The 57,050-nt window shown below is 74.2% G+C and carries 52 protein-coding genes and 1 tRNA gene (2 of these 53 cut by a window edge); 27 read left to right on the plus strand and 26 right to left on the minus strand.

Features of this window, described 5'->3' with window-relative positions:
- Positions 1 to 747, minus strand: the 5' portion of a protein-coding gene (locus tag ABD160_RS23860; RefSeq protein ID WP_344026204.1) for an ABC transporter substrate-binding protein. The gene continues 222 nt to the left of window position 1, outside the view; only the first 747 of its 969 coding nucleotides appear in the window; it begins with the start codon at positions 745 to 747; its stop codon lies beyond the left edge, outside the window.
- Between the two features lie 505 nt (positions 748 to 1,252).
- On the opposite strand from ABD160_RS23860, the gene ABD160_RS23865 reads away from it, so the two are divergent.
- The gene (locus ABD160_RS23865) at positions 1,253 to 1,969 is read left to right on the plus strand and encodes a class I SAM-dependent methyltransferase (protein ID WP_344026206.1); all 717 of its coding nucleotides are present in this window, start codon (positions 1,253 to 1,255) and stop codon (positions 1,967 to 1,969) included.
- 13 nt (positions 1,970 to 1,982) lie between these two features.
- On the opposite strand, the gene ABD160_RS23870 is transcribed toward ABD160_RS23865, so the two are convergent.
- From ABD160_RS23870 to ABD160_RS23880, 3 genes are all read right to left on the minus strand, one after another.
- Positions 1,983 to 2,201, minus strand: a complete 219-nt coding sequence (locus ABD160_RS23870; protein WP_344026208.1) for a type II toxin-antitoxin system HicB family antitoxin — start codon at positions 2,199 to 2,201, stop codon at positions 1,983 to 1,985.
- Positions 2,198 to 2,401, minus strand: a complete 204-nt coding sequence (locus tag ABD160_RS23875; RefSeq protein WP_344026210.1) for a type II toxin-antitoxin system HicA family toxin — start codon at positions 2,399 to 2,401, stop codon at positions 2,198 to 2,200. Before ABD160_RS23875 ends, ABD160_RS23870 begins: the two co-directional genes overlap by 4 nt.
- A 116-nt stretch (positions 2,402 to 2,517) precedes the next feature.
- Positions 2,518 to 2,793, minus strand: a complete 276-nt coding sequence (locus ABD160_RS23880) for a hypothetical protein (protein ID WP_344026212.1) — start codon at positions 2,791 to 2,793, stop codon at positions 2,518 to 2,520.
- A gap of 168 nt (positions 2,794 to 2,961) precedes the next feature.
- Between ABD160_RS23880 and ABD160_RS23885 the strand changes: the two genes are divergently transcribed.
- Genes ABD160_RS23885 through ABD160_RS23900 form a run of 4 tightly spaced genes read left to right on the plus strand, consistent with a single transcriptional unit; the run spans position 2,962 to position 8,215 of the window.
- The gene (locus ABD160_RS23885; protein ID WP_344026214.1) at positions 2,962 to 3,894 is read left to right on the plus strand and encodes a hypothetical protein; all 933 of its coding nucleotides are present in this window, start codon (positions 2,962 to 2,964) and stop codon (positions 3,892 to 3,894) included.
- A gap of 37 nt (positions 3,895 to 3,931) precedes the next feature.
- Entirely contained in the window at positions 3,932 to 4,408 is a 477-nt protein-coding gene (gene rnhA, locus ABD160_RS23890) for a ribonuclease HI (protein WP_344026369.1), read from the plus strand.
- A complete protein-coding gene (locus tag ABD160_RS23895; RefSeq protein ID WP_344026216.1) occupies positions 4,405 to 6,507 on the plus strand; it encodes a S9 family peptidase in 2,103 nt (700 codons plus the stop codon). The genes rnhA and ABD160_RS23895 overlap by 4 nt, the downstream gene beginning before the upstream one ends.
- Before the next feature lie 10 nt (positions 6,508 to 6,517).
- Positions 6,518 to 8,215, plus strand: a complete 1,698-nt coding sequence (locus ABD160_RS23900) for a protein kinase domain-containing protein (RefSeq protein ID WP_344026218.1) — start codon at positions 6,518 to 6,520, stop codon at positions 8,213 to 8,215.
- Here the strand turns inward: ABD160_RS23900 and ABD160_RS23905 are convergent.
- Positions 8,209 to 10,080: a serine/threonine-protein kinase gene (locus ABD160_RS23905; RefSeq protein WP_344026220.1), complete on the minus strand. Its 1,872-nt coding sequence runs from the start codon at positions 10,078 to 10,080 to the stop codon at positions 8,209 to 8,211. The two genes, ABD160_RS23900 and ABD160_RS23905, sit on opposite strands and share 7 nt — an antisense overlap.
- 268 nt (positions 10,081 to 10,348) lie before the next feature.
- Between ABD160_RS23905 and ABD160_RS23910 the strand changes: the two genes are divergently transcribed.
- From ABD160_RS23910 to pqqE, 9 genes are all read left to right on the plus strand, one after another.
- Positions 10,349 to 10,558 carry a rubredoxin gene (locus ABD160_RS23910; protein ID WP_344026222.1) on the plus strand — a complete coding sequence of 70 codons (210 nt, stop codon included), beginning with the start codon at positions 10,349 to 10,351 and terminating at the stop codon, positions 10,556 to 10,558.
- Between the two features lie 20 nt (positions 10,559 to 10,578).
- Positions 10,579 to 11,340 (plus strand): ribonucleotide-diphosphate reductase subunit beta, encoded by a 762-nt coding sequence (locus tag ABD160_RS23915; protein ID WP_344026224.1) that lies wholly within the window; start codon positions 10,579 to 10,581, stop codon positions 11,338 to 11,340.
- 1,024 nt (positions 11,341 to 12,364) lie between these two features.
- Positions 12,365 to 12,826 (plus strand): MSMEG_3727 family PQQ-associated protein, encoded by a 462-nt coding sequence (locus ABD160_RS23920; RefSeq protein WP_344026226.1) that lies wholly within the window; start codon positions 12,365 to 12,367, stop codon positions 12,824 to 12,826.
- A 14-nt stretch (positions 12,827 to 12,840) separates the two neighbouring features.
- Positions 12,841 to 14,529 (plus strand): pyrroloquinoline quinone-dependent dehydrogenase, encoded by a 1,689-nt coding sequence (locus ABD160_RS23925; RefSeq protein WP_344026228.1) that lies wholly within the window; start codon positions 12,841 to 12,843, stop codon positions 14,527 to 14,529.
- A 46-nt stretch (positions 14,530 to 14,575) separates the two neighbouring features.
- The gene (gene pqqA / locus ABD160_RS23930; protein WP_060712366.1) at positions 14,576 to 14,668 is read left to right on the plus strand and encodes a pyrroloquinoline quinone precursor peptide PqqA; all 93 of its coding nucleotides are present in this window, start codon (positions 14,576 to 14,578) and stop codon (positions 14,666 to 14,668) included.
- A 76-nt stretch (positions 14,669 to 14,744) separates the two neighbouring features.
- Positions 14,745 to 15,650, plus strand: coding sequence for a pyrroloquinoline quinone biosynthesis protein PqqB (gene pqqB, locus ABD160_RS23935; RefSeq protein ID WP_344026231.1), 906 nt, complete (start codon positions 14,745 to 14,747; stop codon positions 15,648 to 15,650).
- A 39-nt stretch (positions 15,651 to 15,689) separates the two neighbouring features.
- On the plus strand, positions 15,690 to 16,355 hold the full coding sequence (gene pqqC, locus ABD160_RS23940; RefSeq protein ID WP_344026233.1) for a pyrroloquinoline-quinone synthase PqqC: 666 nt from the start codon (positions 15,690 to 15,692) through the stop codon (positions 16,353 to 16,355).
- On the plus strand, positions 16,342 to 16,686 hold the full coding sequence (gene pqqD, locus ABD160_RS23945) for a pyrroloquinoline quinone biosynthesis peptide chaperone PqqD (RefSeq protein WP_344026235.1): 345 nt from the start codon (positions 16,342 to 16,344) through the stop codon (positions 16,684 to 16,686). The genes pqqC and pqqD overlap by 14 nt, the downstream gene beginning before the upstream one ends.
- Positions 16,683 to 17,783 carry a pyrroloquinoline quinone biosynthesis protein PqqE gene (gene pqqE / locus ABD160_RS23950; RefSeq protein ID WP_344026237.1) on the plus strand — a complete coding sequence of 367 codons (1,101 nt, stop codon included), beginning with the start codon at positions 16,683 to 16,685 and terminating at the stop codon, positions 17,781 to 17,783. The genes pqqD and pqqE overlap by 4 nt, the downstream gene beginning before the upstream one ends.
- 7 nt (positions 17,784 to 17,790) lie before the next feature.
- Here the strand turns inward: pqqE and ABD160_RS23955 are convergent, their stop codons facing one another.
- Both ABD160_RS23955 and ABD160_RS23960 read right to left on the minus strand, forming a co-directional pair.
- Entirely contained in the window at positions 17,791 to 18,816 is a 1,026-nt protein-coding gene (locus ABD160_RS23955; protein ID WP_344026239.1) for a sodium:calcium antiporter, read from the minus strand.
- A 249-nt stretch (positions 18,817 to 19,065) separates the two neighbouring features.
- Positions 19,066 to 19,692, minus strand: coding sequence for an SMI1/KNR4 family protein (locus tag ABD160_RS23960; protein ID WP_344026241.1), 627 nt, complete (start codon positions 19,690 to 19,692; stop codon positions 19,066 to 19,068).
- Between the two features lie 115 nt (positions 19,693 to 19,807).
- Here ABD160_RS23960 and ABD160_RS23965 point away from each other — a divergent pair, with 115 nt between their 5' ends.
- A complete protein-coding gene (locus ABD160_RS23965) occupies positions 19,808 to 20,185 on the plus strand; it encodes an FKBP-type peptidyl-prolyl cis-trans isomerase (protein WP_344026243.1) in 378 nt (125 codons plus the stop codon).
- Positions 20,182 to 20,694, plus strand: coding sequence for a metallophosphoesterase family protein (locus ABD160_RS23970; protein WP_344026371.1), 513 nt, complete (start codon positions 20,182 to 20,184; stop codon positions 20,692 to 20,694). Before ABD160_RS23965 ends, ABD160_RS23970 begins: the two co-directional genes overlap by 4 nt.
- 12 nt (positions 20,695 to 20,706) lie before the next feature.
- Here the strand turns inward: ABD160_RS23970 and ABD160_RS23975 are convergent, their stop codons facing one another.
- The 5 genes from ABD160_RS23975 to ABD160_RS23995 all read right to left on the minus strand — a co-directional run bounded on the left by ABD160_RS23975 (position 20,707) and on the right by ABD160_RS23995 (position 25,808).
- Entirely contained in the window at positions 20,707 to 21,690 is a 984-nt protein-coding gene (locus ABD160_RS23975) for a C-terminal binding protein (RefSeq protein WP_344026245.1), read from the minus strand.
- Positions 21,687 to 22,463: an HpcH/HpaI aldolase family protein gene (locus tag ABD160_RS23980; protein ID WP_344026247.1), complete on the minus strand. Its 777-nt coding sequence runs from the start codon at positions 22,461 to 22,463 to the stop codon at positions 21,687 to 21,689. Before ABD160_RS23980 ends, ABD160_RS23975 begins: the two co-directional genes overlap by 4 nt.
- 56 nt (positions 22,464 to 22,519) lie before the next feature.
- Positions 22,520 to 23,917 carry an MFS transporter gene (locus ABD160_RS23985; RefSeq protein ID WP_344026248.1) on the minus strand — a complete coding sequence of 466 codons (1,398 nt, stop codon included), beginning with the start codon at positions 23,915 to 23,917 and terminating at the stop codon, positions 22,520 to 22,522.
- 84 nt (positions 23,918 to 24,001) lie between these two features.
- Entirely contained in the window at positions 24,002 to 24,673 is a 672-nt protein-coding gene (locus ABD160_RS23990; RefSeq protein WP_344026250.1) for a GntR family transcriptional regulator, read from the minus strand.
- A gap of 40 nt (positions 24,674 to 24,713) precedes the next feature.
- Positions 24,714 to 25,808: a TerC family protein gene (locus ABD160_RS23995; protein WP_344026252.1), complete on the minus strand. Its 1,095-nt coding sequence runs from the start codon at positions 25,806 to 25,808 to the stop codon at positions 24,714 to 24,716.
- Between the two features lie 468 nt (positions 25,809 to 26,276).
- Here ABD160_RS23995 and ABD160_RS24000 point away from each other — a divergent pair, with 468 nt between their 5' ends.
- Together ABD160_RS24000 and ABD160_RS24005 are read left to right on the plus strand one after the other, a co-directional pair.
- The gene (locus ABD160_RS24000) at positions 26,277 to 29,471 is read left to right on the plus strand and encodes an ATP-binding cassette domain-containing protein (protein WP_344026255.1); all 3,195 of its coding nucleotides are present in this window, start codon (positions 26,277 to 26,279) and stop codon (positions 29,469 to 29,471) included.
- Complete coding sequence (locus tag ABD160_RS24005; RefSeq protein WP_344026257.1) at positions 29,468 to 30,397, plus strand: ABC transporter permease; 930 nt, start codon at positions 29,468 to 29,470, stop codon at positions 30,395 to 30,397. The genes ABD160_RS24000 and ABD160_RS24005 overlap by 4 nt, the downstream gene beginning before the upstream one ends.
- 91 nt (positions 30,398 to 30,488) lie before the next feature.
- Here ABD160_RS24005 and ABD160_RS24010 read toward each other — a convergent pair whose 3' ends face one another.
- The 3 genes from ABD160_RS24010 to uvrB all read right to left on the minus strand — a co-directional run bounded on the left by ABD160_RS24010 (position 30,489) and on the right by uvrB (position 35,525).
- Positions 30,489 to 31,688, minus strand: a complete 1,200-nt coding sequence (locus ABD160_RS24010) for a GAF domain-containing protein (protein WP_425563656.1) — start codon at positions 31,686 to 31,688, stop codon at positions 30,489 to 30,491.
- A gap of 192 nt (positions 31,689 to 31,880) precedes the next feature.
- Entirely contained in the window at positions 31,881 to 33,179 is a 1,299-nt protein-coding gene (locus ABD160_RS24015; RefSeq protein WP_344026262.1) for a glycosyltransferase family 87 protein, read from the minus strand.
- 126 nt (positions 33,180 to 33,305) lie between these two features.
- Positions 33,306 to 35,525, minus strand: a complete 2,220-nt coding sequence (gene uvrB, locus ABD160_RS24020) for an excinuclease ABC subunit UvrB (RefSeq protein WP_344026264.1) — start codon at positions 35,523 to 35,525, stop codon at positions 33,306 to 33,308.
- Positions 35,526 to 35,597: 72 nt separating this feature from the next.
- Between uvrB and ABD160_RS24025 the strand changes: the two genes are divergently transcribed.
- Positions 35,598 to 36,140, plus strand: coding sequence for a ribonuclease FAU-1 family protein (locus tag ABD160_RS24025; RefSeq protein WP_344026265.1), 543 nt, complete (start codon positions 35,598 to 35,600; stop codon positions 36,138 to 36,140).
- Positions 36,141 to 36,190: 50 nt separating this feature from the next.
- Positions 36,191 to 36,916 carry a hypothetical protein gene (locus tag ABD160_RS24030; protein ID WP_344026268.1) on the plus strand — a complete coding sequence of 242 codons (726 nt, stop codon included), beginning with the start codon at positions 36,191 to 36,193 and terminating at the stop codon, positions 36,914 to 36,916.
- 4 nt (positions 36,917 to 36,920) lie between these two features.
- Here the strand turns inward: ABD160_RS24030 and ABD160_RS24035 are convergent, their stop codons facing one another.
- The 4 genes from ABD160_RS24035 to rpsA form a co-directional block, all read right to left on the minus strand.
- Positions 36,921 to 37,697 carry an RNA polymerase sigma factor gene (locus ABD160_RS24035; RefSeq protein ID WP_344026373.1) on the minus strand — a complete coding sequence of 259 codons (777 nt, stop codon included), beginning with the start codon at positions 37,695 to 37,697 and terminating at the stop codon, positions 36,921 to 36,923.
- Positions 37,698 to 37,881: 184 nt separating this feature from the next.
- Positions 37,882 to 39,045, minus strand: coding sequence for a dephospho-CoA kinase (coaE, locus tag ABD160_RS24040; RefSeq protein WP_344026270.1), 1,164 nt, complete (start codon positions 39,043 to 39,045; stop codon positions 37,882 to 37,884).
- A 13-nt stretch (positions 39,046 to 39,058) separates the two neighbouring features.
- Entirely contained in the window at positions 39,059 to 39,880 is an 822-nt protein-coding gene (locus ABD160_RS24045; RefSeq protein ID WP_344026272.1) for a hypothetical protein, read from the minus strand.
- A 261-nt stretch (positions 39,881 to 40,141) separates the two neighbouring features.
- Entirely contained in the window at positions 40,142 to 41,632 is a 1,491-nt protein-coding gene (gene rpsA, locus ABD160_RS24050) for a 30S ribosomal protein S1 (protein WP_344026274.1), read from the minus strand.
- Positions 41,633 to 41,961: 329 nt separating this feature from the next.
- Between rpsA and ABD160_RS24055 the strand changes: the two genes are divergently transcribed.
- Entirely contained in the window at positions 41,962 to 42,849 is an 888-nt protein-coding gene (locus ABD160_RS24055) for a class I SAM-dependent methyltransferase (protein ID WP_344026276.1), read from the plus strand.
- Here ABD160_RS24055 and ABD160_RS24060 read toward each other — a convergent pair.
- Positions 42,813 to 43,412, minus strand: a complete 600-nt coding sequence (locus ABD160_RS24060; RefSeq protein WP_344026278.1) for a carbonic anhydrase — start codon at positions 43,410 to 43,412, stop codon at positions 42,813 to 42,815. The genes ABD160_RS24055 and ABD160_RS24060 overlap by 37 nt on opposite strands.
- 137 nt (positions 43,413 to 43,549) lie before the next feature.
- Here ABD160_RS24060 and ABD160_RS24065 point away from each other — a divergent pair, with 137 nt between their 5' ends.
- The 5 genes from ABD160_RS24065 (at position 43,550) to ABD160_RS24085 (ending at position 48,420) form a co-directional block, all read left to right on the plus strand.
- Positions 43,550 to 43,978, plus strand: a complete 429-nt coding sequence (locus tag ABD160_RS24065) for a PaaI family thioesterase (protein WP_344026280.1) — start codon at positions 43,550 to 43,552, stop codon at positions 43,976 to 43,978.
- 139 nt (positions 43,979 to 44,117) lie between these two features.
- The gene (locus ABD160_RS24070; RefSeq protein WP_344026282.1) at positions 44,118 to 45,524 is read left to right on the plus strand and encodes a branched-chain amino acid ABC transporter permease; all 1,407 of its coding nucleotides are present in this window, start codon (positions 44,118 to 44,120) and stop codon (positions 45,522 to 45,524) included.
- 10 nt (positions 45,525 to 45,534) lie between these two features.
- Positions 45,535 to 46,530 (plus strand): branched-chain amino acid ABC transporter permease, encoded by a 996-nt coding sequence (locus ABD160_RS24075; protein WP_344026284.1) that lies wholly within the window; start codon positions 45,535 to 45,537, stop codon positions 46,528 to 46,530.
- On the plus strand, positions 46,520 to 47,608 hold the full coding sequence (locus tag ABD160_RS24080; protein WP_344026286.1) for an ABC transporter ATP-binding protein: 1,089 nt from the start codon (positions 46,520 to 46,522) through the stop codon (positions 47,606 to 47,608). Before ABD160_RS24075 ends, ABD160_RS24080 begins: the two co-directional genes overlap by 11 nt.
- Complete coding sequence (locus ABD160_RS24085) at positions 47,605 to 48,420, plus strand: ABC transporter ATP-binding protein (RefSeq protein ID WP_344026288.1); 816 nt, start codon at positions 47,605 to 47,607, stop codon at positions 48,418 to 48,420. The genes ABD160_RS24080 and ABD160_RS24085 overlap by 4 nt, the downstream gene beginning before the upstream one ends.
- A gap of 998 nt (positions 48,421 to 49,418) precedes the next feature.
- On the opposite strand, the gene ABD160_RS24090 is transcribed toward ABD160_RS24085, so the two are convergent.
- A complete protein-coding gene (locus ABD160_RS24090) occupies positions 49,419 to 50,747 on the minus strand; it encodes an ABC transporter substrate-binding protein (RefSeq protein WP_344026290.1) in 1,329 nt (442 codons plus the stop codon).
- A 347-nt stretch (positions 50,748 to 51,094) separates the two neighbouring features.
- Positions 51,095 to 51,730 carry an ANTAR domain-containing response regulator gene (locus tag ABD160_RS24095; RefSeq protein WP_344026292.1) on the minus strand — a complete coding sequence of 212 codons (636 nt, stop codon included), beginning with the start codon at positions 51,728 to 51,730 and terminating at the stop codon, positions 51,095 to 51,097.
- Positions 51,731 to 52,045: 315 nt separating this feature from the next.
- On the opposite strand from ABD160_RS24095, the gene ABD160_RS24100 reads away from it, so the two are divergent.
- Complete coding sequence (locus tag ABD160_RS24100) at positions 52,046 to 52,822, plus strand: SpoIIAA family protein (RefSeq protein WP_344026295.1); 777 nt, start codon at positions 52,046 to 52,048, stop codon at positions 52,820 to 52,822.
- 85 nt (positions 52,823 to 52,907) lie between these two features.
- Here the strand turns inward: ABD160_RS24100 and ABD160_RS24105 are convergent, their stop codons facing one another.
- The 4 genes from ABD160_RS24105 to ABD160_RS24120 form a co-directional block, all read right to left on the minus strand.
- Entirely contained in the window at positions 52,908 to 53,789 is an 882-nt protein-coding gene (locus ABD160_RS24105) for a universal stress protein (RefSeq protein ID WP_344026297.1), read from the minus strand.
- Between the two features lie 149 nt (positions 53,790 to 53,938).
- Positions 53,939 to 54,012 (minus strand) — tRNA-Leu (locus ABD160_RS24110).
- Between the two features lie 98 nt (positions 54,013 to 54,110).
- On the minus strand, positions 54,111 to 55,292 hold the full coding sequence (locus tag ABD160_RS24115) for a class I SAM-dependent RNA methyltransferase (RefSeq protein ID WP_344026375.1): 1,182 nt from the start codon (positions 55,290 to 55,292) through the stop codon (positions 54,111 to 54,113).
- 17 nt (positions 55,293 to 55,309) lie between these two features.
- Positions 55,310 to 57,050 carry the 3' portion of an APC family permease gene (locus tag ABD160_RS24120; RefSeq protein WP_344026300.1) on the minus strand. 314 nt of this gene lie beyond the right edge of the window, so only the last 1,741 of its 2,055 coding nucleotides appear in the window; its start codon lies off the right edge, out of view; the stop codon is at positions 55,310 to 55,312.

Genomic DNA, 57,050 nt, shown 5'->3' on the forward strand with positions numbered 1-57,050 from the left:
GTCGGCGCTGTAGTACTCCCCGTCGGGGACGATCACCAGGTCTGCGTCGTGCGCCCCGAGTTGCTCCGGCGAGATCGGCAGCACCGACAACTCGCCGTAGGTGGCGTCGATGTCCTGCGCGGCGGGACGGGTGAACCCCGCCGCCTGCAGGATGGTCGAGAGCGGGGTGCCGCGGGCAGCGGAGAAGCAGCAGTCGCCGTAGGTCTCGGCGACCACCGACAGTGAGGTCGGCCCAGGCTCCGACGCGGCCTGGACCGCACCGATCCGGCCCTCCAACGTCCTGATCATCGACTCCGCCCGGTCGGTGCGCGCGACCGCCGCGCCGGCCGCGGTCAGCGACTCCTGCCAGGTCGTGTCGTAGTACGGAACGGCCACCACCGGCGCTACCGGGGACAGGGCGTCGTAGGTCTCCTGCATCTCCGCCCCACCGGTCATCACGATCATGTCCGGGGCGTGCCCGATGATCTCCTCGATCGGCGGGCTCTCGGAGAACGTCGCACCCGGGACGACGGTGATCCCGGCGTCCTCGAGGACGACCCGGCCCACCTCCGACCCGAAGGAGCCGTACACCACCGCGGGCTCCACCCCCAGCGCCAGCAGGTTCAGTGCGGCGTACTCGTCGGTCGCGAGGATCGACGCCGGCTCCCCCGGGACCTGCACCTCGCCGAGCGGATGACTGACGGTCCTGGTCTCCGGCTCGGTCGCCGCCGGCTCCGGACCACCGCAGGCCGCAAGCACGAGGGCCACCGCGACCAGTGCGACGGCCCGTGGCCGGCGCAGGCCCCCCGGCCGGTCCCGCTCGAAGGATGTCAACGACTCGCCCCGTCGTCATGGCAGCCAGGCCACCCCGGTCACGCCGGCACCGGCTCCGCACACCCACCCCCGCCTGGCCAACCAAGGTTAGCCTAATCTAACTCCGCTGCCGACGCGTGGCAATCGCCCGACTCACGCGTGCCCTGCACGGCGACGACCGGGCGCCACCCCCTGGCTCGGGATCCCTGCGACCCGGTCCCCGGCGCGACACCGTCTACCGTTCCCCGGCCTGACGGGGCAGGACCTCGCCGAGGACGACCGTCCGGCCGGCTCCCCGCGGAGAATCCGGCACCGGAGCCGCCCGCACCCGCCCGGCCCGCTGATCCGCATTCGGGAACCGAAACGGCCGGTGCGCGACCGCCGCGGTTCCCGATCCGTGATCTTGCGGATCCGGGTAGGTTCGCGACCTCCGGACGCGGCGAGGTGCGGAGGCGGCATCGTGACCAGCTACGAGCGGCTCTACCGGTTCGGGATCACGCCCTGGGAACGCTCCGGGCGCGCCACCATCGCCGCCACCCGGGCGCACCTGGACCGCGAGCTCGCCGAACGCGACGGCCGGCCCGGCCGGGCCCTGGACCTCGGATGCGGCCGCGGTCTGTTCACCCCGGAGCTGGCGAGTCGCGGCTGGGAGGCCGTCGGGATCGACAACGTGCCGAGCGCCGTCGATGCGGCCCGCCGGGGCGCCGTACACACGGACCGCCGCGGTACCGACGACACGGCCCGCCGCGGTACCGACGACACGGCCCGCCGCGGTACCGACGACACGGCCCGCCGCGGTACCGACGACACGGCCGGCCGTGGTGCCCGGCCCGGCGTCACCTATGTCGTCGGCGACGTCACCGACCTGGCCACGGCCGGGCTGGGCACCTTCGATCTCTTCCTCGACATCGGCTGCTTCCAATGCCTCGACCGCGACCAGCGGCTCGCCGAGGGCCGCGGGGTGACCGCGCTCGCCGATCCCGGGGCGACCGTGCTGCTGCTCGCCTTCGGACCGAACCGGCTGCGGTCGGTGATCGGCGGCGTCTCCCGGGCCGAGGTCGAGGAGGCGTTCGTGGAGTGGGACCTCGTCTCGGTCGAGCCGGCGGACACGACGGGCCTGGGCTGGCCGATGAACCGGACCTCGCCGTGCTGGTACCGGTTCCGGCTGCGCGACTGACGGCAGCCGCAGGTCAGGCCGCGGGAACGACGAGCGCTGCGAGGGCGGTCGGCGGCGGCACCGGATCGCCGTCCGCACGCAGCCCGGCCAGGTGCAGATCGATGGCCTCGGTCATCAGCCGCACGCACTCGTCGTACCCGGCCGCTGCGGCGACACAACCCGGAAGGTCGGGGCTCCACGTGCTGTAGCCGCCGGAGTCGTCGCGCTCCACCACCACCACGTACCCGCTCACGCTTCCCCCCGATACAGGCCGGACTGCTTCAGGATGCTCCGCTCGGTTCTCGGGTGCAATGTGTCGCTCGGTCGCCCCGCGACGGTCGTACGACCCGGCTTCGTCGGGTGCCGGTACTGACGATGACTACCGCGTGTGACGACGAGATACCAGCCGTCCGCCTCGATCATCCGGATGATCTCCGCAACCTTCCGGGGCACGCTCGGCCTCCTCCCGCAGCGAGGTCATCGCCCAGCCGCGGGCGGCACACACCGTTCGATCGCATGTTCGAGAGGCTAGCGCCCGGCCCCGACAATCCCCGCGGACCGCCGCCTTCTCACCCCGGCAGCTCCCGCCCGATCCCGGCGAACAGCTCCCGCCACCGCTCCACCGGCAACCGCTCCCACGGCCGGTCGGCGCCCGCCCACGCCTCGGGCACCGCGCGGGCCGCCAGCTCCGGCCCGACCAGCCCGGCGTCGTCCAGCTCGTCGAGCAGCTGCGGCACCCGGTTCCCACCGACCCGGGCGACGGCGGCGTCCCACTCCGCGGCGGTGAGCGGGCGGTCCCGGTCCAGCAGCGCGTTCACGGTGATCTCGTAGAGGGCCTGGCTCACGCGGGCCAGGATGCACCACCGGCCGCCGACCGCTGCCGGCCCTCCGGCGATCCGATCGGCCGCTCGGCGCCCGAGGCGGGCGGTCGCCGTAACGGGTCGACCGGCCGTCGTTACTGCTCCGATCGGCCGCTGCGCCGGACCACGATCCCGATCTACGGTCCTGCTCCGATGAGCGCTCCCCACGCCGACGACCGATCCTCCGTCCCACCCGGCACCGCACGCAACGGGCACCCCACCGCGACCGTGCTGGACGGGCCGTCCGTACCGCAGCCCCGCCCGCCACGGGCGACGGAACCGGAGCCCACCGTCCGGGCCGCGCAGGGACCGGCCACCGCAGCACCAGCCACCGCGGGCCCCGGCACGGTCGAGCTGACCGGCCCCGTGCACGACCCCGGCCCGCGCACCCCGCCGATGCCGTGGCAGGCCGTCCCACCACCGGGCCCGCCCCCGGGCCGAGCCCCGGTGCCGTCAGTGTTCCCGACCCCACCGCCCGCACGCCCGGCGTGGCGGCGCGCCCTCGGCACCATCGGCGCCCTCGGCACCATCGACACCGGCCGGATCGCCGCGGTCGCCGGTTCGGTCCGGGAGCGGGTGCCGCACCGGGTCGCGGCGGTCGCGGTCGTCGTGGCCCTGGTGCTCGCGGTCGTCGGTGCGCTCACCACCGGCGCCGGCGGTCCGGACGAGACCGGAACCACCCGGTCCGCGCAGGTGGCGGCCCCGGCGGCGGTGCCGGCCGATCTCGTCGCGGACAGCACGCCCGCGGATCCGGCCGGGTTCGGCGATCCGGCCGCGTTCAGCTCGCCGTCGGGCAACATCGCCTGCTCGATCGGCGCCGGCGAGGCCCGCTGCGACGTCACCAGCCGGGACTGGACGGCCGAGGGCTGCACCTCCGACGCCGGGCTGGTCGTCGGCGGGGCGGCGGGCGCCCGCACGAGCTGCGACCCGGCACCCGGCGCGACCGGCGACGCGGTGCTCGACTACGGCACCCACCTGACCCGCGGCGACCTCACCTGCGTCAGCCGCCGCACCGGCGTCGAGTGCCGGGACGCCGGCACCGGGCACGGGTTCACGGTCGCCCGCGCGTCGTACCGGCTCTACTGAGGAGATCACCGAGGGGATAACGTCGCGGCCCGTGACGGTGGTCGTGGAGATCTTCACCGACGGTGCCTGTGTCCCCAACCCGGGTCCGGGCGGCTGGGGCGCGGTGCTCCGCTACGGCACCCACGAGCGGGACCTCTACGGCGGCGAGCCCGGCACCACCACGAACAACCGGATGGAGCTGACCGCGCCGATCCGGGCACTGGCCGTGCTGACCCGGCGCAGCGTCGTGCACCTGCACACCGACAGCACCTACGTCCGCAACGGCATCACCCAGTGGCTGCCGCGGTGGAAGACCCGCGGCTGGCGGACCGCCGCCGGCGAGCCCGTCAAGAACGACGACCTGTGGCGCGAGCTGGACGCCGCCGTCCGCGGGCACGACGTCACCTGGTTCTGGGTGAAGGGCCACTCCGGCCACCCGGAGAACGAACGCGCCGACCGGCTCGCCGCGCAGGGCTGCGCGGAGGCCGCCGGCCGGCGCCCACGCGAAGTGCACACCCCGGAGAGGACCCCGTGACCGACTCGTTCCCCCGCCTGCACGCCCGCACCCGGCGGTTCACGCTCGGCGTCCCGCGCGGCTTCACCGTCGCCCCGGACGGCTCGCGGGCGGTGTTCCAGCGCAGCCGTTCCGGCACCGACCCGGTGACCTGCCTGTGGTCGCTCGACGCCGCCACCGGCGCGGAGCGGTTGCTCGTCGACCCGGCCGACGTCCCGGGCCTCCCCGGCGAGGAGGACCTGCCCGCCGCGGAGCGGGCGCGCCGGGAACGGGTGCGCGAGCAGGCCGGCGGCGTGGTCGGCTACACCTGCGACGACGCCGTCGAACGGGCCGTGTTCGCCCTCTCCGGGCGCCCCTTCACCGTCTCGCTGACCGGCGCCCCGGACGTCGCGCCGCTCGACGTCGGCGGGATCGAGGCCGTCGTCGACCCGCGGATCGACCCGACCGGCCGGCGGATCGCGTTCGTCGCCGATCGGGCGCTGTACCTGCACGATCTCGCCGCCGGGAGCACCACCGCACTGCTCACCCCGGAGAGCGACGACGTCTCCTACGGGCTCCCCGACTTCGCCGCCGCCGAGGAGATGGGCCGCACCCGCGGCTTCTGGTGGTCCCCCGACGGCGGGTCGCTGCTGGTCGCCCGGGTCGACGAGTCGCCGGTCGCGCGCTGGTACATCGCCGACCCGGCGCATCCCGACCGGGTCCCCACCGAGGTGCGGTATCCCGCGGCCGGCACCCCGAACGCCGTCATCGGCCTGGAGATCGTCACCGTCGACGGCGCCCGCACGCCGGTCACCCGGGACACCGCGGGCTACGAGTACCTGGCGACCGCCCGGTGGGACGCGCACGGCCCGCTGCTCTCGGTGCAGCCGCGCGACCAGCGCGAGGTGCTCGTCCTCGCCGTCGACCCGCGGACCGGGGCGACGACGGCGCTGCACTCGCAGACCGACCCGGTGTGGGTGGAGAACGTGCCGGGCGTCCCGGCCCGGACCGCGTCCGGCGCGCTGGTCCGGGCGGTGGACACCGGCGGGGCCCGCCGGCTCGTCGTCGGCGACACCGAGCTCACCGGCCCGGAGCTGCAGGTCCGCGAGGTCCTCGGGATCGACGGCGAGACGGTCCTGTTCCGGGCGTCCCCGGAGCCGACCTCGACGGCGCTGTACTCGGCCGCGCCGGGCACCGCTCCGGTCGCCCTGTCCCCCACCACCGGCCTGCACTCCGGGACCGTCGCCGGCGGCACCCTGGTCCGCGTCTCGCAGGACCTGGACGTCGCGCCGCACGCCGAGCTGGTCACCGCGGACGGCACCGTGCACCCGGTCGCCGGGCACGCCGCCGATCCCGGGCTGGTTCCCGCCGTCGCCCTGCACGCGTTCGGCGGGCGGGAGCTGCGGACGGCGGTGCTGCTGCCCACCGGGCACGTCCCGGGCACCCCGCTGCCGGTGCTGCTCGACCCCTACGGCGGGCCGCACTCGCAGCGCGTCGTCCGGTCCCGCAACGCCCATCTCACCAGCCGCTGGTTCGCCGACCAGGGGTTCGCGGTGCTGGTCACCGACGGGCGCGGCTCCCCCGGCCGCGGCCCCGAGTTCGAGCGGGCGATCCACGGCGACCTGGCCGGGCCGGTGCTCACCGACCAGGTCGATGCGCTGCACGCGGCGGCGCAGGAGTACCCCGACCTGGACCTGACCCGGGTCGCGATCCGCGGCTGGTCGTTCGGCGGGTACCTGGCCGCGCTCGCGGTGCTGCGCCGCCCGGACGTCTTCCACGCCGGGATCGCGGGCGCCCCGGTGACCGACTGGGCGCTCTACGACACCCACTACACCGAGCGCTACCTGGGACTGCCGGGCGGCGAGCCGTACCGGCGCTCCTCGGTGATCGACGACGCCGCGACCCCGCCGACCGAGCAGGCGCCGCACCGGCCGCTGATGATCGTGCACGGGCTGGCCGACGACAACGTCGTCGCGGCGCACACCCTGCGGCTGTCCTCGGCGCTGCTCGCCGCCGGACGCCCGCACCAGGTGCTGCCGCTGTCCGGGGTCACCCACATGACGCCGCAGGAGGTCGTCGCGGAGAACCTGCTGCTTCTCCAGGTCCGTTTCCTGCAGGAGGCGCTGGGCACCGCGGGCTAGTCTCACGATCGTGACGACCCCGCCCGGACCGGACGATCCACCCACGGTGGGCCGGTACCGGATCACCGGGGTGCTCGGCTCCGGCGGGATGGGCCGGGTGCTGCTCGGCGAGGCCCCCGACGGCCGCCGGGCGGCGATCAAGCTGGTGCATCCCGAGCTGGTCGAGACCGACGGGTTCCGGGCCCGGTTCCGCCGGGAGGTCACGCTCGCCGCGCAGGCGCCTCCCGGCTGGACGGCGGCGTTCCTGGACGCCGACCCGGACGCCCCGCGGCCGTGGCTGGCCACCGCCTTCCTGGACGCGCCGACCCTGCACGAGGAGATCGCCCGCGCCGGCACCCTGTCCCCGGACCGGGCAGCCGACCTCGGCGTGGGGCTGGCGTCGGCGCTGGCCGCCCTGCACGCCCGGGGCCTGGTGCACCGCGACCTCAAACCGTCGAACGTGCTGCTCACCGGCGGCGGCCCGCGGCTGATCGACTTCGGGATCTCGCGGGCGGTCGACGGGACCGCGCTCACCGCGACCGGGCAGGTGATCGGCACCCCGGAGTACCTGTCACCGGAGCAGATCACCGGCACCCCGCGGGCCGGGACGGCCGCCGACCTGTTCGCGCTCGGGTCGCTGCTGGTGTTCGTGACGAGCGGGCGGACACCGTTCGGCGGCGGAGGGACGGCCGCCGTGCTGTCCCGGGTGGTGCACGCCGAGCCGGACCTGCCACCCGGCCTGGGCCGGATCGAGCCGGTGCTGCGGGCGCTGCTGGACAAGGACCCGGCGGCCCGGCCGACCGCGGAGCGGGCGGCCGAGCTGCTGGCCGGCGGCACCCCCACCGGCCCGCCCGGCGAGGACCGGACCGTGCTGCTGCACCGCCCGCCGGACGCGGGCGGCCCCGGCCCGGGCGGCACCACCGGACCGGGTCCGGCCCCCGGTCCCCGATCCGGTCCCGCGGGGACCGGGCCGGGCGGCACCCGGGTCGCCGGCGGGCCGCCCCGGACCGTCGCCCCGCGCCACGGCGCCGCGGCGGGCGCCGCAGCAGGTCCGCCCCCGCCGCCGACCCTGCTCGGCGCACCACCGGCCACCGCGGAACCGTGGCGGCGGCGCCGGTGGCCGCTGGTGGCGGGCGGCATCGCCGTCGCGCTCGCGCTGCTCGTCGTCCTGGTGCCGCTGCTGCTGTGGGGCTCCGGTGAACCGGCCGCCGAGGGCGACGCGTCCGGACCGGCACCCGGCACGACCGCACCCGCGCCGACCACCGAACCGACCACCGCACCGACCACCGGGCCGCCGCCGACCACCCCGGCCGGGGACACCTCCGACCTGCTCGCCGGTGCGACCGTCGTCGACACCGCGCAGGACGTCCGCTACGTCGACCCGTCGGGTGCGCTGCGGTTCCGCTCCCCCAGCGGGAACATCGCCTGCGCGCTGGAGCCCTTCGAGGTGCGCTGCGACGTGCTCGAACGGACCTGGGAGGTGCCGCCGGTCCCGGCGTCCTGCCGGCAGGCGTACGGCACCGGGACCCGGCTCGCCGGAGCCGCCCCCGGCGAGCTGACCTGCGCCGGCGACACGATCGCCGATCCGTCGCTGCCGGTGCTGGAGTTCGACCGGGTGCTGCGCAGCGACGAGATCACCTGCGTGAGCCGGACGACCGGGGTGGAGTGCCGCAACACCACCACCGGCCACGGCATGGCGGTGGCCAGGGCGTCCTACCGGGTCTACTGAGCCGTGACGATCCGCAGCGTCCGCCCCGCCGTCAGGTAGAGCGCCCGCCCGTCCGGTGCGACGGCGAGATCGGCGGCGGCACCGGCACCCGGGATCTCGGCGACCGTCGCGAGGGTGCCCGCGTCCAGCACCGTCACCGTGCCGGTCGAGGCGTCCAGCGCGTACACCAGTCCCGGCGCCGCGGCCAGCCGTGACGCCGGTACGTCGGCGCGGGTCGCCCGGACCGTGCCGTCCGGCCCGAGCAACCGCAGCCCGGGCACCCCGTCCGCGGTCCCGGCGACGGCCGGCACGACGGCACCGCCGGGCAGCGCCACCAGGTCCAGGACGTCGTCCGGCCCCGGCACGACGGTCGCGGCGGCCGTCCACGGCGGGCGCACCGTCTCGATCCGGCTGCCGCCCCCGGGATCCGACCCGGCGACCACGATCGCGTCGCCCGCGGCGTCCGCCGCGACCGGGCGGCTGGCCGGCTCGGCCGTGCCGAGCGGGCGCAGCGTCGCCGGATCGAGCGCCGTCACCGTGGACGACCGCGGATCGGTGACGACCACCGCGTCCGGCCCGGCGACGACGTCCGGCGACCACACGATCTCCGCGCCGGCGCCGGTGCCGATCTCGGCGCTCGCGGTGACCGTCAGGCTCTGCGTGTCGACCGCGACGACCCGGGTCGGCGTGCTGCTCAGTGCGACGTAGAGCCGGCGGCCGTCCGGGGCGACGGCGAGCGCCGCCGGGAACCCGCCCACGTCGGCCCGGCCCAGCACCGCACCCGCCGGGTCGAGCACCGTCACCGCACGCCCGTCGGGATCGGCGACGTGGATCCGTCCCGCGGCGGCCACCACCCGGTCCGCCCGGTGCCCCAGGTCCACCACCGGCCCCGCGGTGGTCGGCGGCGGGACCGGTGCGGTGGCGGCCGGCCCGGCCCCGGGTACGTCCGCCCGCTCCGCGGCCGGGACCGGATCCGGAGCCGTGGCGGGACCGTCCGGGCGCAGCAGCACGACCGCCGGGACACCCACCGCGACGGCCGCCGCGACCGCCACCGCGACGGCCCGCCCGCGGCGCCGGACCCGCGCGAGCAGCGCCGCCGCGGACGGCCGCTCGGCCGGATCGCGGCGCAGGCACGCCGCCGCGACCGCACGCAGTGGCTCCGGCGTCGCCCCCAGGTCGGGGGTGCCGTGCAGCAGCCGGTAGAGCACCGCCGGGACCGTGTCACCGGGGTAGGGCGGGGCGCCGGTCGCGGCGAACACGAGGACCGCGCCGAACGCGTGGACGTCGGCGGCCGGGCCCGGCTCCGGCACCGTGCCGTCCACCTGCTCCGGCGCCAGGTACGCCGGCGTGCCGAGGGTGCCCCCGGTCCGGGTCATCCGGGTGTCGCCCGGCGTGTGCGCGATGCCGAAGTCGACGACCATCGGCCCGCGCGGGGTGAGCACGACGTTCGCCGGTTTCAGGTCGCGGTGCACCAGCCCGGTCCGGTGCATCGCGGCCAGCGCCCGGAGCAGCCCGGTCGCGAGCCGGGTCAGCTCGCGGCCGCGCAGCGGGCCGCCGTCCCGGATCCGCCGGTCCAGGGTCGGCCCGCGCAGCAGTGCGGTCGCCACCCAGGGCGGGTCGCCGTCCGGATCGGCGTCGACGACGGGGGCGGTGTAGCGGGCGGGCATCCGGCGGGCCGCCCCGATCTCGCGGCGGAACCGGGTGCGGAACCCCGGCTCGGTCGCGCGCTCCCGGCGGACGATCTTCACCGCGACCTCGCGCCCCCGGCCGTCGACGGCGGCGTGCACCCGCCCCGAGGCACCGGAGCCGAGCAGCCTCCCGAGCCGGTACGGCCCGACCGTCGCCGGTGCCGGGGCGTCCGCGCCGGGTGGGACGGGATCGGCCATGGTCACGAGCCTCGCACGCGGCCGGGCCCGAAGTGGGCGAAACACGTGTTTCGGCTTCCCCTTGCGATCGGACCGCGGGGTATGGCTCCCTGGGAAAGGCGACGACCCCTTCCTTGTGCGACGGGTCGTGCGCGTCCGCGACGAGGCGATGGAGCCGTGGGAGTCATATGACGACGCTCGAGGATGCCGCCGTGCACCCGCCACCACCCGTCCCCGGCCACCGGGCGAGACCCCGGCCGGGCGAGACCCGGGATCCGGCGGCGACGGCATGAGCGTCGGCGCGGCGGAGGCCGCTGCGGAGACCCGGCAGTGGGTCTGCGAGCCCTGCGGGTTCATCTACGACCCGGACGAGGGCGACCCGGACAGCGGCATCCCGCCGGGCACCGCGTTCGAGGACATCCCGGACGACTGGATGTGCCCGATCTGCGGTGCCACCAAGGCGGACTTCCGGCTGCTGGAACCGGGCGAGGACTTCTAGGGGAGCGAGGACGCAGCCTCATGATCACCGGATACCAACACTTCGTGACCCTCGCCGACTCGATCCAGTGGGACGAGACGGCGATCGACTACACCACCGACCGGGCGGCCTGGCCGCAGCTCACCGACGACGAGCGCACCCGGGTGCTCGGCCTGCTCGCCGGATTCTGCATCGCCGAGTTCGCCGTCGCCGGCCAGCTCGGCTCCTACCAGGCCGCGGCGCTGGACGACTCGATGGAGGCCTGTTTCCGGGCCCAGGCCCGGGACGAGGCCCGGCACGCCCGCTTCTTCGACCTGGTGGCCGCCGACGTCGCCGGGATCCCCGGGGACACCCCCGCGCAGCGGCTGGACGCGCTGCGCGACCGGGCGGCGCCCGAACTCGTCGACCTGTTCGAGGTGCGGCTGCCGGAGACCGCGCGGCAGCTCGCCGAGGAGCAGCGGGACCTGACCTCCGCGGTCGGCCTCTACCACATGGTGATCGAGGGTGTGGTGCTGCTGGCCGGCCAGCACGCGATGCTCGCGACGCTGGACGGCCTCTCGGCCGGGCTCCCCGGCGTCCACAAGGGGATGGAGCTCGTGCTGCGCGACGAGCGCTGGCACATCGGGTTCGGCTCGCGCATCGTGCAGAGCGCCGACATCTGCAACGAGCAGGCGGCCGCCATGCTCGAGCAGGGCGAGACCGCCGCGAAGGTCTGGGGCGATCTCATCACCGCCGATGCGATCGAGACGGCGATGCGCCAGCACCGGCGGCGGCTCAAGGCCGCGGGGATCAAGTTCTGGTGATCGGCCACCGCCACCTGCGGCGCCGGCCCGGACCGGCCCGCACGCACCGGTCCCGCACGGCCCCGGTACCTCACCCGAAGGTCAGGTGGCCGCGCGCCGGCCTGCCGGCGACCGCCCGCGACGCGCACCGGCGGCCCGCCCGGGCGTGCGGCGCGACCGCCACCGGGGCACCCGGCCGCTCCCGAATGGGTCACCCGCTCACCTCCCGCCGAGCACGCCGGACACCTTCGGGAAACATGTGTTTCATTCCCCGGGTCCGATCGGTGGCGCGACCGGAATGCCGGGGCGCGGTGATCGCGGCGGCGGCGACCGGCGTCCCCGGCCCGCTATCCACACCGGACACCACCGGTTCCGGAACGATCACGAATCGGGCGAAGACCGCACGTCACAGCCTCACGGCGACCCCGCCGGAGCACCGCGCGACCGGACCCCGGCCCACCACCCGCGCATCCGCCGGACACCACCGGAGCATTCCCGCGGCCCGGCAGAATGGTCGCGTGATCGCCATTCCGGACGACCTCGCGGCGGCCGCCGGGAATTGCGCAGACAATTGTCGGAATACGTCGCGCAAGGCGCCGGAACGGGGCCCCGCCGGACACCCGGGCGGCAGGTACGGCCGCGCTCGAATCAGGACGCCGACACACCGGCGGACCGGCCGGAGATCCACCCGCGGGGCGCCCCGGCCGCACCGCGCCGCAGCCGCCGCCGGCACCAGCACGATCGTCCTCATCATCGCGCTGACCTCGACGATCACCGGTACCCTCGGCGCGGTGGAGAGGCAGCGCAGCGGCAGCAGCAGCCGCCCCGGCACGGCCCGCCACCGGCCCGTGCGGACCGCTTCACAACGGTCCGTCACGCAATCCACCGGGCCCGGGCGAGGATCGGGATTGACCATTCGGAGCCACCCCCGGAGGGTCCGCGATCTTTCTCCTGAATGAGCGTGCGCCCGGGGTTGACGCCCGCCTCGACGCAGTGTGAAAGTGATCACGGCACCGCCGACAATTTCGCTCGGGAGGATATGTCAATGACGACGACCGAAGATCGATCGGCCGAGCTGGCCGCGGCCGGTCTGGACGGCCAGAACAGGACGGCGCTCGGCCGGCTGATCAACACCGGCAGCATCGGGCACGCCGAGGAGGGGACCGACGGCGTGCTGCGGGCGACCATCCGGATCCCGGAGGACGAGCTGCGCTACGAGCCCGCGATCCTCATCCTCCCCCGCGGTGGCGACATCGAGCTGACCCTGATCAACGACGACAAGAACACCCACTGCGCCGTCCTGCCGAGCAACGGTGATCCCAAGTTCATCTGGCTGGTGAACCACGCCAAGGGGATCGCCCGGCTCAACCTCGACGGACCGGGCACCTACTACTACGGATCCCACAGCGGCAACGACGAGGGCCGCGGCCTGACCGGCGCCATCGTCATCGGCGGTGAGGTACCCGACCACGCGAAGCTCGACCGTCCCCCGCAGCCGCGCCCGTAGAACAGGAGCACCAGATGACCGACTACGTCGACGCGGGCGAGGCGATCCCGCACACCCAGCTCAGCGCGGTGAAGGGCATCGCCCCCGCCACCACCAACGTGGACTACGACCGCATCCAGGGCGCCACCTCCGAGCCACAGAACTGGCTCACCTACTACGGCACCTACGACGGCAAGCGGTACAGCACGCTGGACCAGATCAACAAGGAGAACGTCCGGCGACTGAGCCCCGCCTGGGTGTTCCAGGCCGGTGCGACGGGCATGCAGTCCGGCGCGTCCACCTACTCGTTCGAGGCGTCCCCGCTGGTCGTCGAGGGCGTCATGTACGTCTCCGGCCCGGACGGCAAGGCCTGGGCGATCGACGCGACGACCGGCGAGGAGCTGTGGCGCTACAAGCACGCCTCGCCGTACGACGTGTCGCTGTGCTGCGGCAACGTCAACCGGGGCCTCGCCGTCGGGCACGGCAAGGTCTACATGTACACCCTCAACGCGCACATCATCGCGCTCGACGCGACCACCGGTGAGAAGGTCTGGGACGTCACCAACGGTGACGTGCGGGCCGGCGAGAGCGGCTCGGTCGCGCCGCTGATCGTGAAGGACCTGGTGATCGTCGGCAGCGCCGGCGGCGAGTTCGGCGTCCGCGGCCACCTGGACGCCTTCGACGCGCACACCGGCGAGCGGCGCTGGCGCTGCTACACCGTCCCGAAGCCCGGCGAGCCCGGCTCGGAGACCTGGCCGGACGACGGCGAGGCGTGGCAGCGCGGCGGTGCGAACTGCTGGGTCACCCCCACCTACGACCCCGAGCTGGAGCTGCTCTACCAGGGCACCGGCAACCCGGCACCGGACTTCGACGGCGGTGTCCGCCCGGGCGACAACCTCTACACCGACAGCGTCGTCGCGGTGGACGTGAACACCGGCGAGATCCGGTGGCACTACCAGTTCACCCCGCACGACCTGTGGGACTACGACTCCACGATGGAGAACCTGCTCTTCGACGCACCCGACGGGCGCAAGCTGCTCGCGCACGCGGACAAGAACGGGTACTTCTTCGTCCTCGACCGCACCGACGGCGAGCTGGTGCGGGTCTTCCCGTTCGTCGACCGGATCACCTGGGGTGAGATCACCCCGGACGGCAAGGTGACGCCGAAGATCTATCCGGACGAGGAGGGCGTCCCGGTGCACTTCTGGCCGGGACCGGCCGGGGGCAAGGAATGGACGCACATGTCCTACAACCCCCAGACCGGGCTGATCTACGTACCGGTCCAGGAGGTCGGTGCGACCGCCACCCGCCGCCGCCGCGAGTTCAAGGAGTCCATCCCGTACTGGGGCGCCGGCGTCGCGGTGGACATCGAGGACTTCTACGGCTTCGTCGCCGCCATCGATCCGCTCACCGGCGAGGAGAAGTGGCGCTGGAACAACGAGTACCCGATGTGCGCGTCCACCCTCACCACCGCCGGCGGGCTGGTCTTCCAGGGCACGCCGACCGGCGAGTTCGTCGCGCTGGACGCCGACACCGGCGAGAAGCTGTGGTCCTTCCAGTGCGGCAGCGGGCACCACTCGAGCCCCACCCCGTTCAGCGTCGACGGCCGCCAGTACATCGCGGTGCCGACCGGCTGGGGCGGCTGGATCGAGGGGTTCCTGCCGGGTCTGCTCGGCGCCGCGGCGGGCGACGCGCTGTTCTGCTTCGCCCTGCCGGAGGACTGAGCCGGCCGCACACTGGTTCCCGCAGACCGCACGAGAGGAGGTGAACATGGAGTCCACCACCGAGTGGGAGGCGCCCGAGTTCGAGGAGATCGGCTGCGCACCCGAGGTCACGATGTACATCGCCCGCACCGAGGCGTGACGAGATGACGCCCAGGGGCGCCGGACGAAACGGGTCCGGCGCCCCTGCGGTGTCCGCAGGACCGAGGAGGACAGCGATGCGACTGCGGGTTCTCGGAGCCGCGGCCGGTGGCGGCTTCCCACAGTGGAACTGTGGCTGCCCGGGCTGCCGGGCGGTCCGCGACGGCTCGCGGCCCGCGACGCCGCGCACCCAGTCGTCGATCGCGATCAGCCCCGACGGCGACCGCTGGTGGCTGGTCAACGCCTCCCCCGACGTCCGCACCCAGCTGGCCGACACGCCGGCGCTGCACCCCGTCGGGGACCGCGGCACGCCCCTGCAGGGGGTGCTCCTCACCGACGCCGAGATCGACCACACGCTGGGGCTGGTGCTGCTCCGCGAGGGCGGCGGCGTGCACCTGCACGCGACCGCCGCCACCCACCGCACGCTGCGCGAGGGCACCGGCCTGCTCCCCACCCTGGAACGCTTCTGCCCGGTCACCTGGACCGAGGTCGTCCCCGGCGCGGCCCACGACCTGGGCGGCCTGAGCTACCGCGCGTTCGACGCCCCCACCGGCAAGCACGACCGGTTCGCGCCGTCCGGAGCCGCCGGCGCGACGGGCGCCGGGCGCGTCGTCGGGTACCGGTTCACCGACACCGGCAGCGGCCGGGTCGCGGTGTACCTGCCCGGCGTGCAGGCGCTGACCCCCGAGGTGCTGGACGAGATCGCCGGCGCCGATCTGCTGCTCGTCGACGGCACCACCTGGCACGACGACGAGCTGGTCCGGCTCGGGCTGGCCGCGAAGACCGCCCACGACATGGGCCACCTGCACGTCGGCGGGCCCGGCGGCAGCCTGGACGTGCTCGCCGCACTGGACCTGCCCCGGATCGTCTACGTGCACATCAACAACACCAACCCGATCCTGCTCGAGGACTCCGACGAGCGCGCCGAGGTCGAGAAGGCCGGCGTCACGGTTGGCCACGACGGACTGGAACTGGAGGTCTGAGTGACCGCACCCGCTGCATCCGCTGCATCCCCTGCGCTGGTGGACCGCCTGCGCGCGCACGCCCGCAGCTACCACAGCGCGCACCCGTTCCACGTGCGGATGAACGAGGGCACCCTGTCCCCCGAGCAGATCCGCGGCTGGGTCGCGAACCGGTTCGCCTACCAGGAGGCCATCCCGGTCAAGGACGCGGCGATCCTGTCGAACTGCCCGGACGTCGCCGTCCGGCGGCGCTGGATCCGGCGGATCACCGACCACGACGGCACCGAGGCCGACGGCCCCACCTCGGGCGGCATCGAGGCGTGGCTGCGGCTCGGCGAGGCGTGCGGCCTGACCCGCGAGGAGATCCTCGACCACCGGCACCTGCAGCCCGGCGTGCGGTTCGCCGTCGACGCCTACGTCGACTTCGCGCGCCGGAAGCCGTGGGTGGAGGCGGTCGCGTCGTCGCTGACCGAGCTGTTCGCCCCGGACCTGATGGCCGAGCGGCTCGCCGCGTTCGAGAAGTACTACACCTGGATCGAGCCGGACGGCCTGGAGTACTTCCGCAACCGGCTGTTCCAGGCGCCGCGCGACTCCGAGCACGCCCTCGAGATCGTGGTGGCGCACTGCCGGACCGCGGCCGAGCAGGACGCCGCCGAGGCCGCGCTGTCCTTCAAGTGCGACGTCCTGTGGGCCATCATGGACGGGATCGACCATGCCTACGCGTGACGGGGTCGCCACGGTTCCCGTCCCCCGGCACGGCGAGGGAGGTGCGGCCGAGGTGATCAGCGGGCAGGCCCGTCCCCGGCTCGGCCGGTACGTCCGGATGCGGCCGGACCGGCCGACCGGCGGCTGGGTGCTGCTCGGGCCGGAGACCGTCGTCGTGCTGAACCGGACCGGGCACGCGGTGCTGCGGCTGTGCGACGGCGAGCGCACCGTCGACCAGATCGTCGCCGCGCTGGTGGAGGGGCACGACGACGCCGACGAGCTCACCGTCGGCGAGCAGGTGCGCGACTACCTGGGCCGGCTCGCCGACCGGAACCTGGTGGCCTGGGCATGAGCAACGACCGGAGCGCGGCCGCCCCCCGCCCGTTCGGGCTGCTCGCCGAGCTGACCTACCGCTGCCCGCTGGCCTGCGCGTACTGCTCCAACCCGATCGAGCTCGCCCGCTACGACGACGAGCTGGGCACCGCGGACTGGCAGCGGGTGTTCACCGAGGCCGCCGATCTCGGCGTCCTGCAGTGCCACCTGTCCGGCGGCGAGCCGCTGCTGCGCCGCGACCTGCCCGAGCTGGTGCGCACCGCGGCCGGGCTCGGGATGTACACGAACCTGGTGACCAGCGCGATGGGGCTGTCCCGGCGGCGGGCCGAGGAGCTGCGCGCCGCCGGGCTGGACCACGTGCAGGTCAGCGTGCAGGCCGACGAGCCGACCACCTCGGACCGGATCGCCGGCATCCCGTCGTTCGAGCGCAAGCTGGAGGCGTGCCGGCTGGTCCGCGAGCTGGGCTGGCCGCTGACCGTGAACGTGGTGCTGCACCGGCAGAACATCGACCGGGTGGGGGCGATCCTCGACCTGGTCGAGGGCCTGCAGGCCGACCGGGTGGAGCTGGCGAACACCCAGTACTACGGCTGGGCGTGGAAGAACCGGACGGCGCTGCTGCCCAGCCACGAGCAGCTCGACCGGGCCGAGGAGATCGTCGGCGCGGCGCGCGAGCGGCTGGCCGGCCGGATGGAGGTCGTGCACGTGCTGCCCGACTACTACGGCCGGTATCCCAAGCCGTGCATGGGCGGCTGGGCGCAGCGCCAGCTCACCGTCGCCCCGGACGGCGACGCGCTGCCCTGCCCGGCCGCGCAGACCCTGCCGCTGCCCCGGGCGTCGGTCCGGGACGCCTCGCTGTCCGAGATCTGGCACTCGGCGCCGCTGTTCACCGCCTACCGCGGGGAGAGCTGGATGCAGGACCCGTGCCGGACCTGCGACCGGCGCGAGCTCGACCACGGCGGCTGCCGCTGCCAGGCGTTCCAGCTGACCGGCGATCCGGCGGCCACCGACCCGGTCTGCCACCTCTCCCCCGACCACCACCTGGTCACCGAGGCGGTCGAGGAGGCCAACCGGCCGCTCCCGGTGGACCTGGAGCTGGTGCCCCGCCCGCACCGGTGAGCGGGAATCAGTCGTCGTCGGCCGGGACGACGCCGAACACCACGAAGCTGACGATCCAGTACACGACGTAGGCGAGCAGCAGCACCACGCCGTGCCAGCGGCGCAGGCGCCCGGTCCACAGCGCGTAGGTGGAGAACCCGATCAGCAGCGCCAGCGCCGGTAGGTGCCAGACGAACACGTCGTCGGTCACCTCGATCGCGCCCCCGGCCAGCACGATGATCCCGAGCTTGGCGGTCACCGAGAACACCACCGAGCCGATCACGTTGCCGATGCCGATCAGCGGCGCACCGCGGCGGGCCGGTTCGACGGTGAGGAAGATGTCCTCGAGGGTCAGCACCAGGGTCGCGATGGTCGCGCCGAACACGGTTCCGGCGATGCCGAACTCGTCCAGGATCCCCTCGGTGCCCTCGGTCATCACCCAGGCACCGATGATCAGGCCGACCAGGGACAGGAACGCCAGCCCGAGCAGCGCCCAGCCGGGCAGGTGCCGCTTGGAGGTGATCGGGATGTCGCCGGTGTGCGAGAGGTCGTCGGAGGCGGTGCCGCCGCGGACGTGGCCGGCCCGCTCCATGACCTCGCTGTCCCGGAAGACCGGCACCGCCCGGGTCCGTTCGCGCACCGCGACGTAGGCGACGAAGGCGACGAACAACGCGATCAGCAGGATCGCCAGCCCGGCGCCGACCTCCCCGACGAACGCCAGCCCCACCAGCACCAGCGGGGACAGCGCGAAGATCACGAGATAGTCCTTGGGCACCTCGACCCGGCAGGGCACCAGCAGTGCGGCCAGCGCGAGCACGACGCCGACCATCGAGACGACGGTGCCGAAGACGACGCCGAGCGCGACCTCCTCCATTCCCTCCAGATTGAGCGCGACACCGAACACCAGATCGTCGAACTCGATTCCGGTGAAGATGACGGCGAGCAGGAAGACCGAGATCGCGAGGCCGCGCGCGGCCCCGACCAGATAGGTGATCAGCTTCTCGGCACTGTAGATCAACAGCGCCGCGCCGGCGGCGAAAATCAGAATCGACATCATCGGCGATCGGGCCCTTTCACGATGCCGGACGCCACCGAACAGCGCGAACGCGCCGGCGGTCACGATCGGCAGTCACTGCACACGAATTGTTCTCTGGGCAGCACGAATCCGGAGTAGCCCGTCCGGGACCCGCGACGCAGTAGATGCTCGCAAACATATGTTGCAGAGAACAGTGTTGATTTTCGCGGCGCATCGGAGCACGATGCCGGGTTGCCCGAAACGTCCCCGGCGGCCGATTGGCCGCGGTCAGCGCAGGCTGCGGACGTCCCAGAACAGGAACGGATCGCCCGGCCGCGGCACCGGCGGCGCGGGCAGCGGGGACGCGGCGAGGCGCCGCAGGTAGTCCGCCACGCCGGTGCCGACGAGGCGGCGCTCGTCCTCGTCCGGACCGGCGACGACCAGCTGGCCGACCGTGCCGCCGGGCTCCGGGACCGTGTCGACGGCGATCGAGTTGCCGCCGCCGTCGGTCGCGAGCGGCCACCAGCCCGGGTCCCAGTAGCGGGCGCGCACCGGGTCGCCCGCCCGGACGGTGATCACGTCGTCGACGTCCGGGTCCGACTCCCCCGGCCCGACGATCTGCACCCAGTTCCGGTACTCGCGCAGCGCCTGGCCGAGCGGGAGCAGCGCGTACGTGCCGGGGAAGATCGTCGTCGTCACCGGGAGCGGCCCGGCGTCCGGCTGCTGGCCGTCGGACAGCGCGTAGAGCGCGCGCAGGCCGGGCGGGAACGGCCGGCCGAACTCCCGCTCCGCGGCGTCCACCGCGCCGGGCCCGGCGGGCGGCGCGGCCATCGCCGAACCGGGGTAGCCGGCCCGGTCCAGGGTGCCCAGCCAGGTCAGCCAGGCGTCCCGGACGTCACCGTCGGAATCGCGCACCCGCGCAGCCTGCCACGCCGTGCCCCGCCGCGGCCCGGTGGCGCGGCTCTGGCAGGGTCGCCCCGGACAGCCGACCGACGTCGGAACCGCACCGCACCGCGCCCAGGGAGCAGCCGTGACCGCACCGCAGAAGCCCGCCGTCGAGATCGTCGACGGCCCCCTGCCCACCGACCTGCTCGCCGAGGACATCAGCCTCGGCGACGGCACCGAGGCGAAGCCCGGCGACGCCGTCGCCGTGCACTACGTCGGCGTGTCGCAGTCCACCGGCCGCGAGTTCGACAACTCCTACGACCGCGGCCAGCCGCTGCGCTTCGGCCTCGGCGCCGGCCAGGTCATCTCCGGCTGGGACACCGGCGTCACCGGCATGAAGGTCGGCGGCCGCCGCCGGCTCGTCATCCCGCCGCACCTGGGCTACGGCGAGCGCGGCGCCGGCGGCGTCATCGCGCCCAACGAGACCCTGGTGTTCGTGGTGGACCTGGTGGGCGTGAACTGAGCTCGCTGCTGCTGATCTCCGACACCCACCTCCCGGCCCGGGCGAAGGACCTGCCCGGGCCGGTGTGGGCGGCGGTGGACGCCGCCGACGTCGTCGTGCACGCCGGTGACTGGTGCACGGTCGACCTGCTCGACCGGCTCGAGGAGCGGGCCGCCCGGCTGGTGGCGTGCTGGGGCAACAACGACGGCGACGAGCTGCGTGCCCGGCTGCCGGAGACCGCCCGGGTCACGATCGACGGCGTCCGCGTCGCCGTCACCCACGAGACCGGCGCCCGGCAGGGCCGGGAACGCCGCGCGCTCGCCGCGCACCCGGACACCGATCTGCTCGTGTTCGGGCACTCGCACATCCCGTGGGACTCCACCGCCGGGGGCCTGCGCCTGCTGAACCCGGGCTCCCCCACCGACCGGCGGCGGATGCCCACGCACACCTGGATGACGCTGACCCTGGACCGCGGCCGGATCGGCGACGTGGCGCTGCACCACCGGGAACCGGACCGCCGGCCGGGCTGACACCGGCCGGGCTCAGCCGGACGGGACGGCCCCGATCTCGTTGACCGGGTACACCGGGCGTTCCCCGCGCAGCACGCGGGCGACGTCGAGCACCGCCTTCTGCTTGGCCTCGTCGAACGACTCCACGCTGTAGTGCGCGGAGTGCGGCGTGAGCACGACGTTCGGCAGGCCCAGCAGCGGGTGCCCGGCCGCCAGCGGGGCCGGCTCCCCCTCGTGGGTGTCGATCCCGGCGCCGGCCAGGTGCCCGGACCGCACCGCGGCGGCGAGCGCCGTGTCGTCGACGAGCCCGCCCCGGGAGACGTTCAGCAGCACCGCGTGCCGCGGCATGCGGTCGATGACCCCGGCGTCGACCAGGTGCCGGGTCGAGTCGGTGAGCGGGACGTGCAGCGAGAGCACGTCGGAGCGACGGACGAGCTCGTCGAACCCGACCGGCTCCGCACCGGCCGCGGCGATCGCCTCGGCCGGGACCACCGGATCGGTGGCGAGCACCCGGTAGCCGACCGCCGCGGCGAGCTCGGCGACCCGGCGCCCGATGCGCCCCATGCCGACGATCCCGAACGTCTGCACGTCGGGCCGCCGGGTCCCGGCCGCGAGGGCGAGCGGTGCGGCGCCGTCGGCGTGCATCGCCCGGTCCAGCACCGGCAGCCTGCGGGTCACCGACAGCGCGAGCGCCAGCGCGTGCACCGCGACCTCGCGATGGTTCGCGTCCGGGATGTTCGTCACCCAGATCCCGCGCTCGGTCGCCGCGGCCACGTCGACGCTGTCCACCCCGATGCCGAACCGGGTGATCGAGCGGCACCGGCCGAGCCGGCCGATCACGTCCGCGTCGAACGGTTCGGCGAGGCTGATCACCGCGTCGGCGTCCCGGGTGGCCGTCACCAGCTCGTCGGCGGTCCGCACGTCCACGGTCTCGAACCGGACGTCCAGCCCGGCGAAGGCCCGCGCCGCCTCCTCGGCCAGCGGGATCCGGGTGCTGGTCATCACGACGCGGGTCATCGCACTCCCTCCGCGATCGGGGCGACGGCCTCCTGCAGGGCAGCCCACTGGGCGGCCGCGCCCTGCACCAGCCAGCCGATGTCGCTGCCCACCAGCAGCAGTCGCGCGCCCCGCCGGACGAACCCACCGAGCTCGGCGTCCCGGAAGCAGAACGCCCCGGGTGCGACGCCCTGCCGGACGGCGGCCGCGAACACCTCGTCGACGGCCGCCCAGAACGCATCCGATCCCATCGGGGTGCCCAGCGATGCGGAGAGGTCCCCGGGACCGATCACGACGGCGTCGACACCGTCCACCGCGAGGATGTCGTCGGCGGCGGCGACCGCCTCGACGGACTCGATCTGCACCGCGAGCAGTACCCGGTCGTTCTCCCGGGCGGTGAAGTCCGGGGTGATCCCGGCGCCGTAGTCGGCGCCGCGGGTCGCGCCCAGACCCCGGCGCCCGACCGGTGCGAACCGGGCCCGCGCGACGACGGCGCGCGCCTGCTCGGCCGACTCGACCTGGGGGACGACGATGCCGGCCGCCCCGGCGTCGAGCACCCGGTTGATGTCGCTGCCGATGTCCGGCACCCGGACGACGACCGGTTTCCGGCCGGCGTCGGCGGCCCGGACCAGGTTCTCCACCGCGGCCGGGTGCAGCGTGGTGTGCTCCATGTCGAGGCAGAGCGCCGCGAACGGGGTCCCGGACAGCGCCTCGACGGCGACCGGGCTCCCGGTCAGCGCCGTGGTGGCGTACAGCGGCTGCGCCAGCAGATGACGGCGGAGGTCGTGGGGCATGTGTGCTCCGTTCGGTGCAGGGTGGTTCGTGTGCAAGTCGGTCGTGTGCGGGCCGGTCATGTGCGGGCCGGGCGCAGCCCGGCGAGTGCGGGGGTGTCGGCGATGTCGTCGCTGCTCACCAGCGGCCTGCCGAGCACCATGCCGATCACGGTCAGCAGGTGGGCGAGCGCGATGAACCCGGCGACCAGCCAGGGCTCGCCGCCGAGGGCCAGCGCGAGGCCGCTGGCGATCAGCGGAGCCGGGCCCGCGACGAGTCCGCCCTGCAGCTCGCGGGACGACGTCATGCCGGACCCGCGGTACTCGGTGCGGAACAGCAGCGGCAGCAGCACCATCTGCGCGGCCATCGCCGCGGACCAGCCGACCGACCACAGGGCGATCGACGCCAGGATGATCAGGGCGAGCTCGCCGGTGCGCAGCAGGGCGAAGTAGGCGAAGGCGAGCGGGATGCCGGACAGCGCGCCGATGTAGAGCACCCGGACCGCGCCGATCCGGTCGCAGGCCCAGCCCCAGAACAGCAGCGCCAGCAGGCCGACGCCCATCATCGCGAGCGTGGTGACGAGGGTCTGGGTCGAGCTCAGCCCGATCTGGGTCGTCAGGTAGCTGATGCCGAACGCCTGCGCGACGAACCCGGTGACGTTCAGGCCCGAGGGCAGCAGGAACCCGGCGGCGAAGTTGCGGGGGTTCGCCCGGAAGGCGGCGGCCATCGCGGCGAGCGGGTTGGTCCGGGCGCGCTCGATCCGGCCGGCCCGGCGCTCGGCCTCGACCCGCTCGAACTCCGGCGACTCGCCGAGCCTGCGGCGCAGCAGCAGGCCGATCACGGTCAGCACCGCCCCGAGCAGGAACGGCACCCGCCAGCCCCAGGCGAGGAACGCCTGCTCGCTGAGCGAGGCGCTGATCACGGTGAACAGGATGACGGCGAGGATGGATCCGGCCAGCGTGCCGGCGACCATGTACGACGAGGTCAGGCCCTTGCGCTGCTTCCTCGTGGACTCGTTGACGAAGATCATCGCGGCGGCGAGCTCGGCCCCGGCACCGAATCCCTGGAGCACCCGGAAGGTCACCAGCAGGATCGGCGCCCAGACCCCGATCACCGCGTACGGGGGCAGCAGCCCGATGCCGGTCGTCGCGACGCCCATGAGCACGATCGAGAACATCAGTACCGGCCGGCGGCCCCACCGGTCGCCGGCGGCGCCGAGCACGATCCCGCCGACCGGGCGGGCGACGAAGCCGACCGCGAACGTGGCGAAGGTCGCGAGGACGGCGAACGAGCCGGCCTCGGCGAAGAACAGCGGGGCGATCACGAGCCCCGCGACGAAGGCGTAGAGCCCGTACTCGTACCACTCGATGAAGGTGCCCGCGGTCGCGGCGACGACCGCCCGCCGTTCCTCCTGCCTCGTCGGCTCGGGGACCGACGTGAGCGGGGACGGCGCACCTGGTGCCGAGGACTGCTGCATGAGAGCTCCTTTGCTCACCCACCGCCCAAGATTGGCGACTGTCGACACTTTATCGGCGTACTGGTCCGCCGTCGAGACCCACTTCTAACCCCGGTCGGCGACGCGCGCCGGATCGTTCATGCCGTGCTCGACGTGCCACTGCCACCGGGCGAGCACCTCGGACGGGTCACCCGACGCGATCGCCGCGCGGAGGCCCTCGTAGAGCTCGACGTGGTGGCGGTGCACGGTGGCGCTGTCCAGCACCGGGGAGACGTCGTTCGAGAGGAGCATGAGCCGGATCTGGTCGGTGAGATCGGCGTAGCGGGCGTCGAGCCGCGGCATCCGCACCGTGGCGACGACGGCGGTGTGGAACGCGGCGTCCGCCTCGGCCGCCGGGCGCGACCCGGACTCGGGATCGGCCAGGGCGTCGATCAGCGGTTCGAGGTGCGACACGTCGAGCCGGTCGCGGACGATGATGCGCACCGCCAGGCCCTCGTCGGCCATCCGCAGCGCGGCCAGCTCCGCAGCGTCCCCCTCGTCGATCCCGGCGACCCGGTACGAGTGGTTGTTGGACTTCTCGACCAGCCGGGACTGCTCCAGCCTGCGCAGCGCCTCGCGGACCGGCGAGCGGCTGACCCCCATCGCCCTGGCGATCACCGAGTCCCGCAGCGGCGCACCGGCTTCCAGGTCGCCGCTGAGGATCTGCTCCCTGATCTGGCGATGGCACTCGTCGACGAGCGAGAGCATCGAGATCGTGCGGAACTCCCCGGCGGCCATGGCGGCATGGTAAGGGTTGCCGGCCGTCCGGCCCGCGGAGCTACTCGCTGCGCGGCGCCGTGACGTGGTGGTCGGCCTGCTCGTCCTCGGCGACCAGCCGGTCCGCCTCCTCGCGGGTGCGGGCCAGCGGCGGCGCGGTGATCGCGCTGCCCCGCTCGGCCAGCTCGGGCCGGATCCGGACCGCGACCAGGCTGCTGATCGTGGTGACGGCCAGCACCCCGATGATGACGGCCAGCGACACGCCGATCCCGATGTCGGGCACCGGCAGCGGCTCGCCGCCGTTGAGGAACGGCAGCTCGTTCTCGTGCAGCGCGTGCAGGGCGAGCTTGGCGCCGATGAAGGCGAGCAGCACCGCCAGCCCGTAGGACAGGAAGACCAGCTTGTTCAGCAGGCCGCCCAGCAGGAAGTACAGCTGGCGCAGCCCCATCAGCGCGAACGCGTTCGCGGTGAACACCAGGTAGGGCTCCTGGGTCAGGCCGAAGATCGCCGGGATGGAGTCCAGCGCGAACATGATGTCGGTGACGCCGATCGCGATCATCACGACGAGCATCGGGGTCAGCCAGAGCTTGCCGTCGATCCGCACGGTGGTCCGCGCGCCGTGGTAGTCCTCGGTGACCGGGAAGACGCGGCGGACCAGGCGCAGCACCCGGCCCTCCTGCCACTCCTCCTCGTCGCTGCCGGCGGCCTGCCTGACCAGCGAGAACGCCGTGTAGATCAGGAACGCGGCGAACAGGTAGAACACCCAGCTGAAGCGGTCGATGACCGCGGCGCCCGCGGCGATGAAGATGCTGCGCATGACCAGCGCGATCACGATGCCGACCAGCAGCACCCGGTGCTGGTGGATCACCGGCACCTTGAACGCCGACATGATGATCAGGAAGACGAACAGGTTGTCGACCGAGAGCGAGTACTCGGTCAGGTAGCCGGCGAAGAACTCCCCGGCGTAGCCGCCACCGGCGACCAGCCACACGCCGACGCCGAACGCGACGGCCAGCGCGACGTAGAAGACCACCCAGCGGGTCACCTCGCCGAGGGTCACCGCGTGCGGCTTGTGGTCGTTCACGAACAGGTCGAAGCCGATCACCAGCACGAAGCCGGCGATCGTGACCAGCCAGACCCACAGCGGGACGTTCACGTAGTGCCTCCAGGACCAGGGCGTCGTCGAGTGGCCCGAGGTCTCTCCCGCCACGACGCCGCTGTCGGCGTCCGGCGTGGCCGGTGGTGCCGGGGAACGTGCGGGACGCTGCCCGCCGTCACCGTGCTGACGACACCACCGCGAACGGGATACTCCCCTGCGGATCGGGTCGAGTCTGCTCCCCGGTGCGTTGCGTGGCGAGACGGGGTGACCGACGGCACCCCGATGTACCCGATGGATGTCCCCGTCCGTCCGGTTCGTCGGTGTTGTGCCTGCTCCGGCGCGGTCCGGTGTGGTCCGGGCGGTGCGCCGGGGTGCCCCCGTGGATCGGGTCGTGGTCGTGCCGCCCGCGCGGGTCCTCGCCGGCGTCCGGCACCCCGCACCTCACCCGCCGAAGTGATCATGCGGACACCGGTGGGGCCGCGACGGCGGGCCCGACGCGATCTGCGTAGTTTCGAAGAGGTGCACGTGCGCCCCCTCCTCCGCCGGGCCGCCCCCGGCCCGCTGATCGCCCTGCTCGCCGCCGGCCTGCTGGTCTCGGTCGCGCCGGTCGCCGCGGCGGCGACCGGTGACGACGGCGGGAGCGTCGCCGTCACCGAGGAGCGGGTGGCGGTGCCGGCCGGCCCCGGCGAGCCCGGGACGGTGGAGATCGACACCTCCCTCTACCTGCCGGCCTCGGCGTCGGCGGACGCCCCGGCGCCGGCGGTGCTGGTGGCGCACGGCTTCGGCGGCAGCAAGGCCGGTGTCGATCGCGACGCCCGCGAGCTCGCCGACCGCGGTTACGTCGTCCAGACCTGGACGGCCCGCGGCTTCGGCGCATCGGGCGGTGTCATCGGGCTGAACGACCCGGACCGTGAGGTGGCCGACGCGTCCCGGCTGATCGACCGGCTCGCCGAGCGGCCCGAGGTGCAGCGCGACGGCGACGGCGATCCGCGGGTGGGCGTCACCGGCGGCTCCTACGGCGGCGGGCTGGCGTTGCTGCTCGCCGGGTACGACGACCGGGTCGACGCGATCGCCCCGTCGATCACCTGGAACGACCTCGGGCAGTCGCTGTTCCCGAACAACGCGGCACCGGCCGGCGGGCCGCTGCCGGGCACCCCGGCCGCCGCCGCGGACGCGCCGGACGGGGTGTTCAAGAGCGGCTGGGCCGGGGTGTTCTTCGGCTCCGGCGGCCAGGTCCCCGGCGGTGGTGCCGGGGCGGACGACGCCGGTGACGCCGGTGCGGGCTCGTTCGGCGGCGGCACCGGGGGCCCGGACGGTACAGACGGCACAGCCGGCGTAGGCGGCCCGGACGGCACAGCCGGCGCCGGCAGCACCGACGGCACCGGCGGCACCGGCGGCACCGGCCCGGACGGCGGCGGCGGACTCGGCGCGGGGACACCCGACGGTGCCGGCACGCCCGCCGGCGCCGGGGACGCCACGGGATCACCCGGGGGCGCGGGCGCGGCCGGCCCCGCGGACGCAGGCGCGGCCGGCCCGGGCGAGAGCGCACCGACCGGCGGCAGCGGGACCGTCCCGGCGCCCGGGGCCGTCGCGCAGCTCCAGCCCGGTCCCACCCCCGGAGCCCAGCTGACCTGCGGCCGTTTCGCGCCGGAGCTGTGCGCCGCCTACTCCGAGGCGGCCCGGACCGGCCGGATCTCCCCCGAGCTGGCCGCGCTGATGGACCGGTCCTCGCCGGCGACCGTCCTCGACCGGATCACCGCCCCGACGCTGCTGGTGCAGGGCGAGCAGGACACCCTGTTCGGCCTCGACCAGGCCGACGCCAACGCGCGCGGGATCGCCGCGAACGGCACCCCGGTGTCCGTGCTGTGGTTCGCCGGCGGGCACGACGGCGGCGCCGCCGACTCCGAGGTCCGCGGCCGGATCGGCGACTGGTTCGACGAGCACCTGCGCGGGCTCCCGGCCGCCGAGGGCACAGCCGGGTCGCTGGCCGAGGCGCCGTTCGCCTACCAGGTGCGCAGCAACGTCCGGACCAGCGGTGACACGCCCACCGGACGCACCGTCCTCGCCGACGCCTATCCCGGCCTGACCGGCGGCGAGACCCCCACGACCGGGGTGCCGCTGTCCGGCGACGAGCAGCTCGTCGTGCACCCGCCCGGCGGCAACCCGGCCACGATCACCTCGCTGCCGGGCCTCGGATCGGCGCTCGGGTCGCTCGGCTCGGTGGGCTCGCTGTCCGGGCTCGCCACGCCGGGCCAGGCCGCGCGGTTCGTGTCCGAGCCGGTCGCCGAGCCGATGCAGCCGTCCGGTTCCGCCCGGGTCACCGTGCAGGTCGCCCGGGTCCCCGGCCAGCCCGCGCCGGAGACCGCGGTGCTGTTCGGCTCGGTCACCGCGCTGTCCCCGGACGGTCGCAGCACGCTGCTCGGCAACGCGGTCGCCCCGATCCGGGTCGCCGTCCCCGCCGACGGCTCCCCCGTCGAGACGACGGTGACCCTCCCCGGCGTCGTCGCCCCGGTCACCGCGGGCAGCAGGCTGATGGTCCAGCTGTCGACGACCGACCAGGGCTTCGCCTCGGGGACCGATCCGGCCGTCTGGCAGGTCGGGCTGGCCGGCGACCCGGTGCTGTCCGTACCGGAGGTGCCCGGCCGCACCGAGAGCGCCGGCACCGTCCCGCTGTGGCCGGTGCTCGGGACCGCCGGCGTGCTCGCCGCCGCGTTCGTGCTGTGGCTGCTCGCCCGGCGCCGGTCCCGGCACGCCGACCCGGACGCCGCGGCGCCGGCCGGCTCGGACCCGCCGCCGCTGGAGGTCCGCGCGCTCGCCAAGACCTACCGCAACGGCTTCCGGGCGGTCTCCGACGTGTCCTTCACCGTCCGGCGCGGCGCCGTGCTCGGCCTGCTCGGGCCGAACGGCGCCGGGAAGACCACCGTGCTGCGGATGCTGATGGGGCTGATCGCGCCGACGTCCGGTGAGATGCGCGCGTTCGGCAGGCCGATCCGGCCCGGCGCCGCGGTGCTGTCCCGGATCGGCGCCTTCGTCGAGGGCCCCGGCTTCCTGCCGCACCTGTCCGGCGCCGACAACCTGCGGCTCTACTGGGAGGCCACCGGCCGCCCGATCGAGCAGGCCCGGATGGCCGAGACGCTGGAGATCGCCGGGCTCGGCGACTCGGTGCACCGCAAGGTCGGCACCTACTCGCAGGGGATGCGGCAGCGGCTGGCGATCGCCCAGGCCATGCTCGGGCTGCCGGAGCTGCTGATCCTCGACGAACCCACCAACGGGCTCGATCCGCCGCAGATCCACGCGATGCGCGAGCTGCTGCGCCGCTACGCCTCCGGCGGGCGGACGGTGCTGGTGTCCAGCCACCTGCTGGGCGAGGTCGAGCAGACCTGCACCGACGTCGTCGTCATGCACCGGGGCACGGTCGTCGCCTCCGGCACGGTCGCCGAGCTGACCGCGGCCGGCGGCGGATCGACGTTCACCGTCGAGCCGGCCGGGCGGGCCACCGAGGTGCTGTCCGGGATGGACGGGGTCAGCGACGTCGTCCCGGGTGAGCAGCCGGACGTGGTGCACGCCCACCTGGCCGACGTGGGACGGGCCGAGGTGGTGACGGCGCTGGTCGCCGCGGGTGTCGCGGTGAGCGCGGCCGGGCCGCGCGGACGGCTGGAGGACGCGTTCCTCGACCTGGTGGGCCCGGAGGGGCGCGACGTGAGCGGGGGCATGCAGTGACGGACCGGGCAGCGACGGACCGGGCAGCGACGGACGACGAGCGCCAGCTCTCCACCCGGCGGGGGCACGTCGGTGACCTGGTCGCCGGCGAGGCGGCACCGCCCGCCGTCCCCGGCCGGACGCTGCCGTTGCGCACCGAGCTGGCCCGCCAGCTGGGCCGTCGGCGCACCCAGGTGGTGTTCGGCCTGGTCCTGGCGATGCCGCTGATCCTGCTGGCCGCGTTCTCCCTCGGTGACGACGACGGCCGGGCGTCCGGCCCGAACCTGGTCGACCTGGCGTCGGGCAGCGCCGCGAACTTCGCCGTGTTCACGCTGTTCGCGTCGGCGAGCTTCCTGCTCGTGGTGCTGGTCGCGCTGTTCTTCGGCGACACCGTCGCCTCGGAGGCGTCCTGGTCGTCGCTGCGCTACCTGCTCGCGGTGCCGGTCCCCCGGGCCCGGCTGCTGCGGCAGAAGGCGATCGTCGCCGGGCTGCTGTCGGTGGCGGCGTTGCTGCTGCTGCCGGTGGCGGCGCTGGTGGTCGGCGCGGTCGCCTACGGCACCGGGGACCTGGTGTCCCCGATCGGCGAGTCGCTGCCGTTCTGGACGGCGGTCGGCCGGGTCATGCTCGGCGCGGTGTTCCTGATGATCCAGCTCAGCTGGGTGGCCGGGCTGGCGCTGCTGCTGTCGGTGAGCACCGACGCCCCGCTGGGCGCGGTCGGCGGGGCGGTGATGGCGTCGATCGTGTCGCAGATCATCGACCAGATCGAGGACCTCGGGGTGATCCGGAACTTCTTGCCGACCCATTACGGCGACGCCTGGTCGGCGCTGCTCGCGACCGACGTCGACTGGGCCGACATGACCTACGGCGCGTTCTCCGCGGTCTGCTACGCGACGGTGTTCATGGCCGCCGCGGCCTGGCGGTTCACCCGCAAGGACATCACCAGCTGAGGCGACGCCGCGCCGGCCCGCCGAGATGCGTCCCAGCGCGAGTTGTCGATCTCCGAGGCCCGCTCCGCTGCATCTCGGCGGGGCGGGCCGGTCAGCCGCGCGCCAGCGCGGCGACCCCCGGGGCGGTGGACCCGCGGACGACGCGGCTGTGCGCCAGCCCGGCCAGGTCCAGCTCGACGCCGGGGGCGATCCGGTAGGGCCGGGCCAGCAGGATCCCGCCGAGCCCGCGGCGCAGCCGGGACATCTCGGCGCGCACCGTGACCAGGTGGGCGCGGTCGCCGTAGAGCCGTTCGGACAGCGCCGCGGCGTCCAGCCCGGTCGAGCCGGCCAGCGCGAGCAGGACCAGCACCTCGGCGTGCCGGGTGGACAGCGGATGCACCCAGCGGCCGGTGCCCTCGACGACGGCGCTCGGCGGGCGGCCGTCCAGGTCCAGGCTCAGCCGCATCCGCTGGGCGCCGCCGCCGGACGCCGGGCGCAGCAGCCAGCCGCCGGGCACCGGCTCGGGCAGGCAGGGCCCGAGCCCGTGCACCGCGAGGAGCCGGTCCGCGGTGGGCGCGGCGACCCGCTCCACCGCGGGCAGGCCGGTCGCGGCGGCCACCCAGCCGTGGTCGTCGACGACCAGCCCGGGGCCGGAGGTGCGGGCCAGCATCGGTGCGCCGATGGTGCGCAGCGCGTCGAGCCGCGCCTCGTGCCGCTGCCAGAGCCCGACCTCGGCGAGCCGCACGGCGGTGTTCACCAGCGCGACCGTCGTCGGGTGGATGGTCTCGGCCGGGCCGGAGATGTCGACGACGCCGAGCAGCTCGCCGCTGCGCGGGTCGTGCACCGGCGCCGCGGTGCAGGTCCAGCCGTGGTGGCTGCGGACGAAGTGCTCGGCGGAGAAGATCTGCACCGGCCCGTCCTCGGCGAGCGCGGTGCCGATGGCGTTGGTGCCGACCGAGAACTCCGACCAGTCCGCCCCCTCGGTGAAGCCGAGCGAGTCGGCGCGGCGGCGGACCGCGGAGGAGCCCTCCCGCCACAGCAGGACCCCGTCGGCGTCGGTGACGACCATGACGTGCCGGGCGTCCTCGGCGACCGAGGTCAGCGCGGACCGCAGCGCGGGCAGGACCGGCACCAGCGGGGACTCCGACCGCCGCCGCTCGACGACGCCGGCGTCGAGCGGGCCGGGCGGGTCGCCGGCATCGGGGTTCACACCCTGCGCGCGCACCCGGTCCCAGGACCGCGCGACCAGGCTGCGGGCCCGGCCGGGGGCGGCGTCGCCGGACAGCACGGCGTCGTGCAGGCGGGACAGCATCCGGGCGTGCCGGCCCAGGTCGGTGCCCGGCCGGACCGCGCAGATGCTCGCCTGGTCCCGGGCGTCACCGCCGGCAGGGTCCACATCCACCTCCACCGCACCCAGGTTAGGTCCGCGGTGTGGCCCGCGCCATAGCAGGACGGGCGGGCCGGCCGGGGCGGCGGACCGGCCGGCCGGGCCGGCGCACCGCGGTCAGCGGGGTTCGCCGACCCGCAGCCGCTCCGGTGCGGGCGCCTGCGGCCCGCCGGGGCGGCCCGGTCCGCGGGTGACGTACCAGCAGCCCAGCCCGAGCGCGATCGCCGAGGGGATGACGTAGCTCGCGCCGAGCACCTGCTCCCAGAGGCTCCACTTCATCTCGACGCCCCACACGTTCGGCATCCACCGGAACGGTGCGATGTAGAAGATCGCGGCGATCACCGCGCCCAGCGCCGCCCAGGCGACCGAGCGGTGCCGGATGGCGTGCGCGCCGATCGCGATCAGCCCGGGCACCACCCAGACCCAGTGGTGCGACCAGGCGGTCGGGGTCGCCATCAGCACGACCGCCGCCGTGGCGGCCAGTGCGAGCACCGGCTCCGAGCGGCGGATCACCGGGACCGCCAGTGCCAGCAGCACCGCGACGATGGCCAGCCACAGCACGGTGAACCAGGGCTCGGGGACCTCCTGGCGGGCGAGCACCGCCTGCACGGTCTCGTTGGAGAAGAACGTCGATCCGCTGACCCCGGCGGCGGGGCCGCCGACGAACCAGTACCGGTAGGACGACGCCGGATCGACCACGAACCCGACCAGGGTGGCGACGATCCCGGTGACGGCGGCGACGGCGCACGCCTTCCAGTCCCGGCGGACCAGCAGGAACAGCACGAACCCGGCGGGCGTCAGCTTGATCGCGGCGGCGAGGCCGAGCAGCATCCCGCGCGGCCACAGCGTGCGCGGGGCGAGGCAGTCGACCAGCACGAGCACCATCAGCACGAGGTTGATCTGGCCGAACGCGAACGTCTGGGCGACCGGTTCGGTCAGCAGCGCCGCCGCCAGCACCGGGACGCCGAGCACCACGCCGGCGCGCCAGCCGCCGGCCGGCCAGGCGATCCGGATCGCCAGCACGACGCAGATCGCCAGCGACACCACCGAGACGACGAACTGGGTGGTGAAGGCGACCGCGTAGGGGACGACGGCGAGCGGGATCATCGTGATCGCCGCGAACACCGGGTAGATGAACGGCAGCACCGGGCCGTGCAGCGGCGGCGGCAGCTCGCCGTACATGTCCCCGCCGGCCAGCCAGACCTGCACCCCGATCCGGTAGATGTCCAGGTCGAGCGCGTAGTTGCGGAGCCGGATCCAGGACCAGTAGAGCGACGCGACGAGCAGCGGCACGGTCAGCAGCAGCGTCACCCACGCGGTCGCCGCGGACCGCAGCCACGACACGACGCCGAGGTGCCCGTCGGAGCCGGCGCCGGGCGGGACGTCCGGGTCGGGCGTGGTGCGGGTGACGGTCACGCGGGCTCCTCCGCTGCGCGGCGGGGCGGCACCGGACGACGCGGGGAGCGTGCCGGGGCGGCCGGGTGTGCGGGAACGGGGGTCCACGGTAGCGGGGCGCCCCGCCGTGATCCGCGCGGACCCGGCCTACTGCACCCCCGCCGCGTCCATCCCGCGGAGCTCCTTCTTCAGGTCGGCGATCTCGTCGCGGAGCCGGGCCGCCAGCTCGAACTGGAGATCGCGGGCGGCGGCGAGCATCTGGTCGTTCATCTGCTGGATCAGGTCGGCGAGCTCGGCCCGCGGCATCCCCGCGGTGTCCTTGGCACCGGCCACCCCGGAGCTCTGCGCCGCCGCACCGGAGCGCCCGGCCTCGCCGGCGGCCCGCTTGCCGCGCGAGGCGTTCCGGCCGGATCCGCCGACCGGGACCGACTCGGTGTCCTCGGCCTCCCGGTAGACCTGGTCGAGGATGTCGGCGATCCGCTTCCGCAGCGGCTGCGGGTCGATCCCGCGCTCGGTGTTGTAGGCGACCTGCTTGGCGCGGCGCCGGTCGGTCTCGTCGATCGCGTAGCGCATCGAGTCGGTGATCGTGTCCGCGTACATGTGCACCTGGCCGGACACGTTCCGGGCGGCGCGGCCGATCGTCTGGATCAGCGAGGTCCCGGAGCGCAGGAAGCCCTCCTTGTCCGCGTCGAGGATCGCGACCAGCGACACCTCGGGCAGGTCGAGGCCCTCGCGGAGCAGGTTGATGCCGACCAGCACGTCGTACTCGCCGGAGCGGAGCTGCCGGAGCAGCTCGACCCGGCGCAGCGTGTCGACCTCGGAGTGCAGGTACCGGACCTTGATCCCCAGCTCCAGCAGGTAGTCGGTGAGGTCCTCGGCCATCTTCTTGGTGAGCGTGGTGACCAGCACCCGCTCGTCGCGCTCGGTGCGGTCCCGGATCTCGGCGACCAGGTCGTCGATCTGGCCCTTGGTCGGCTTCACGACGACCTCCGGGTCGACCAGGCCGGTCGGCCGGATCACCTGCTCGACGAACTCGCCGCCGGTCCGGTTCAGCTCGTAGGGGCCCGGGGTCGCCGACAGATAGACCGTCTGCCCGATCCGGTCCGCGAACTCCTCCCAGGTCAGCGGGCGGTTGTCGACCGCGGAGGGCAGCCGGAACCCGTACTCGACGAGATTGCGCTTGCGGGACATGTCGCCCTCGTACATGCCGCCGATCTGCGGCACCGTGACGTGCGACTCGTCGATGACGAGCAGGAAGTCGTCCGGGAAGTAGTCGATCAGCGTGGCCGGTGCGGTGCCGGCGCCGCGGCCGTCGATGTGCCGCGAGTAGTTCTCGATGCCGGAGCAGAAGCCGACCTGGCGGATCATCTCGATGTCGTACTGGGTGCGCATCCGCAGCCGCTGGGCCTCCAGCAGCTTGCCCTGGTTCTCCAGGGTGGTGAGCCGCTGCTCCAGCTCGGCCTCGATGTCGCGGACGGCCCGCTCCATCCGGTCCGGGCCGGCCACGTAGTGCGTCGCGGGGAAGATCCGGATCTCGTCGACCTGCTCCACGACGTCGCCGGTCAGCGGGTTGAGGTGGTAGAGCGCCTCGATCTCGTCGCCGAAGAACTCGATCCGCAGCGCCAGCTCCTCGTACGCCGGGATGATCTCCACGGTGTCCCCGCGGACCCGGAAGGTGCCGCGGGTGAACGACATGTCGTTGCGCGTGTACTGCACGTCGACCAGCAGCCGCAGCAGCCGGTCCCGCTCGATCTCGTCGCCCGCCTTCAGCGGCACCGACCGGTCCAGGTACGACTGCGGCGTGCCCAGGCCGTAGATGCACGACACCGAGGCGACCACGACGACGTCGCGCCGGGACAGCAGGTTCATCGTCGCCGAGTGGCGGAGCCGCTCGACGTCGTCGTTGATGGAGCTGTCCTTCTCGATGTAGGTGTCGGTCTGCGCGATGTACGCCTCGGGCTGGTAGTAGTCGTAGTACGAGACGAAGTACTCCACCGCGTTGTGCGGGAGCATCTCGCGCAGCTCGTTCGCCAGCTGCGCGGCCAGGGTCTTGTTCGGGGCCATCACCAGGGTCGGCCGCTGCTGCTTCTCGATCAGCCAGGCCGTGGTCGCCGACTTGCCGGTGCCGGTGGCGCCGAGCAGCACGACATCCTCCTCGCCGGCGAGCAGACGCCGGTCGAGCTCGGCGATGGCGGTCGGCTGGTCGCCTGCCGGCTGCAGGTCGCTGACGACGCGGAACCGCCCGTCCTTCCGCTCGATGTCGCCGACCGGCCGGTGCTCGGAGTGCGCGAGCGGCAGCCCGGCGGCGGCCTCGGGGTGTCCGTGCTGGTCCGCCGCGCTGCCCGGGACCTCGGTCGCGAATGCCATGACACCAGGGTACGAGCGACCCCCGACAGTTTCCCGTCGCACGCCCTGACAGCCCGGCCCGGCACCGGCAGGATGCGTGCCGTGCACCCGCCCAAGACCCAGGTCGTCGATCCCGGCGACCGCGCCCAGTACGACACCAAGGGCACCCGCCGCGAGATCGAGACGCTGCGCGAGGAGGACTGGGGGATCTACCTGTCCCGCCCGGTCGTGGCCCGGCCGAACGCCTGGTGGATCGAGTCCTGGCTGGTCCCCGATCTGGGGATCTGCCTGTCCGACTGGCGCTGGCGGCCCGGGCACGAGCGCGACCAGGACATCTACATCGACATCGCCCGGATCACCCGGGACGGCCGGCGGCTGCGGATGACCGACCTGTACCTGGACCTGGTGGTGCGCCGGGGCCGCGGGACCGAACTGCTCGACGCCGACGAGTTCGTCGCCGCCGTCGCGCAGGGCCTGCTGGACCCGGCGACCGCGGAGTACGCGCTGGAGCGCTCGCACACCGTGCTCGCCGGGCTGGCCGGGCACGGCCACGACCACGAGGCGTGGCTGGCCGGGCACGGGATCGCGCTCGGCCCGCGGGCCGAGCCCGCGCCGCCCGCCGACCTGGCGGGCTGAGCGCCGCTTAGAGCGCCGGGTGCTGGGCCGGGCCCTGCCCCACCGCGCTGGTGGACGACTCCGACGTGCTGGTCGGCGCCGGGCCGTCCGACGTGCTGGTCGGCGCCGCCGAGTTCGACGTCGACGGGTCCGGCGTGCCCTCGCTGCCGGACGTCGAGGTCGGCGGGGTCGACGGCGGGGTCGACGGGTCCGGCGTCTCCGAGTCGTCCGGCGGCGTGCTCGGCGACGTGCTCGGGTCCGGCGTGCCCTCCGGCGGCTTCGGGGTGCTGGGACGCGGCGTGGTCGGCCGGGTCGACGGGGGCGGCGGGGCCGGCGGCGGCGCCACTCCCCCGCCGGGCGGCGGGGCCACCCCGCCACCGGGCGGCGGGGCCGGGACGACCGGCGCGGCGCCGCCGGTCGGCGGCGGCGTGCCCGGAGCCGGTGCGCCGGCACCCTCGTCCGCGGCCGTCGCCGGGTCGAACGCGGGCGGCACGGCGTCCTCCGCCGGCGCCTCGGCCGGCGGCTCACCGGTGACGATCCGCTCCGGCGTCGGCGCGGTGCTGCCCGGCGAGGCGATCGCGAACGGCGAGCCGACGAAGCTGCCCTCCGGCGCCGCGGCCGTCGCGACCGCGGTGATCCCGCCCAGCGAGCCCACGGTCAGCACGGCCGCCGCGGCGGCCGAGGTCGCCCGGCGCGCCCCCGCGGCACGGGCGATCACGTCGTCGACCGCGGGCAGCGGCACCGCCGCCGACAGCACGTCGTCGAGCCGGTGGAACTCGTGGTCGATGTCCTGGTAGCCGTTCATCCCCGTCCCCCCTCGGCGGCGCGCAGGTCGTACCCGCCGTGGCCGCCGTACGCGGGGCGCGCCACGTACGGCGCCGGCGCCCCCACGATCTCCTCCAGCACCTCTGCCATCCCCTCGGTGACGACCTCGCGCCCCCTGGCGAGCCGCCTGCCGATCTCCCGCTCGTCGGTCGCCTCCAGCTCGGCGACCGCACCGGGCGACAGGCCGGCCATGTGGTGCAGCACCACCGCCCGCCGGTCCGGCGGGGCCAGCCGGCCCAGCGCCTCCAGCAGCGCCCCGGTCCGCGGGTCGGTCTCCTCCGCGGCCGGCCTGCGGCGCCTGCCGAAGCGCAGGAACCGGCCGCGCATCGAGGTCCGGATGGCGACCCGCCGGACCCAGCCGACCGCCGCGTCCTCGTGCTCGACCGCACCCCGGTTGCGCAGCGCCGACCAGCGGCGCCAGGCCCGGGAGTAGGCGTCCTGGACGGCGTCGTGCGCGTCCTGCGGGTTCAGCGTGATCGCGTACAGCTGGGCGACCAGCCGCGGGTAGTAGGTCTCCAGGTGCGCGCCGAAGTCCGCGCGCAGCTCGCCGTGCGGCAGCGTGCGGTGCTGCTGCACCATCGCGCCGCTGATCGGCGGGGGCTCGGCGCCGCCGGTCCACGCGTCGTGGTCGATCTGCTCGGTCCCGCCGTCGCCCGGCCACGGGTCGGGCTCGCCGTACTCGGCCGGACGGGTGAGGTCCGGGGCGCGACCGGGCTCGGCGCCTCCGCCGTCCGCCCCGTATCGATGCACCACCGTGCTCAACCCCGTGTCCTCTCGTCGCCGCATCCCGGCCTCCCGCGATCGCACCGGGGACCGGTCCGATCGGCGGAAACCCGCCCGTACTCCGGCGGGACACCGAGCGCCGACGCTCCCTGCCCGCCTGAATCGACCAACGAGCGGACGTCGTTACAGAAACGGGTGGATCTTCACGCGTCCGTCACGAACCGTGTGATCCGGACCGGACGGACCACTCGTCCGGGTCATCCCGCCAGGCGGCCGTGTGCGCGGTGTAGCGGCGGGCGTCCGGATCCGCCCCGTACAGGGCGGCCGCCCGCCGCCGGCGCTCGGTGTAGCCGTCCCGGGCGCGCGGGTCGGCCCGCAGCCGGTCCCGGGTCCCGAGGGCGTGCTGCCAGGCCGGCGAGCCGTGCACCCGCACGACGACGACCGCGGGCCGCCCCGGGTCCGCGGACCGGTGCACGCGCAGCGTCCCCGCCCCGTCCCCGTTCCCGTCGGCGTCCGGGTCGGCCGGGAACCCGGCGGCGGCCAGCCGGTCGCCGAGCGCTCCGGCGTCCGACCGCGCCTCCACCGCGAGCTGCAGGTCCAGCACGTCGCGGGCGGGCAGGCCGGGCACCGCGGTGGCGCCGACGTGCTCCACGCCCCGGCCGCGGTCCCCCGCCGCGTGCCCGATCCGCTCGGCGAGCCGGCGGGCCTGCTCCGCCCAGTCCGGGTCGGCGTCGACCAGCCGGGGCGGGCCGTCCGGCACCGGGCGGCCGAGCCGCAGGTTCTCCTCGAACCCGACCAGCCGGCCGTCCCACAGCGCGTCCACCCGGCGCCGGGTGTCCTCCTCGGCGCCGGAGTTGTCCAGCCAGACGTCCGCGGCGGCCCGGCGGCGCTCGTCGCTCGCCTGGGCGGCGACCCGGGCGCGGGCGTCCTGCTCGGCCATCCCGCGGGCGGACACCAGCCGCCTGATCCGCTCCTCGGCGTCCACCCCGACCACGACGACCAGCGGGAACGCCGCCGCCATCCCGCCCTCGACGAGCAGCGGCACGTCCTGCACGACGATCGCGTCCGGCGCGGCGGCGGCGACCAGCTCGTCGGACCGGGCCCGCACCAGCGGGTGCACGATGCCGTCGAGCTCGCGGCGGGCGTCGGCGTCGGCGAAGACGATCGAGGCCAGCGCGGGCCGGTCCAGCTCGCCGTCCGCCCGCAGCACCCGGTCGCCGAAGGCCGCCACGATCGCGGCGAGCCCCTCGGAACCGGCGGCGACGACCTCGCGGGCCAGCAGGTCGGAGTCGACCAGCACCGCCCCGCGTTCGACGAGACGACGGGCGACCGTCGACTTGCCGGCCCCGATTCCCCCGGTCAGCCCTGTCCGCAGCACCGGCCCACCGTAATCAGGTGGTGCCGGGCACGTCCCCGGCGGGCGCCCGGTTCGCCTGCGGCGCCGGTCCCCCGGCCGGCGGGGTCGCCGACGGGGTGGCCGGCGGCGGCGGTTCCGCGGTGGGCGGCTGGGTCGGGGTCAGCGCCGGGATGATCCGCTGCGCCAGGTCCGGCAGGGTCTCGGCGGCCGGGCGGTTCTGCCCGGGCGCGGCGACCGGCAGCACGAAGGTGAGCGTGTCGACGCCGTAGACGAGGGCCAGCGTCGTCTGGTCCGCCCGCTCGATCAGCACCCCCGGCACGGTCCCCACGGTGATGTCCCGGGAGGCGGTGGCGTCGGACCGCTCGGCGTTGGTGTTGAGCTGCCACTGCCGGGTCGCCGAGGCGGCGTCGCCGTAGCGGCCGATGTTGAGCTGGTAGAGCACCGGCCCGCGGTTGCCCGGCCCGTCGAACGCCTGGCCGCCGGCCCGGTAGGTGCACGCGGTGCGCTCGGTGCGGTTCACCGCCGGCTCGGCGACGCCGCGCACCGACTGGACCGAGACCGAGCCGAGCACCTGCCCGAACAGCGCGCCCGCCTGCTCCGGGTCCATCAGCCGCGCGCAGTCGGTGGGCAGCGCGATCGGCGGCGGGCCGCCGTCCGCTCCGGCGACGGTGCTCTCCTCCGCGGCGAACGTCGGCACCGCGATCCCCGGGTCCCCCGAGGCGATCCCGCAGCCGCTGATCACCCCGGTGAGCAGCGCGGCGCCGGCGAGCAGGGCGACCCGCCCGCGCCGCAGGCGGGTCGCGGGAGAGAGCAGGGGCGTGCCGGATCGCGTCCGGCGGACGGAGCAGCCGGCCATGCGCACAATCTAGGCCGGACCCCGAGATCGACTCCGGGAACGCCCCCGGAGCGTCATGGACCGGTGCCGAACCGTGACCTCTCCCCGGCGCGTATCGAGCGACACGCCGTGCAACGCAACCGGACCGCGGCGGCCCGTCCACCCGCCCGATCCATCACTGCCGACATGGTCCCGCATACGCACCGAGCCCCGGTGACCACGTGGGTCACCGGGGCTCGGTGTGGATCGTGATCCGGCCCGGAGCGGGACCGGACCGGTGGATCAGGCTCCGCCGGAGAGCTTCTCCCGCAGGGCGGCGAGCTGCTCGTCGCTGGCGAGCGAGCCACCGCTGCTGCTGGTCTCGGCCGGGCCGGACGAGCGCTCCTCGGTGTCACCGCCCGACGAGTAGTTCGCCGGAGCGACGTCGTCGCCACCGGCCGCCTCGGCCTCGGCGGCCTTGCGGAGCTGGGCGATGTGCTGCTCGTAGCGGGTGTGCGCCTCGGCGTACTGCTTCTCCCACGCGGCGCGGGCCTCGTCGAAGCCCTCCTTCCAGTCGCCGGTGTCGACGTCGAAGCCCTCGGGGTAGATGTAGTTCCCCTGGTCGTCGTACTCGGCGGCCATGCCGTAGCGGGTCGGGTCGAACTCGGTGTCGACCGTCATGCCCTCGTTGGCCTGCTTCAGCGACAGCGAGATGCGGCGCCGGTCGAGGTCGATGTCGATGACCTTGACCATGGCGTCGTCGCCGACCTGGACGACCTGCTCCGGGATCTCGACGTGGCGCTCGGCCAGCTCGGAGATGTGCACCAGGCCCTCGATGCCCTCCTCGACGCGGACGAACGCGCCGAACGGGACGAGCTTGGTGACCTTGCCCGGGACGATCTGGCCGATCGCGTGGGTCCGGGCGTAGAGCCGCCACGGGTCCTCCTGGGTCGCCTTCAGCGACAGGGAGACGCGCTCGCGGTCCAGGTCGACGTCGAGGACCTCGACGGTGACCTCCTGGCCGACCTCGACGACCTCGCTCGGGTGGTCGATGTGCTTCCAGGACAGCTCGGAGACGTGCACCAGGCCGTCGACACCGCCCAGGTCGACGAAGGCACCGAAGTTGACCACCGAGGAGACGACGCCCTTGCGGACCTGACCGCGCTGCAGCTGGTTGAGGAACTCGCTGCGGACCTCGGACTGGGTCTGCTCCAGCCAGGCGCGGCGGGACAGGACCACGTTGTTGCGGTTCTTGTCCAGCTCGATGATCTTGGCCTCGATCTTGCGGCCGACGTAGGGCTGGAGGTCGCGCACCCGGCGCATCTCCACCAGCGACGCCGGCAGGAAGCCCCGGAGCCCGATGTCCAGGATCAGGCCGCCCTTGACGACCTCGATGACGGTGCCCTCGACCGGCTCGTCGGCCTCCTTGAGGGCCTCGATCGTGCCCCAGGCGCGCTCGTACTGAGCGCGCTTCTTGGACAGGATCAGGCGGCCCTCCTTGTCCTCCTTCTGGAGAACCAGGGCCTCGACGAACTCGCCGACCTCGACCACCTCTGCGGGGTCGACGTCGTGCTTGATCGACAGCTCACGCGAGGGGATGACGCCCTCGGTCTTGTAGCCGATGTCGAGCAGGACCTCGTCGCGGTCGACCTTGACGATCGTGCCCTCGACGATGTCGCCATCGTTGAAGTACTTGATCGTCAGGTCGATGGCGGCGAGGAAGTCCTCCTCCGACCCGATGTCGTTGATAGCGACCTGCGGCGTGGTCGGGGCGGCGGTGGTGTCGGTGGACATGTAGTGGGGTGCTCCGATGGATTTCTCTGGCGGTCTCGGTGCGGTGACTGCTGCAGCAGTTCCGCTTCTGGTATGTGTAGCTGTGACTGTGTGGTCTCCCTACTGCAACAGTCACCCTCTGGCGTCGATTCCCGTGGTCGGTAACCGGGTGCGGCGGAACGGTCGGGCGGGCGAGCCCGGCGTCGACGGTCCTCCGCCACGTTGACCACAGTGCGCACAACATGCTACGCGGGCCGTGATGACTGGGGCAATGCGGGTCCGGGTGAACGGGTGAGCGGCAACGACCGGCCCGGGCTCTGCGACGATCGGGTGATGACGATCGGGTGGTCATGAGCAGCCGGGACGAGTACGGCACCGCCGAGTCGGTCGTCGGCACCGCCGGTCTCGCCCGCCGCCGGGTGGGCAGCGCCGAGTCCGAGAGCGCGGGACGGCGGTGGTGGGACGCCGACGCCGACGACTACCTCGCCGAGCACGGCTCGGACATCGGCGACGCCGAGTTCGTCTGGTGCCCGGAGAACCTGCACGAGGCCGACGCCCGGCTGCTCGGCCCGGCGGCGGCGCTGCCCGGCGCCCGGGTGCTCGAGGTCGGCGCCGGCTCCGCGCCGTGCAGCCGGTGGCTGGCCGGGCAGGGTGCGCTCCCGGTCGCGCTCGACGTCTCCGGCGGGATGCTCCGGCACGCCGCCCGGCTCAACCGCGAGCTCGGCACGCACGTCCCGCTGGTGCAGGCCGGCGCCGAGCACCTGCCGTTCGCCGACGCCACCTTCGACCTGGCGTGCTCGGCGTTCGGGGCGATCCCGTTCGTCGCCGACCCGGCCCGGGTGATGCGCGAGGTGCACCGGGTGCTCCGCCCCGGCGGCCGCTGGGTGTTCGCGGTGAACCACCCGATGCGCTGGGCGTTCCCGGACGATCCCGGCCCGGACGGGCTCACCGTCACCCAGTCCTACTTCGACCGCACCCCGTACCTGGAGGTGGACGCCACCGGCCGGGCCACCTACGTCGAGCACCACCGCACGCTCGGCGACCGGGTCCGGGACGTGGTCGCCGCCGGGCTCGTCCTGGAGGACCTGGTCGAGCCGGAGTGGCCGGAGGGGCACGACCGGGTGTGGGGGCAGTGGTCGCCGCTGCGCGGGGAGCTGTTCCCCGGCACGGCGATCTTCGTGACCCGCAGGCCCGGCGGGGCTCAGACCTCGAGCACCGCGCCGGTCGGCAGGTCGTAGCGGGCCCCGACGATCGTCAGCCGGTTGTTGCAGACCGCCCCGGACAGCGACGGGTCCGCGGTCAGCTGGGCGACCACCCGGCGGACGTTGGCGTCCACCGCCGAGGCGATCCCCTCGTCCCCGGCCGCCGCGCCCGCGCACACCGGGACGATGTCCTGGACCAGCGCACCGAGCGTCGCCGGCGCGGGCGACGGCGCCCCGCCCGCCACATCCACCGCGGCCTTCACCGCACCGCACTGCGAGTGGCCGAGCACGACCAGCAGCGGGATGCCGAGCGCACCGGCGCCGAACGCCAGCGTGCCGCGGACCGCGTCGTCGACGACCTGGCCCGCCGTCCGGACCACGAACAGGTCCCCCAGCCCCAGGTCGAACACCAGCTCGGCGGGCACCCGCGAGTCCGAACAGGACAGGATCATCGCGGCCGGCTTCTGCTCGGCGAGCACCGCGGCCCGCTCCTCCGCCGACCGGCGCGGCTCCTGACGCTCGTCGCGCTGCCAGCGCAGGTTGCCCTCGAGCATCATCGACCACGCCTCGGTCGCCGTCGGCCTGGTGTCGTTGACCATGCGCTCTCTCGTTCCTCTCCCGGTGCTGCCGCTTTCTCGGTCAAGATCGCCGACCCGGACCGCGACGGCAAGTGCGCACGCCGTGATGTGTCCGGAACCGCTCCACCGGGCACGCCGGGTGGGTCTAGGGTGCCCCGGTGCCGATCGATCCCGCCCAGCTCCCCCAGATCCCGCCGGAACACGCCGGTGGCCAGCTCAACGACCGGATGGGGATCGAGATCGTCTCCCTGAGCCTGGAGGAGGTCGTCGGCCGGATGCCGGTCGCGGGCAACCTGCAGCCGTTCGGCCTGTTGCACGGCGGCGCGAGCGGCGTGCTGGCCGAGACCCTCGGCTCCACGCTCTCGGCGCTGCACGCCCTCCCGGAGCGCTTCCCGGTCGGCCTGGAGCTGGCCTGCACCCACCACCGCTCGGCCACCACCGGGCACGTCACCGGGACGGCCCGGCCGATCCACGTCGGACGATCCACCTCGACCTCGGAGATCGTGCTCGTCGACGACGAGGGACGGCGCATCTGCACCGCGCGGCTGACCTGTCTGCACCGCGACACACGACCGCTCGTGTCCTGACCATCGCAATCCGCTAGTCACGGGTTACGTCTCGGCTACGGCCTGGTTCGAGACGTTCGTACCAGTCCTCTCCTCGGCTACGTTCCCCCAGATCACCCACCCGGGTGTCCGCACGACGCCCCACGAGGACGGACGAACGTTGTCACCACCCCGCACTCCGCGCCGCGAGCGCGCCGACAGCGCGGGGACCGTCCGCGCGGGCGCCGTCCCGCGACGGACATCGGTCCCCGCCGCAGCACGCTGGCTGATCGGCCTGCTCGTCGTACTCGTCGGCGGGCTCGCCCTGTCCGGCACCGCGCTCGCCGCCACCGCCGCTCCCCCGGCCGCCCCGCAGGCGGCCGTCTCACCCGCCCAGCAGACCGACGGCATCGACGTCAGCGGCACCCTGCGCGACCAGGACGGCGAGCCGCTGGACGGCGTGACGATCGTCGCCGAGCAGAACGGTGCCCCGGCCGCCGAGGCGGTCTCCGACGAGAACGGCCGCTGGGAGCTGACCGTCCCCACCGCCGGCAGCTACACCTTCCGGCTGGACGAGTCCACGCTGCCCGCCGGCACCGAGGTGCTGCAGGGCGAGACGACCCGTGAGGTCAGCGACGGCTCGCTGAACACCGTCGTCTTCCGGTTCGGCGAGGAGGTCGCCGGGGCGGCGGGCGGCGGTTTCGCCACGTTCCTGCGCCTGCTCGTCGACGGCATCCGGTTCGGCCTGGTCATCGGCATCGCCGCGGTCGGCCTGTCGCTGATCTTCGGCACCACCGGGCTGACCAACTTCGCGCACGGCGAGATGGTCACCATCGGCGCGGTCGTCGCCTGGTTCATCAACGTCGGCGGCGGGGTCCAGCTGATCCCGGCGACGATCATCGCGATGCTCGTCGGCGCACTCCTGGGCGCGGCCAACGAGCTGGGCATATGGCGGCGGCTGAGACGCCGGGGAGCGGGCCTGATCGCCCAGCTCGTCGTGTCGATCGGCCTCGGCATCGCGCTGCGGTACCTGGTGCTGATCTTCTTCGGCGGCCGCTCCGAGTCGTTCGCGGACTACACCGCGCAGACCGTCCGCAACTACGGGCCGATCGCGCTCACCGACAAGGACCTGTCGGCGATCATCGTGTCGGTCGTGGTGCTGCTCGCGGTCGCGCTGCTGCTGCAGAAGACCCGCATCGGCAAGGCGATGCGCGCCGTCTCCGACAACCGGGACCTGGCCGCGTCGTCCGGCATCAACGTCGACCGGGTGATCCTGTTCGTCTGGATGCTCGGCGGGGCGCTCGCCACCCTCGGCGGCGTGCTGTTCGCGCTCTCCGAGCTCTCCAGCACGGTCCAGTACGAGATGGGCTTCCGGCTGCTGCTGCTGATGTTCGCCGGGGTCATCCTCGGTGGCCTCGGCACCGCCTACGGCGCGCTGCTGGGCTGCCTGATCGTCGGGATCCTGGTCCAGCTGTCCACGCTGGTGCTGCCGCTGGACCTCAAGTACCTCGGCGGACTGGCGGTGCTGATCGTGATCCTCGTGTTCCGACCGCAGGGCCTGCTCGGGTCCAAGGCCCGGATCGGCTGAGGAGGACATCATGATCGACTTCGGACAGCTCCTCACCGTCGGGTTCTCGCAGCTCATCGGGCCGTCGGCCATCTTCTTCGCGCTGCTCGCACTCGGCCTCAACATCCACTTCGGGTACACCGGTCTGCTCAACTTCGGCCAGATCGGCTTCGCGCTGGTCGGCGCCTACGGCATGGGCATCTCGGTGGCGAACTACGGCGCCCCGCTCTGGCTCGGCGTCCTGATCGGCATGGCCTGCGGTGTCGTGCTCGCGCTGGTGCTGGGCATCCCGACGCTCCGGCTGCGCGCCGACTACCTGGCGATCGTCACGATCGCCGCGTCCGAGATCCTGCGCCTGATCACCCGGTCGACGTCGCAGACCGGCTTCACCGGCGGCACCCAGGGCCTCACCGGCTTCGGCGACGCCTTCGCCGCCGCGAACCCGTTCACCCAGCCCACGTACAACATCCTCGGGCTCACCGTCCGCGGGCCCGACCTGTGGTCGATCGTCGTCGGCTGGACCGTGGTCGGCCTGTGCGTGCTGCTCACCTGGCTGCTCGTGCGCAGCCCGTGGGGCCGCGTGCTCAAGGCGATCCGGGAGGACGAGGACGCCGCCCGCGCGCTCGGCAAGAACGTGTTCGCCTACAAGATGCAGGCGCTCGCGCTCGGCGGTGTGTTCGGCGCACTCGGCGGCATCGTGTTCGCGCTGGCGACCCAGTCGCTGACCCCGGACTTCTACTCGCCGCCGCAGACCTTCTTCGCCTACGCGGCGCTCATCCTCGGCGGCGCCGGCCGGGTCTTCGGACCGGTCGTCGGCGCCATGCTGTTCTGGTTCCTGCTGTCGGTGTCGGACGCGTTCCTGCGCCAGGCCACCGCCGGTGAGAACCCGCTGCTGCCCTTCATCTCGTCCCAGGACGTCGGCGCGATCCGGTTCGTGCTCGTCGGCGTCTTCCTGGGCCTCATGATGGTGTTCCGACCACAGGGCATCTTCGGACGCCGGAGGGAGGTGCTCGGCGATGGCCGCTGACCACACCAACGACCACAGCAACGACCACACCACCGACGACCACAGCAGCGACGACCGGACCGACGTCACGCGCGACGGCGGCGCCGACGAGACGGCCGTCATCCCGGTCGTCCCGGCCGGCGGGCCGGACCCCGCACACGCGCTCGCCGGCGTCGCCCCGGAACCGGGCGTCGCCAAGCCCGATCCGGTGCTGACCGTGGACGGCGTGACCCGCACGTTCGGCGGCCTCACCGCCGTCGACGTCGCGCACCTGGAGTTCCAGCGCGGCGCCATCACCGGCCTGATCGGGCCGAACGGCGCCGGCAAGACGACCCTGTTCAACCTGCTCACCGGGTTCGACCGGGCCGACACCGGATCCTGGGTGTACGAGGGCACGCCGCTGGACAAGCTGCCGCCGCACCGGGTCGCCCGGCGCGGCGTCGTCCGCACCTTCCAGCTGACCAAGGCGCTCGCCGGCATGACCGTCATGGAGAACATGAAGCTGGGCGCCACCGGCCAGCGCGGCGAGAGCTTCCTCGGCGCGCTGTTCACCGGCTGGGGCGCGCAGGAGCGCCAGATCACCGAGCAGGCCCGCGAGCTGCTGGCCCGGTTCAAGCTCGACGCCAAGTCCGAGGACCTGGCCGGGTCGCTCTCCGGCGGGCAGCGCAAGCTGCTGGAGATGGCCCGGGCGCTGATGATGAAGCCCAAGGTCGTGATGCTCGACGAGCCGATGGCCGGCGTGAACCCGGCGCTCACCCAGAGCCTGCTCGGGCACGTCAAGTCGCTGCGCGACGAGGGCATGAGCGTGGTGTTCGTCGAGCACGACATGGACGTCATCCGCGACATCAGCGACTGGGTCGTCGTCATGGCACAGGGGCAGGTGATCGCGGAGGGGCCGCCGTCGGCGCTGTCGTCCAACCAGGCCGTCGTCGACGCCTACCTCGGCTCGCACCACGACCAGGTCCTGGAGTTCGACGCCGACGGCAACCCGGTCGGCGAGACCGCGGAGATCGTGGCCGAGATGGAGGCCGCCGAGGCCGAGGGTGGGCTCGAGGGGCCCCCGCCCGAGGCCGGCGGCGCGGAGGGGAAGCGCACATGAGCGACAACAGCGACGCCACACCCGTGATGACCCCGGAGGAGGCCGCCACCTCCGAGGTGCACAACCGGCTCGCCGAGGGCGCGCTGCTGCGGATCGACTCGCTCGTCGCCGGGTACGTCCCCGGCGTCGACATCCTGACCGGCAGCGACTTCTTCCTCCGCGACGGCGAGATCGTCGGGATCATCGGCCCGAACGGTGCGGGCAAGTCCACGCTGCTCAAGGCGATGTTCGGGCTCATCCCGGTCCGGACGGGCACCGTCCGGCTGCGGGACACCGAGATCACCGGGGCGAAGGCGCACGTACTGGTCACCAAGGGCGTCGGCTACGTCCCGCAGCGGGACAACGTGTTCCCCTCGCTCTCCATCGAGGAGAACATGCAGATGGGGGTGTTCCTGCGGCCGCGCTCGTTCAGCAAGCGGTTCGACGAGGTCGCGGACCTGTTCCCGATGCTCGGGCAGCGCCGCAGGACCAAGGCCGGGTCGCTGTCCGGCGGTGAGCGCCAGATGGTGGCGATGGGCCGCGCCCTGATGATGGAACCGTCGGTGCTGCTGCTCGACGAGCCGTCGGCCGGGCTCTCGCCGATGCTGCAGGACGAGGTGTTCGTGCGCTGCAAGCGGATCAACGCGGCCGGCGTCTCGGTCATCATGGTCGAGCAGAACGCCCGCCGGTGCCTGCAGATCTGCGACCGCGGGTACGTCCTCGACCAGGGCCGGGCCGCCTACACCGCCGGTGGGGCGGAGCTGCTGAACGACCCGAAGGTGATCGAACTGTACCTGGGCACGCTGGCCGGGAGCAGCGAGAAGAAGGACTGAGCCGCGACGACGACGGCCCCGCACCCCTCCCCGGGGTGCGGGGCCGTTCGTCGTACCGGATCCGGGTCCGGGTCCGGGTCCGGTCCGGGTCCGGGTGCCGGTGCGGGTGGGGTCGGAGCGGGCGCCGCGGTCTCCGCGGTCTCCGCGGGCGCCACGGTCTCCGGCGCGGCTCGTCGCACCCCCACCACGACCGCGCACCCCCACCACACGGTGCAAGATCCCGCTGGAGGTGCGACGTCGCGCTGGAGGTGCGACGTCGGACCGGGGGGCGAGGTCGCACCGGCCCGGTCAGATCGCGCGCCCCGGCGCGGGCGCGCAGAAGTCAGAGCACACGCCACGGTCCCCGACGCAGCTCACCGCACCCCCAACACGACCGCGCACCCCCACTACACGGTGCGAGGTCGCGCTGGAGGTGCGACGCCGGACTGGGGGTGCGACGCCGGACCGGGGGTGCGAGGCCGGACCCGGGGGCGAGGTCGCACCGGCCCGGTCAGATCGCGCGCCCCGGCGCGGGCGCGCGGAGGTCAGAGCGCGCGCCGCCGCACCCGACGCAGCTCGCCGCACCCTCAGCACGACGCCGCACCCGAACTACACGGTGCGCCGTCGCACTGGCGGTGCGAGGTCACGCTGGGGGTGCGAGGACGCGAGATCGCCGTGGGGCAGACCGCGGCTGCTCCGAGCGGCCCGGCAGCGGCACGAACCACCCGGCAAGGCACCGAACCTCGGCAGGGCACCGAACCCCGGCAGGGCACCGAACCCCGGCAGGGCACCGAGCCCCGGCAGGGCACCGAGCCCCGGCAGGGCACCGAACCTTGGCAGGGCACCGAACCTTGGCAGGGCACCGAACCGCCCGGAGGGTCGGAGCCGGCCCCGGGGCGTGCCGCCAGGGCCGCGGGTGCGATCCGCGGGACGTGCGCACGACCCACGGCTCCCGGGCCGGCGCACGACGAAAGGGGGCGGACCCGCGGGCCCGCCCCCTCGTCGTCGCGCGTCGGGACTCAGCCCTGAGCACCCACCCGGATGAAGGTGGGGTCGTCGGCCAGCGTGTTCTCGCCCGTGAAGGTGAGCACGCCGTACGAGCCGGAACCGGGCTCACCGGCGTCGGTGAAGTCCAGGGTGCCGGTCACGCCGTCGTAGTCGACGTCACCGCCCTGGTCGAGGATCGCCTTGCAGTCGGCGAAGGTGGTGCACTTCTCGCCGTCCTTGGTGATCCCGTTGATCTCCGACGCGATGTCGGCACCGTTCGTCGACTGCGCCGCCTCGGCCGCCAGCGCCGAGATGATCACGGCGTCGTACGACTCACCGGCGTAGTTGACGTCGGTCAGGCTCGGGTCCTCGGCCCGCAGCCGCTGCTCGAAGTCCCCGGAGAGCTCGGTGAGCGGCGTGGTGCCCTTCATGCCCTCCAGCAGCCCGGGCGGCAGACCCTCGCCGAGGGCGTTGCCCATGTTGCCGTCGGTGCCGTAGACGCCCTTCTGGGCCGGCCCGATCTGGACCTCGCTCATCCGGGTGAGGATCCGCTTCGACTCGTCGAAGCCGATCACCGCGATCGAGTCCGGATCGAACTGCGCGATCTGGTCGATCTCCGGGTTGAACGACGCCGCGTTCGGGTCGTAGATGATCTTCTGGATCTGGTCCTGCGGGATGCCCGCGGAGACCAGGTTCTGCTCGGTGTTGTCGGCCAGCCCGGCGCCGTACGGGTCGTTACGGGCCAGGATGCTCACCCGCTGACCACCGTCGGAGGTGATCAGCTGCGCGAGCGCCTGCGCCTGCAGGACGTCCGGCGGAGCGGTCCGGAAGTACAGACCGGCGTCCTCCCAGCAGGTGAACTCGTCCGAGGTGTTCGCCGGCGAGAACTGCACCACACCCGCACCGGTGATCTTGTCGATCACCAGCTTGGACACGCCGGACGCCGCGGCGCCGACGATGACCTGGGTCCCGGAGGCCAGGTGCCGGTCGACCGTCTGGTTGGCGATGTCGGTGGTGTCGTCACCGGAGTCGCCGCGCAGGTGCTCGACCGGGCTGCCGAGAACGCCGCCCGCCTCGTTGATCTCCGCGAGCGCCACCTCGACACCGGCGAACTCCGGCGGGCCGAGGAAGGCCAGGCTGCCGGTCTCGGGCAGCAGCGTGCCGATCTTCAGCGGCTCGGTGCTGGGGTTACCGGTGGGCTGCGCCTGCGGCGGTGTGCACTCCTGACCGGCGGCGGCCGGAGCCTCGCTCCCCGCCGTGTCCTCTCCACCGGCGCCGGCGTCCCCACCGCCGCCACAGCCGGCAAGTACCAGCGTCGTCACCCCGGCCAGGGCGGCGAATCGCCACGTTGATCGCGTCATACAGGTTCCCCTTCGACCGCCCCCCGCCGTCGAAGTCGCGCGGGAGGATGGCGGAAAACTAGTACGCCCGAACCAGGAAATGGGAGCCGATCACCGCTCGTGACACGAATGTGATGATTCGACTCACGACCGTCACGTAATGATCTTTCCGGGTGTGCGCCTTGCCACGCGCAGTGACCGGTCAGTTTCTCGGTGAACCGGATCGGCAGAATCGGAATCGTTCTGAAACTGTCGGCGCTGTAACGCCGGGCCGGGTGCGCACGATGTGATCCGGCCCCGGAACGCACCGCAGCCCCCGCGGCCGGGTGGCTGCGGGGGCTGCGGTGGGAGCCGGTGCGGGCGGTCCGTCAGGAGGACGACTTGGCGGGCGCCAGCCCGTCGACGACGGCCTCGGCGACCGCCTTCATCGTCGTCCGGCGGTCCATCGCGGTGCGCTGGATCCAGCGGAACGCCTCGGGCTCGGACATCTTCTGGTGGGTCATCAGCAGGCCCTTGGCCCGGTCGACGACCTTGCGGGTCTCGAACCGCTCGTTGAGCGAGGCCACCTCGTCCTCGAGCGCCTTCTTCTCGGCGAACCGGGAGACGGCGAGCTCGATCGCCGGCACCAGCTCGTGCCGGGCGAACGGCTTGACCAGGTAGGCCATGGCGCCGGCGTCGCGGGCGCGCTCGATCAGGTCACGCTGGCTGAACGCGGTCAGCATGACGACCGGGGCGATCTTCTCCTCGACGATCGTCGCGGCCGCCTCGATGCCGTCCTTCTTGGGCATCTTGACGTCCATGATCACCAGATCCGGGGACAGCTCGCGGGCCTGGCTGATGGCCGCCTCGCCGTCGCCCGCCTCGCCGGCGATCTGGTAGCCCTCCTCGGAGAGCATCTCGGCGAGGTCCATCCGGATCAGGGCCTCGTCCTCGACGACCAGCACCCGCCACCCGGGCTGCGGGCCGCCCTCGGCCGGCGTCTCTGCGGGAACGTTGTCGGTCACCGGGGAACTCCTTCGGGGTACGTACGGGGCACGGGCACTCGGGGCACTGACACACGGGGCCACTGGAGTACAGGGCCACTGGGACCGGACCCCGAGGCTACTCGCGGACCCCCATCCGGGTCGTCTCACTTCGGCCTTTCGTGTGCGGAAACACGCCACCGTGGACGCGTTACCCGTCCGATCGGCCAGGGGCGCACCGTCCGTCATGTCCCGGTTCACGCCGTCGGACCCGGCGCGGGCGCACCCCAAGTGCCCTGGCCCGGCCGGCCGCGGGTGCCGATCGTCGGCCGGACAGGCACGAGAAGGGACGGCACCATGATCGAGACCCTGGACGGGCTCCCGGACGGCGTGGACGGCTTCCGCCCGGTCGGGCGGATCTCCGTCGCCGACTACGAACAGGTGGTGGTGCCGGTGCTCGACCGGGCCGACGCCGAGCGGCGACGGCTGCGGCTGCTCTGCGTCGTCGATCCGGCGTTCACCGGGCTGGAGCCGGACGCGCTGTGGGAGGACCTGCGGGTCGGCCTGCGGGCGATGCCGATGATGGACGGCTGCGCGGTGGTCAGCGACATCGGCTGGATCCGGGACGCCGTCCGGATCGCCGCCTTCCTGATCCCGTACCCGGTGCGGCTGTTCGGTGCGGCCGAGCAGGCCGCGGCGGCGGACTGGCTGCGGGAGCTGCCCGGCGGCAGCGGGTTCTCGGTGCAGCTGCTCGACGACGGCGCGGTCGCGGTCGTGCGGGTCCGGCGGCCGCTGCGGGTCGCCGACATCGCCGCGCTCACCGCGACCGTCGACGACTGGTTGCGCACGCACGACGAGCTCGGCGGGCTGGTCCTCTCGGCGCCGTCGCTGCCCGGCTGGCAGAACCTGAGCAGCCTGCTGCGGCACGTCCGGTTCGTGGCCGGGCACCACCGGCGGGTCCGGCGGGTGGCGCTGGCCGTGGACGGCACGATCGGCGCGTGGGCGCCGACCGTCGCGGACCTGGCGCTGCATCCGGAGGTCCGGCACTTCCGGCACGCCGACGAGGCGCTCGCGATCGGCTGGGCGGCGGCCGGGGTGCCGGCCGGCAGCGCGGCCGGCCCCGCGGAGCCGTGACCGGCGCCGGGTCCCGGCGGGGCGCACCCCGGGACCCGGCCGTGGCCGGCGGGCCGCCGGCCCGGAACGGGATCGTGAGCGGGCCTCAGGCCGGTGCGGAGTCGTTGCGCGCGACCAGCACCGGGCAGTGCGCGTGGTGCAGCAGCGCCCGGCTGACCGAGCCGAGCAGCAGCCCCGCGATGCCGCCGCGGCCGCGGGACCCGACCACGACCAGCCTGGCGCCGGCGGAGGCCGCGACGAGTGCCCGGGCGGCGCCGTCGCGCACCATCTCCGGCCGGACCTCGACGTCGGGGAACTCGCCGGTCCAGCGGGCCAGTGCCACGTCGAGCAGCCGGCGCTCCGCCGCGAGGGTGGCCTCGGAGTCCACCAGCAGGCCGACGTAGGGGTCCGCGACGTCGTCGGACCAGGCGTGCAGGGCGACCAGCGGGGCACCGCGCAGCCGCGCCTCGGCGAACGCGACGCCGAGCGCCGCGTCGGCGAGCCCGGACCCGTCGACGCCGACGACCACCGGACCGCCGGGGGTGTGCATCCCGCGCAGCACGACGACCGGGCAGCGGGCGGTCGCCGCCGTGCCGACCGCGACCGAGCCGGCGAGCAGCTCGGCGAAGCCGCCGCGGCCGCGGTCGCCCAGCACCAGCAGGCGGGCGTGCGCCGACTCGTGGTGCAGCGCGGTGACCGCGGCGTCCTCCGCGACCGCGGTGCAGATCCGGTGCGCGGGCAGCACCTCCCGGGCCACGACGACCGCGTCCTCCAGGTTGCGGGCCGCGGTCTCCCTGGCCCGGCGGGCCCGGTCCGCGGCGCCGATCGGGGCGAGCCCGCCGTCGTCGTCGAGCCGCCCGGTCGCGGCGACGAGCCGCAGCGGGAGGTCCCGGGCGAGCGCGTCCTGCGCGGCCCAGCGGACCGCGGCCAGCGCCTGCCCGGAGCCGTCCACCCCGCACACCACCGGGGCCACCGTCGGGTCGTCCATCTGCCGGTCCCTCTCCGTCGTCGGTGACACCGACGATGGCCTGCGGCGGGCGGGTGCGCCGCAGGCCGCGGTCCCCGTACGTGCGGGACGAAGGACCCGGGCGGGCGGGGCGGAACCGTGCCGGAACGGCCGGTGGATCTGCTGGACCGTGCCCCCGGTGGGATTCGAACCCACACTGTACGGTGTTTGAGACCGCTTTCTCTGCCAATTGGAATACGAGGGCGTGAAACGTTCGGCGTATTCGCTTCCGTTCCCAGCCTAGCGGGCCGCCGGACGGCCGCGGAATCCGGGCGCGGCCCGCGCCGGGCCCCCGGCGACCGGTCAGCCGAGCCGTTCGAGCAGCACGGCGGCCTCCAGGTGATGGGTCATCGGGAACGCGTCGAACCCGCGCAGCGCGGCCACCCGGTAGCCGGCCCGGGCGAACAGCGCGAGGTCCCGGCCGAGCGCGGCCGGGTCGCAGGCGACGTGCACCACCCGGCGCGGGCCGCGGTCGGCGAGCGCGCGCACGGTGGCGGCACCGAGCCCGGCCCGCGGCGGGTCGGTGACGACGACGTCCGGGGACGGGCCGAGCCGGGCGATCTCCCGCTCGGCCCGGCCGGGCACGAACCGGACCTGCGGCAGGTCGGCGAGCGCGGCCCGGCCGTCCTGCACCGCGGACCGCGAGGACTCCACCACGAGCACCGTGCCGTCCGGCCCGACCTGCCCGGCCAGCACCGACCCGAGCAGCCCGACGCCGCCGTAGAGGTCCCAGGCGACGCCGCCGGCCGGGGCGTCCGCCCAGTCCCCGACGACGCCGGCGAGGGTGTCCGCCAGCGCCGGGTGCACCTGCCAGAACGTCCCCGGCGACAGCTCCCAGGTCCGGCCGGCGGCGCGCACCGTGGTGCCGGCACCGACCCGGGCGGCGCCGTCGTCGCCGACCGTCACCTCCAGCTCGGTCCCCGGGGCGAACCGCTGCTCCAGCACCGGCCCGAGCGCGCCGGCGGGGACCAGCGAGCAGTCCGCGATCTCGCACACGTCGTGGCTGCGGTGCGCGCGCAGGCCGGGCACGCCCGCGTCGTCGACGGCGAGCCGGGCCCGGGTCCGCCAGCCGAACGGGCCACCGGGCAACTCCTCGACGACGACCTCGTGCAGCGGCACCGACGACAGCCCGGCGGCCGGCCCGGCGAGCCGGTCCAGCTGTTCGCGCAGCACCGCGGTCTTCAGGTCGCGCTGGGCCGGCGGTGCCGCGTGCTGGAAGTCGCAGCCGCCGCAGCCGCCGGGACCGGCCCACGGGCACGCCGGTTCCACCCGGTCCGGGGAGGGATCCAGCACGGCGACCGTGTCGGCCCGGCAGAACGCACCGCCCGGGTCCTCGGTCACCACCGCGCGGACCCGCTCCCCCGGCAGCGCGTGCCGGACGAACACGACCCGGCCGTCGCCGTCGACACCCGGGGTGCCGTCCTCGGCGGCCCTGGCCACGAAGTGCCCGCCGTGCGCGACCGGGCCGACCAGCAGCTCCAGCATCCGGTCGGTCCAGTCGGTCACCGGCGTGTCTCCTTCGTGCGGGCGCTGCCCGTCGTCGTACGTGTGTCCTCGCCCGGTCCGGCGGTGCCGTCCGGGTAGCCGCGCCGGGACGCGCCCGGCGCCTGCAGCGGCGACAGCGCCCTGGCCCGCGACGACGACGGCAGCTGCCACGGCACGCTCGTCACCATCACCCCCGGCTGGAACAGCAGCCGCGTCTTGAGCCGCAGTGCGCTCTGATTGTGCAGCACCTGCTCCCACCAGTGCCCGACGACGTACTCCGGGATGTAGACGGTGACGACGTTGCGCGGCGAGTCGGTGCGGATCCGCTTCACGTAGTCCAGCACGGGCCGGGTGATCTCCCGGTAGGGGGACTCCACCACCTTGAGCGGGACCGGGACCCCGCGCCGGTGCCACTGGTCGACCAGCTTCTTGGTCTCGGCGTCGTCGACGTTGACGGTGACGGCCTCCAGGATGTCCGGCCGGGTGGCGCGGGCGTAGGCGAGCGCCCGCAGCGTCGGCTTGTGCAGGGTGGACACCAGGACGACGGCGTGGTTGCGCGACGGCAGCACGTCGTCGGTCTCGTCGGCCACCAGCGCGGCGGCGACCCGGTCGTAGTGCAGCTGGATGCCGCGCATGAGCACGAAGAAGCCGGCCATGGCGACGATCGCGATCCAGGCGCCGAGGGTGAACTTGGTGATCAGCACGGTGACCAGGACCAGGCCGGTCATGCAGGCCCCGAACCCGTTGATCGCCTGGCTGCGCCGGATCCGGCGGCGCTGCGCCTGCTCGGGGCCCAGCTCCAGCTCCCGGTTCCAGTGCCGCACCATCCCGGCCTGGGACAGCGTGAAGGACACGAACACGCCGACGGTGTAGAGCGGGATCAGCCGGGTCACCTCGGCCTGGAAGCCGACCACCAGCAGGATCGCGAACAGCGCCAGCACGACGATGCCGTTGGAGAACGCCAGCCGGTCGCCCCGGGTGTGCAGCTGGCGGGGCAGGTAGCGGTCCTGGGACAGGATCGAGCCGAGCACCGGGAAGCCGTTGAAGGCGGTGTTCGCGGCCAGCACCAGGATCAGCGCGGTCATCACGATCACGAACAGGTAGCCCGGTGGGAAGTTGTCGAACACGGCGTCGGCGAGCTGCGCGATCAGCGTCTGCTGGCGGTAGCCCTCCGGGGCGTCCGGGAACTGCCGCGCCGGGTCCTCCGCGATCTGCACGTGGGTCAGCTGGGCGAGCGCGATCAGGCCCATGAACAGCGACACCGACATCACGCCGAGCAGCAGCAGCGTGGTCGCCGCGTTGCGCGACTTGGGCTTGCGGAACGCGGGCACCCCGTTGGAGATGGCCTCGACACCGGTCAGCGCGGCCGCGCCCTGGGTGAACGACCGCAGCACCAGCAGCACCAGCGCCAGACCGGTGAAGGCGTCGCCCTCGGCGACCAGGTCGAGATCGGCGCTCGCGGCCCGGACGTCGTCGCCGAGGATCAGGATCCGGGTCAGCCCCCAGATGATCATCGTGCCGACGCCGAACACGAACGCGTACACCGGCACCGCGAACGCGGCCCCGGACTCCCGGATCCCGCGCAGGTTGATCGCGGTGAGCACGGCGATCGCGGACACCGCGAACAGCACCTTGTGCTCGGCGACGAAGGGCACCAGCGCGCCGATGTTCGCGGCCGCCGCGGAGATCGACACCGCGACGGTGAGCGTGTAGTCGACCAGCAGCGCGCTGGCGACGGTGAGCCCGGCGTTGCGGCCC

Source organism: Pseudonocardia kongjuensis, assembly GCF_039526905.1.
Classification (GTDB): domain Bacteria; phylum Actinomycetota; class Actinomycetes; order Mycobacteriales; family Pseudonocardiaceae; genus Pseudonocardia; species Pseudonocardia kongjuensis.

What these genes read in the sequence shown, in the direction of transcription:
- ABD160_RS23925 (WP_344026228.1), top strand. Translation starts at nt 12,841, where the DNA reads ATGACCGACTACGTCGACGCGGGCGAGGCGATCCCGCACACCCAGCTC.
- pqqA (WP_060712366.1), top strand. Translation starts at nt 14,576, where the DNA reads ATGGAGTCCACCACCGAGTGGGAGGCGCCCGAGTTCGAGGAGATCGGC.
- pqqD (WP_344026235.1), top strand. Translation starts at nt 16,342, where the DNA reads ATGCCTACGCGTGACGGGGTCGCCACGGTTCCCGTCCCCCGGCACGGC.
- pqqB (WP_344026231.1), top strand. Translation starts at nt 14,745, where the DNA reads ATGCGACTGCGGGTTCTCGGAGCCGCGGCCGGTGGCGGCTTCCCACAG.
- ABD160_RS24010 (WP_425563656.1), bottom strand. Translation starts at nt 31,688, where the DNA reads ATGCTGTCCCGCCTGCACGACGCCGTGCTGTCCGGCGACGCCGCCCCC.
- ABD160_RS23955 (WP_344026239.1), bottom strand. Translation starts at nt 18,816, where the DNA reads ATGTCGATTCTGATTTTCGCCGCCGGCGCGGCGCTGTTGATCTACAGT.
- ABD160_RS24060 (WP_344026278.1), bottom strand. Translation starts at nt 43,412, where the DNA reads ATGGTCAACGACACCAGGCCGACGGCGACCGAGGCGTGGTCGATGATG.
- ABD160_RS23905 (WP_344026220.1), bottom strand. Translation starts at nt 10,080, where the DNA reads ATGGCCGATCCCGTCCCACCCGGCGCGGACGCCCCGGCACCGGCGACG.
- rpsA (WP_344026274.1), bottom strand. Translation starts at nt 41,632, where the DNA reads ATGTCCACCGACACCACCGCCGCCCCGACCACGCCGCAGGTCGCTATC.
- ABD160_RS24115 (WP_344026375.1), bottom strand. Translation starts at nt 55,292, where the DNA reads ATGCTGGAGCTGCTGGTCGGCCCGGTCGCGCACGGCGGGCACTTCGTG.
- ABD160_RS24085 (WP_344026288.1), top strand. Translation starts at nt 47,605, where the DNA reads ATGAGCGACAACAGCGACGCCACACCCGTGATGACCCCGGAGGAGGCC.
- pqqE (WP_344026237.1), top strand. Translation starts at nt 16,683, where the DNA reads ATGAGCAACGACCGGAGCGCGGCCGCCCCCCGCCCGTTCGGGCTGCTC.
- ABD160_RS24045 (WP_344026272.1), bottom strand. Translation starts at nt 39,880, where the DNA reads ATGGCCGGCTGCTCCGTCCGCCGGACGCGATCCGGCACGCCCCTGCTC.
- ABD160_RS24055 (WP_344026276.1), top strand. Translation starts at nt 41,962, where the DNA reads ATGAGCAGCCGGGACGAGTACGGCACCGCCGAGTCGGTCGTCGGCACC.
- ABD160_RS24025 (WP_344026265.1), top strand. Translation starts at nt 35,598, where the DNA reads ATGCGTGCCGTGCACCCGCCCAAGACCCAGGTCGTCGATCCCGGCGAC.
- ABD160_RS24075 (WP_344026284.1), top strand. Translation starts at nt 45,535, where the DNA reads ATGATCGACTTCGGACAGCTCCTCACCGTCGGGTTCTCGCAGCTCATC.
- uvrB (WP_344026264.1), bottom strand. Translation starts at nt 35,525, where the DNA reads ATGGCATTCGCGACCGAGGTCCCGGGCAGCGCGGCGGACCAGCACGGA.
- ABD160_RS23980 (WP_344026247.1), bottom strand. Translation starts at nt 22,463, where the DNA reads ATGCCCCACGACCTCCGCCGTCATCTGCTGGCGCAGCCGCTGTACGCC.
- ABD160_RS24090 (WP_344026290.1), bottom strand. Translation starts at nt 50,747, where the DNA reads ATGACGCGATCAACGTGGCGATTCGCCGCCCTGGCCGGGGTGACGACG.
- ABD160_RS23920 (WP_344026226.1), top strand. Translation starts at nt 12,365, where the DNA reads ATGACGACGACCGAAGATCGATCGGCCGAGCTGGCCGCGGCCGGTCTG.
- ABD160_RS23990 (WP_344026250.1), bottom strand. Translation starts at nt 24,673, where the DNA reads ATGGCCGCCGGGGAGTTCCGCACGATCTCGATGCTCTCGCTCGTCGAC.
- ABD160_RS23885 (WP_344026214.1), top strand. Translation starts at nt 2,962, where the DNA reads ATGAGCGCTCCCCACGCCGACGACCGATCCTCCGTCCCACCCGGCACC.
- ABD160_RS24105 (WP_344026297.1), bottom strand. Translation starts at nt 53,789, where the DNA reads ATGGACGACCCGACGGTGGCCCCGGTGGTGTGCGGGGTGGACGGCTCC.
- ABD160_RS23915 (WP_344026224.1), top strand. Translation starts at nt 10,579, where the DNA reads ATGATCACCGGATACCAACACTTCGTGACCCTCGCCGACTCGATCCAG.
- ABD160_RS23975 (WP_344026245.1), bottom strand. Translation starts at nt 21,690, where the DNA reads ATGACCCGCGTCGTGATGACCAGCACCCGGATCCCGCTGGCCGAGGAG.
- ABD160_RS23985 (WP_344026248.1), bottom strand. Translation starts at nt 23,917, where the DNA reads ATGCAGCAGTCCTCGGCACCAGGTGCGCCGTCCCCGCTCACGTCGGTC.
- ABD160_RS24080 (WP_344026286.1), top strand. Translation starts at nt 46,520, where the DNA reads ATGGCCGCTGACCACACCAACGACCACAGCAACGACCACACCACCGAC.
- ABD160_RS24100 (WP_344026295.1), top strand. Translation starts at nt 52,046, where the DNA reads ATGATCGAGACCCTGGACGGGCTCCCGGACGGCGTGGACGGCTTCCGC.
- ABD160_RS23910 (WP_344026222.1), top strand. Translation starts at nt 10,349, where the DNA reads ATGAGCGTCGGCGCGGCGGAGGCCGCTGCGGAGACCCGGCAGTGGGTC.